Source organism: Bacillus sp. XT-4 (assembly GCF_050864245.1).
GTDB classification, from domain to species: Bacteria; Bacillota; Bacilli; order Bacillales; family Bacillaceae; genus Bacillus; species Bacillus altitudinis.
On the sequence record NZ_JBPAFI010000002.1, the window covers coordinates 478,629 to 535,278 of the forward strand.

Annotated in this window: 63 protein-coding genes, 4 riboswitches and 1 other annotated feature (2 of these 68 only partly in view); of the genes, 12 read left to right on the plus strand and 51 right to left on the minus strand. The window is 41.9% G+C overall.

The features are described from left to right. Together ACRRMM_RS07660 and ACRRMM_RS07665 are read right to left on the minus strand one after the other, a co-directional pair. Positions 1–592: the 5' portion of a TerC family protein gene (locus tag ACRRMM_RS07660; RefSeq protein WP_048003405.1), read on the minus strand. It extends 200 nt beyond the left edge of the window; the window shows 592 of its 792 coding nt (coding positions 1–592); it begins with the start codon at positions 590–592; the stop codon falls past the left edge of the window. A 32-nt stretch (positions 593–624) separates the two neighbouring features. Then, positions 625–795: riboswitch (yybP-ykoY riboswitch) on the minus strand. A gap of 78 nt (positions 796–873) precedes the next feature. Continuing rightward, complete coding sequence (locus tag ACRRMM_RS07665) at positions 874–1,488, minus strand: DedA family protein (RefSeq protein WP_007498772.1); 615 nt, start codon at positions 1,486–1,488, stop codon at positions 874–876. A 248-nt stretch (positions 1,489–1,736) separates the two neighbouring features. Here ACRRMM_RS07665 and ACRRMM_RS07670 point away from each other — a divergent pair, with 248 nt between their 5' ends. After that, positions 1,737–4,160 carry a bifunctional diguanylate cyclase/phosphodiesterase gene (locus ACRRMM_RS07670; protein WP_008346144.1) on the plus strand — a complete coding sequence of 808 codons (2,424 nt, stop codon included), beginning with the start codon at positions 1,737–1,739 and terminating at the stop codon, positions 4,158–4,160. Positions 4,161–4,394: 234 nt separating this feature from the next. Here the strand turns inward: ACRRMM_RS07670 and ACRRMM_RS07675 are convergent, their stop codons facing one another. The 3 genes from ACRRMM_RS07675 to ACRRMM_RS07685 all read right to left on the minus strand — a co-directional run bounded on the left by ACRRMM_RS07675 (position 4,395) and on the right by ACRRMM_RS07685 (position 5,575). Then, positions 4,395–4,859, minus strand: a complete 465-nt coding sequence (locus ACRRMM_RS07675; RefSeq protein WP_088004396.1) for a MarR family winged helix-turn-helix transcriptional regulator — start codon at positions 4,857–4,859, stop codon at positions 4,395–4,397. A 357-nt stretch (positions 4,860–5,216) separates the two neighbouring features. Further along, complete coding sequence (locus ACRRMM_RS07680) at positions 5,217–5,381, minus strand: hypothetical protein (protein WP_008346148.1); 165 nt, start codon at positions 5,379–5,381, stop codon at positions 5,217–5,219. Between the two features lie 38 nt (positions 5,382–5,419). Continuing rightward, entirely contained in the window at positions 5,420–5,575 is a 156-nt protein-coding gene (locus ACRRMM_RS07685) for a hypothetical protein (protein WP_008346151.1), read from the minus strand. Between the two features lie 192 nt (positions 5,576–5,767). On the opposite strand from ACRRMM_RS07685, the gene ACRRMM_RS07690 reads away from it, so the two are divergent. After that, entirely contained in the window at positions 5,768–6,097 is a 330-nt protein-coding gene (locus ACRRMM_RS07690; protein ID WP_007498778.1) for a MerR family transcriptional regulator, read from the plus strand. Between the two features lie 245 nt (positions 6,098–6,342). Here the strand turns inward: ACRRMM_RS07690 and ACRRMM_RS07695 are convergent, their stop codons facing one another. Beyond that, on the minus strand, positions 6,343–6,705 hold the full coding sequence (locus ACRRMM_RS07695) for a cupin domain-containing protein (RefSeq protein WP_007498780.1): 363 nt from the start codon (positions 6,703–6,705) through the stop codon (positions 6,343–6,345). Positions 6,706–6,905: 200 nt separating this feature from the next. Between ACRRMM_RS07695 and ACRRMM_RS07700 the strand changes: the two genes are divergently transcribed. Continuing rightward, complete coding sequence (locus ACRRMM_RS07700; protein WP_046343363.1) at positions 6,906–7,769, plus strand: LysR family transcriptional regulator; 864 nt, start codon at positions 6,906–6,908, stop codon at positions 7,767–7,769. Positions 7,770–7,901: 132 nt separating this feature from the next. Here ACRRMM_RS07700 and ACRRMM_RS07705 read toward each other — a convergent pair whose 3' ends face one another. From ACRRMM_RS07705 to ACRRMM_RS07745, 9 genes are all read right to left on the minus strand, one after another. Next, positions 7,902–8,300, minus strand: coding sequence for a hypothetical protein (locus ACRRMM_RS07705; RefSeq protein ID WP_210552411.1), 399 nt, complete (start codon positions 8,298–8,300; stop codon positions 7,902–7,904). Between the two features lie 101 nt (positions 8,301–8,401). Beyond that, positions 8,402–9,760, minus strand: coding sequence for a magnesium transporter (gene mgtE / locus ACRRMM_RS07710; protein WP_007498785.1), 1,359 nt, complete (start codon positions 9,758–9,760; stop codon positions 8,402–8,404). A gap of 207 nt (positions 9,761–9,967) precedes the next feature. Next, positions 9,968–10,131, minus strand: a riboswitch (M-box (ykoK) riboswitch). 131 nt (positions 10,132–10,262) lie between these two features. Beyond that, positions 10,263–10,406 (minus strand): hypothetical protein, encoded by a 144-nt coding sequence (locus ACRRMM_RS07715; protein ID WP_008346168.1) that lies wholly within the window; start codon positions 10,404–10,406, stop codon positions 10,263–10,265. A 76-nt stretch (positions 10,407–10,482) separates the two neighbouring features. Then, positions 10,483–11,001: a PepSY domain-containing protein gene (locus ACRRMM_RS07720; RefSeq protein WP_008346169.1), complete on the minus strand. Its 519-nt coding sequence runs from the start codon at positions 10,999–11,001 to the stop codon at positions 10,483–10,485. 93 nt (positions 11,002–11,094) lie between these two features. Beyond that, entirely contained in the window at positions 11,095–11,784 is a 690-nt protein-coding gene (locus ACRRMM_RS07725; protein WP_081114174.1) for a PepSY domain-containing protein, read from the minus strand. 66 nt (positions 11,785–11,850) lie between these two features. Further along, complete coding sequence (locus tag ACRRMM_RS07730) at positions 11,851–13,200, minus strand: ATP-binding protein (RefSeq protein WP_428828910.1); 1,350 nt, start codon at positions 13,198–13,200, stop codon at positions 11,851–11,853. A gap of 3 nt (positions 13,201–13,203) precedes the next feature. Next, on the minus strand, positions 13,204–13,890 hold the full coding sequence (locus ACRRMM_RS07735) for a response regulator transcription factor (RefSeq protein ID WP_008346176.1): 687 nt from the start codon (positions 13,888–13,890) through the stop codon (positions 13,204–13,206). A 199-nt stretch (positions 13,891–14,089) separates the two neighbouring features. Next, a complete protein-coding gene (locus ACRRMM_RS07740; RefSeq protein ID WP_008346178.1) occupies positions 14,090–14,293 on the minus strand; it encodes a helix-turn-helix transcriptional regulator in 204 nt (67 codons plus the stop codon). A gap of 1 nt (position 14,294) precedes the next feature. Then, positions 14,295–14,597, minus strand: coding sequence for a hypothetical protein (locus tag ACRRMM_RS07745; RefSeq protein WP_008346180.1), 303 nt, complete (start codon positions 14,595–14,597; stop codon positions 14,295–14,297). A 460-nt stretch (positions 14,598–15,057) separates the two neighbouring features. On the opposite strand from ACRRMM_RS07745, the gene ACRRMM_RS07750 reads away from it, so the two are divergent. The 3 genes from ACRRMM_RS07750 to ACRRMM_RS07760 all read left to right on the plus strand — a co-directional run bounded on the left by ACRRMM_RS07750 (position 15,058) and on the right by ACRRMM_RS07760 (position 19,380). Further along, positions 15,058–16,017, plus strand: coding sequence for a S8 family peptidase (locus ACRRMM_RS07750; protein ID WP_007498796.1), 960 nt, complete (start codon positions 15,058–15,060; stop codon positions 16,015–16,017). A gap of 112 nt (positions 16,018–16,129) precedes the next feature. Further along, positions 16,130–16,322: riboswitch (cobalamin riboswitch) on the plus strand. A gap of 156 nt (positions 16,323–16,478) precedes the next feature. After that, positions 16,479–18,767 carry a 5-methyltetrahydropteroyltriglutamate--homocysteine S-methyltransferase gene (gene metE, locus ACRRMM_RS07755; RefSeq protein ID WP_428828909.1) on the plus strand — a complete coding sequence of 763 codons (2,289 nt, stop codon included), beginning with the start codon at positions 16,479–16,481 and terminating at the stop codon, positions 18,765–18,767. 142 nt (positions 18,768–18,909) lie between these two features. Continuing rightward, positions 18,910–19,380 (plus strand): nucleoside deaminase, encoded by a 471-nt coding sequence (locus ACRRMM_RS07760; protein ID WP_008346184.1) that lies wholly within the window; start codon positions 18,910–18,912, stop codon positions 19,378–19,380. A 72-nt stretch (positions 19,381–19,452) separates the two neighbouring features. On the opposite strand, the gene ACRRMM_RS07765 is transcribed toward ACRRMM_RS07760, so the two are convergent. Next, the gene (locus ACRRMM_RS07765) at positions 19,453–19,872 is read right to left on the minus strand and encodes an organic hydroperoxide resistance protein (RefSeq protein ID WP_007498799.1); all 420 of its coding nucleotides are present in this window, start codon (positions 19,870–19,872) and stop codon (positions 19,453–19,455) included. 161 nt (positions 19,873–20,033) lie between these two features. On the opposite strand from ACRRMM_RS07765, the gene ACRRMM_RS07770 reads away from it, so the two are divergent. Continuing rightward, a complete protein-coding gene (locus ACRRMM_RS07770) occupies positions 20,034–20,480 on the plus strand; it encodes a MarR family winged helix-turn-helix transcriptional regulator (RefSeq protein ID WP_008346188.1) in 447 nt (148 codons plus the stop codon). Between the two features lie 30 nt (positions 20,481–20,510). Here the strand turns inward: ACRRMM_RS07770 and ACRRMM_RS07775 are convergent, their stop codons facing one another. The 6 genes from ACRRMM_RS07775 to purU all read right to left on the minus strand — a co-directional run bounded on the left by ACRRMM_RS07775 (position 20,511) and on the right by purU (position 26,079). Further along, complete coding sequence (locus ACRRMM_RS07775; protein ID WP_017367099.1) at positions 20,511–20,939, minus strand: organic hydroperoxide resistance protein; 429 nt, start codon at positions 20,937–20,939, stop codon at positions 20,511–20,513. 176 nt (positions 20,940–21,115) lie between these two features. Next, the gene (locus ACRRMM_RS07780; RefSeq protein WP_008346190.1) at positions 21,116–21,250 is read right to left on the minus strand and encodes a hypothetical protein; all 135 of its coding nucleotides are present in this window, start codon (positions 21,248–21,250) and stop codon (positions 21,116–21,118) included. Further along, positions 21,240–22,376, minus strand: a complete 1,137-nt coding sequence (locus tag ACRRMM_RS07785) for a tetratricopeptide repeat protein (protein WP_008346192.1) — start codon at positions 22,374–22,376, stop codon at positions 21,240–21,242. Before ACRRMM_RS07785 ends, ACRRMM_RS07780 begins: the two co-directional genes overlap by 11 nt. Before the next feature lie 124 nt (positions 22,377–22,500). Then, positions 22,501–23,748 carry a glutamate-5-semialdehyde dehydrogenase gene (locus tag ACRRMM_RS07790; RefSeq protein ID WP_148780195.1) on the minus strand — a complete coding sequence of 416 codons (1,248 nt, stop codon included), beginning with the start codon at positions 23,746–23,748 and terminating at the stop codon, positions 22,501–22,503. A gap of 12 nt (positions 23,749–23,760) precedes the next feature. Then, positions 23,761–24,858 carry a glutamate 5-kinase gene (proB, locus tag ACRRMM_RS07795; RefSeq protein ID WP_035392650.1) on the minus strand — a complete coding sequence of 366 codons (1,098 nt, stop codon included), beginning with the start codon at positions 24,856–24,858 and terminating at the stop codon, positions 23,761–23,763. A gap of 56 nt (positions 24,859–24,914) precedes the next feature. Beyond that, positions 24,915–25,133, minus strand: a binding site (T-box leader). Positions 25,134–25,176: 43 nt separating this feature from the next. After that, the gene (purU, locus tag ACRRMM_RS07800) at positions 25,177–26,079 is read right to left on the minus strand and encodes a formyltetrahydrofolate deformylase (protein ID WP_007498809.1); all 903 of its coding nucleotides are present in this window, start codon (positions 26,077–26,079) and stop codon (positions 25,177–25,179) included. A 163-nt stretch (positions 26,080–26,242) separates the two neighbouring features. On the opposite strand from purU, the gene ACRRMM_RS07805 reads away from it, so the two are divergent. Further along, a complete protein-coding gene (locus ACRRMM_RS07805; RefSeq protein ID WP_017359125.1) occupies positions 26,243–26,428 on the plus strand; it encodes a hypothetical protein in 186 nt (61 codons plus the stop codon). 33 nt (positions 26,429–26,461) lie between these two features. On the opposite strand, the gene ACRRMM_RS07810 is transcribed toward ACRRMM_RS07805, so the two are convergent. Beyond that, on the minus strand, positions 26,462–26,776 hold the full coding sequence (locus ACRRMM_RS07810) for a DMT family transporter (RefSeq protein WP_017359126.1): 315 nt from the start codon (positions 26,774–26,776) through the stop codon (positions 26,462–26,464). After that, positions 26,773–27,102, minus strand: a complete 330-nt coding sequence (locus ACRRMM_RS07815) for a DMT family transporter (RefSeq protein ID WP_017367095.1) — start codon at positions 27,100–27,102, stop codon at positions 26,773–26,775. The genes ACRRMM_RS07810 and ACRRMM_RS07815 overlap by 4 nt, the downstream gene beginning before the upstream one ends. Before the next feature lie 66 nt (positions 27,103–27,168). Next, a riboswitch (guanidine-I (ykkC/yxkD leader) is annotated at positions 27,169–27,279 on the minus strand. Between the two features lie 199 nt (positions 27,280–27,478). On the opposite strand from ACRRMM_RS07815, the gene ACRRMM_RS07820 reads away from it, so the two are divergent. Then, on the plus strand, positions 27,479–28,537 hold the full coding sequence (locus tag ACRRMM_RS07820; RefSeq protein WP_065460239.1) for a bifunctional transcriptional activator/DNA repair enzyme AdaA: 1,059 nt from the start codon (positions 27,479–27,481) through the stop codon (positions 28,535–28,537). On the opposite strand, the gene ACRRMM_RS07825 is transcribed toward ACRRMM_RS07820, so the two are convergent. The 5 genes from ACRRMM_RS07825 to ACRRMM_RS07845 all read right to left on the minus strand — a co-directional run bounded on the left by ACRRMM_RS07825 (position 28,532) and on the right by ACRRMM_RS07845 (position 31,411). Further along, positions 28,532–29,077, minus strand: a complete 546-nt coding sequence (locus ACRRMM_RS07825) for a GNAT family N-acetyltransferase (protein WP_268357737.1) — start codon at positions 29,075–29,077, stop codon at positions 28,532–28,534. The two genes, ACRRMM_RS07820 and ACRRMM_RS07825, sit on opposite strands and share 6 nt — an antisense overlap. Positions 29,078–29,092: 15 nt before the next feature. Beyond that, complete coding sequence (locus ACRRMM_RS07830) at positions 29,093–29,581, minus strand: small multi-drug export protein (RefSeq protein ID WP_007498817.1); 489 nt, start codon at positions 29,579–29,581, stop codon at positions 29,093–29,095. Positions 29,582–29,691: 110 nt separating this feature from the next. After that, complete coding sequence (locus tag ACRRMM_RS07835) at positions 29,692–30,444, minus strand: HAAS domain-containing protein (protein ID WP_017359130.1); 753 nt, start codon at positions 30,442–30,444, stop codon at positions 29,692–29,694. A 4-nt stretch (positions 30,445–30,448) separates the two neighbouring features. Then, entirely contained in the window at positions 30,449–30,775 is a 327-nt protein-coding gene (locus tag ACRRMM_RS07840; protein ID WP_165378841.1) for a PadR family transcriptional regulator, read from the minus strand. A 114-nt stretch (positions 30,776–30,889) separates the two neighbouring features. After that, entirely contained in the window at positions 30,890–31,411 is a 522-nt protein-coding gene (locus ACRRMM_RS07845) for an acyl-CoA thioesterase (RefSeq protein ID WP_008346212.1), read from the minus strand. Positions 31,412–31,590: 179 nt separating this feature from the next. Between ACRRMM_RS07845 and ACRRMM_RS07850 the strand changes: the two genes are divergently transcribed. Next, the gene (locus ACRRMM_RS07850; protein ID WP_428828908.1) at positions 31,591–32,451 is read left to right on the plus strand and encodes a dimethylarginine dimethylaminohydrolase family protein; all 861 of its coding nucleotides are present in this window, start codon (positions 31,591–31,593) and stop codon (positions 32,449–32,451) included. Between the two features lie 61 nt (positions 32,452–32,512). Here ACRRMM_RS07850 and ACRRMM_RS07855 read toward each other — a convergent pair whose 3' ends face one another. The 10 genes from ACRRMM_RS07855 to proG all read right to left on the minus strand — a co-directional run bounded on the left by ACRRMM_RS07855 (position 32,513) and on the right by proG (position 43,106). Beyond that, on the minus strand, positions 32,513–33,481 hold the full coding sequence (locus ACRRMM_RS07855; protein WP_017367088.1) for an ABC transporter ATP-binding protein: 969 nt from the start codon (positions 33,479–33,481) through the stop codon (positions 32,513–32,515). Further along, entirely contained in the window at positions 33,471–34,388 is a 918-nt protein-coding gene (locus tag ACRRMM_RS07860) for an NlpC/P60 family protein (RefSeq protein WP_428828907.1), read from the minus strand. The genes ACRRMM_RS07855 and ACRRMM_RS07860 overlap by 11 nt, the downstream gene beginning before the upstream one ends. After that, positions 34,388–35,467: a dipeptide epimerase gene (locus ACRRMM_RS07865; RefSeq protein ID WP_025207218.1), complete on the minus strand. Its 1,080-nt coding sequence runs from the start codon at positions 35,465–35,467 to the stop codon at positions 34,388–34,390. Before ACRRMM_RS07865 ends, ACRRMM_RS07860 begins: the two co-directional genes overlap by 1 nt. After that, the gene (locus ACRRMM_RS07870; RefSeq protein ID WP_017367085.1) at positions 35,464–36,405 is read right to left on the minus strand and encodes a S66 peptidase family protein; all 942 of its coding nucleotides are present in this window, start codon (positions 36,403–36,405) and stop codon (positions 35,464–35,466) included. Before ACRRMM_RS07870 ends, ACRRMM_RS07865 begins: the two co-directional genes overlap by 4 nt. Before the next feature lie 312 nt (positions 36,406–36,717). Beyond that, complete coding sequence (locus tag ACRRMM_RS07875; RefSeq protein ID WP_025207217.1) at positions 36,718–38,337, minus strand: peptide ABC transporter substrate-binding protein; 1,620 nt, start codon at positions 38,335–38,337, stop codon at positions 36,718–36,720. After that, on the minus strand, positions 38,334–39,347 hold the full coding sequence (locus tag ACRRMM_RS07880; RefSeq protein ID WP_007498841.1) for an ABC transporter ATP-binding protein: 1,014 nt from the start codon (positions 39,345–39,347) through the stop codon (positions 38,334–38,336). Before ACRRMM_RS07880 ends, ACRRMM_RS07875 begins: the two co-directional genes overlap by 4 nt. A 7-nt stretch (positions 39,348–39,354) precedes the next feature. Next, positions 39,355–40,317, minus strand: a complete 963-nt coding sequence (locus ACRRMM_RS07885) for an ABC transporter permease (RefSeq protein ID WP_017359137.1) — start codon at positions 40,315–40,317, stop codon at positions 39,355–39,357. Next, positions 40,314–41,249, minus strand: a complete 936-nt coding sequence (locus ACRRMM_RS07890; RefSeq protein ID WP_008346233.1) for an ABC transporter permease — start codon at positions 41,247–41,249, stop codon at positions 40,314–40,316. The genes ACRRMM_RS07885 and ACRRMM_RS07890 overlap by 4 nt, the downstream gene beginning before the upstream one ends. 18 nt (positions 41,250–41,267) lie before the next feature. Further along, positions 41,268–42,092 (minus strand): M55 family metallopeptidase, encoded by an 825-nt coding sequence (locus tag ACRRMM_RS07895; protein WP_025207215.1) that lies wholly within the window; start codon positions 42,090–42,092, stop codon positions 41,268–41,270. Positions 42,093–42,281: 189 nt separating this feature from the next. Continuing rightward, a complete protein-coding gene (gene proG / locus ACRRMM_RS07900) occupies positions 42,282–43,106 on the minus strand; it encodes a pyrroline-5-carboxylate reductase ProG (protein ID WP_025207214.1) in 825 nt (274 codons plus the stop codon). Between the two features lie 169 nt (positions 43,107–43,275). On the opposite strand from proG, the gene ACRRMM_RS07905 reads away from it, so the two are divergent. After that, positions 43,276–44,595, plus strand: a complete 1,320-nt coding sequence (locus ACRRMM_RS07905; protein ID WP_144625965.1) for a S1C family serine protease — start codon at positions 43,276–43,278, stop codon at positions 44,593–44,595. A 42-nt stretch (positions 44,596–44,637) separates the two neighbouring features. Here the strand turns inward: ACRRMM_RS07905 and ACRRMM_RS07910 are convergent, their stop codons facing one another. Further along, entirely contained in the window at positions 44,638–45,588 is a 951-nt protein-coding gene (locus ACRRMM_RS07910; RefSeq protein WP_025207212.1) for a ring-cleaving dioxygenase, read from the minus strand. Between the two features lie 329 nt (positions 45,589–45,917). Here ACRRMM_RS07910 and ACRRMM_RS07915 point away from each other — a divergent pair, with 329 nt between their 5' ends. Beyond that, the gene (locus tag ACRRMM_RS07915) at positions 45,918–47,243 is read left to right on the plus strand and encodes an APC family permease (protein WP_035392321.1); all 1,326 of its coding nucleotides are present in this window, start codon (positions 45,918–45,920) and stop codon (positions 47,241–47,243) included. A gap of 13 nt (positions 47,244–47,256) precedes the next feature. Here the strand turns inward: ACRRMM_RS07915 and ACRRMM_RS07920 are convergent, their stop codons facing one another. The 11 genes from ACRRMM_RS07920 to ACRRMM_RS07970 form a co-directional block, all read right to left on the minus strand. Beyond that, complete coding sequence (locus ACRRMM_RS07920; protein WP_008358910.1) at positions 47,257–47,586, minus strand: hypothetical protein; 330 nt, start codon at positions 47,584–47,586, stop codon at positions 47,257–47,259. A 63-nt stretch (positions 47,587–47,649) separates the two neighbouring features. After that, positions 47,650–48,606, minus strand: coding sequence for a sugar-binding transcriptional regulator (locus tag ACRRMM_RS07925; RefSeq protein ID WP_017359143.1), 957 nt, complete (start codon positions 48,604–48,606; stop codon positions 47,650–47,652). 93 nt (positions 48,607–48,699) lie between these two features. Continuing rightward, complete coding sequence (locus ACRRMM_RS07930; RefSeq protein WP_046526585.1) at positions 48,700–49,485, minus strand: SDR family NAD(P)-dependent oxidoreductase; 786 nt, start codon at positions 49,483–49,485, stop codon at positions 48,700–48,702. Further along, entirely contained in the window at positions 49,463–50,158 is a 696-nt protein-coding gene (locus ACRRMM_RS07935; protein WP_046526584.1) for an SDR family NAD(P)-dependent oxidoreductase, read from the minus strand. Before ACRRMM_RS07935 ends, ACRRMM_RS07930 begins: the two co-directional genes overlap by 23 nt. A gap of 31 nt (positions 50,159–50,189) precedes the next feature. Further along, positions 50,190–51,572 carry a dihydrolipoyl dehydrogenase gene (gene lpdA, locus ACRRMM_RS07940; RefSeq protein WP_108611578.1) on the minus strand — a complete coding sequence of 461 codons (1,383 nt, stop codon included), beginning with the start codon at positions 51,570–51,572 and terminating at the stop codon, positions 50,190–50,192. Positions 51,573–51,584: 12 nt separating this feature from the next. Then, a complete protein-coding gene (locus ACRRMM_RS07945; RefSeq protein WP_428828906.1) occupies positions 51,585–52,907 on the minus strand; it encodes a dihydrolipoamide acetyltransferase family protein in 1,323 nt (440 codons plus the stop codon). Between the two features lie 17 nt (positions 52,908–52,924). After that, positions 52,925–53,905, minus strand: a complete 981-nt coding sequence (locus ACRRMM_RS07950) for an alpha-ketoacid dehydrogenase subunit beta (protein ID WP_026050078.1) — start codon at positions 53,903–53,905, stop codon at positions 52,925–52,927. Between the two features lie 31 nt (positions 53,906–53,936). Next, positions 53,937–54,920 (minus strand): pyruvate dehydrogenase (acetyl-transferring) E1 component subunit alpha, encoded by a 984-nt coding sequence (gene pdhA / locus ACRRMM_RS07955; RefSeq protein ID WP_008346257.1) that lies wholly within the window; start codon positions 54,918–54,920, stop codon positions 53,937–53,939. Positions 54,921–55,100: 180 nt separating this feature from the next. Beyond that, positions 55,101–56,132, minus strand: coding sequence for an alcohol dehydrogenase catalytic domain-containing protein (locus ACRRMM_RS07960; protein ID WP_056704882.1), 1,032 nt, complete (start codon positions 56,130–56,132; stop codon positions 55,101–55,103). Further along, on the minus strand, positions 56,129–56,575 hold the full coding sequence (locus ACRRMM_RS07965; RefSeq protein ID WP_008346260.1) for a hypothetical protein: 447 nt from the start codon (positions 56,573–56,575) through the stop codon (positions 56,129–56,131). The genes ACRRMM_RS07960 and ACRRMM_RS07965 overlap by 4 nt, the downstream gene beginning before the upstream one ends. A 62-nt stretch (positions 56,576–56,637) precedes the next feature. After that, on the minus strand, positions 56,638–56,650 hold the end of the coding sequence (locus tag ACRRMM_RS07970; RefSeq protein ID WP_008346262.1) for a PTS sugar transporter subunit IIB. Its footprint extends 266 nt past the window's final position; the window shows 13 of its 279 coding nt (coding positions 267–279); its start codon lies beyond the right edge, outside the window — the gene reads right to left on this strand; the stop codon is at positions 56,638–56,640.

Consider the following 56,650-nt stretch of genomic DNA (forward strand, 5'->3'; position numbering starts at 1 on the left):
CAACCCATCCGACAATGACAAATGCTGCTGTTTCTAGGCTTGGTCTCGTTTTAAGCAGTTTCACAAATACAGTCGCCGCAAACCTCATGATCACTAGACCAATGATACCGCCCAATAGAATGACAATAAATTGACCGCCATCAAGCCCGCCAATTTGTGGAAGGTTTGTTGCTGGCAGAGTCACAGCTAATGCAACAGCTGCTAAAATAGAATCTACTGCAAATGCAATGTCAGCAAGCTCAACTTTCACGACGGTTGCCCAAAAGCCGCTTTGTTTCATGTTTGTGTCTGCTTCCTTTTTCTTAAATACGTGCGATTTTAAAATATGGTGAATCGAAATATATAGAAGATAAATTGCGCCAATGGCTTGAACTTGCCACACATCTACTAAAAACGAAATAAGAAAAAGAGAACCAAATCGCATGACAAATGCTCCCGCAAGTCCGTAAAACAATGCCTTTTTTCTTTGTTTTTCAGGAAGGTGTTTGACCATCACAGCCATAACCAGCGCATTATCAGCTGCTAAAATCCCTTCTAATCCAATCAATACGAGAAGAACCCACCCGTACTCTAAAATAATTGCTGCATCCATCATCATTCCTCCTTATTTTTTATCTATTGTCCCACAACAGACAAAGGCTTATGAATGCAAAAAAGACCTTTGCCTGAAATGGCAAAGGTCTTGCTAGACATGTGATATGTAAATCATGCCAACAAAGCCGATGGAATGAGGTTCCATGTAATGACGACTTTGTTTCCGGTAAAAACCGGACGCTACTCCCCTTTGGTGGGATTAAGAATATTTAGATTACTTATATCATAATCAACAGACCCCGGATTGTCAACAGGTGACTTTTTATCTCCACCCATTGTTTAAGCCGTTGGTGTTTCTGTTTTTCTTTTTCTTCGTTTCAGCCACACGTAGAGAACAAACAATAAGAGCATACCAATTCCAATCGGCAATACATATGGTTCTAAAATGGTTCCAACCTCTTGCCAGTTCTCCCCAAGGACAAATCCTAGATACACATATACAAATGTAATTGGCGTAATCGCCAAAAACGTATACAGGCAAAAAACCCACACATTCATCTTCGCAATCCCACACGGAATGGAAATAAGGGTTCTGACCCCTGGAATAAACCGGCCGCTAAACGCAACAAATCCACCATGCTTTTCAAAAAAGGCATCCGATTTATCAAGTGACTCAGGTTTCACAAAGAAATACTTCCCATATTTATTTAAAAAGGGTCTGCCTCCGTAACGCCCTAACCAGTACAAGGTCAAGGGGCCTGCCACACCGCCAATAGAACCGGCAGCCACAACACCGATGAAGGCCATGTCCCCTTTTGAAACCCAGTAACCTGCAAGAGGCAACACCACTTCAGCAGGAACAAATTCAATGCATAATGCAAGAAAGATGCCGAAGTACGACAAATTCTTAAAGGCATCAGCTAATGAAATAATAAAATCTTCGATGTTTATCAATCCCTTTCACACATAATCAGTTTGACAGGCTATGCTTGCAAATCGTACCGTGCCACCTATTAAACGAATAAAAAACCAAAAATGATTCACTTTTCTTCGTTTTTTTACATTAAATTTGATTTTACTATAAAAAATGGTCAAAAAAAATGCTGAATGCCCTTTTTAAGTAAAGGAAAAGTGAACACAGGCGCCACTTGATCCGATATATTAAGTATATGTCTGTTTTTAGATACAGGAGGTTTTCTTACATGACACATTTAACAGGAAGCTACAACGGATGGCTTGTCTTTCTGTCAGTCGCTGTCGCCGCTGTCGCCTCCTACTCAGCTCTTCAATTAGCCAGCCGGGTGATCCAGTCGAGCGGCGCAAAGAAAAGAGTATGGTTGATCATTGGTGCGATGATCATGGGGATGGGAATATGGTCAATGCATTTTATTGGCATGATGGCGTTTCATCTACGCTCTGGTATCACATATGAAACACCCTTACTCATTTTATCGATTTTGACCTCTTTTATCGGTTCTTTCATTGCTTTTTCAATATGTATTCAGCAGCAACTTTCCACAAGACGACTTTTGATTAGTTCGATCACGATGGGCTCAGCTATTTGCAGCATGCACTATCTCGGATTGGAATCAATGGCGAATGTCACCATCAGCTATGACCCTGTTCTCTTTTTTCTTTCGTTTTTTATTGGTGCGCTCGCTTCATTCTTTTCATTACACCTTTTTTTCCGGCTCCATCGCTCTGAGAAAAGGCGGGAGGATCAGCTGTTAAAAATAGCGGGTGCACTGATGATGGGCGGTGCTATTGCGGGCATGCATTACACTGGCATGGCGTCTTCGACGATGTTTTTTCATTCAGATGGTCAGGTCGCTGCGGGTGGTTCTCTTGAAATGTCACCATTCAGCCTGTCGATTTTCATCGGCCTGATGACACTTATCGTCCAATCACTCATGATTTTCGGCGCCTATATTGATCACCGGATTATGTCACAATCAGATCAGCTAAAAGAAAATGAACAGCGGTTCCAATCACTGATCAAACATAATATAGATGGGATTATCGTGTTATCTGTTGATCGAAAAGTGATATCTGCGAATGACCCAGGCAAACACATTTTGAAAATGTGCAATTCCTGGATTGGTGATGATGTGAGTCAATACGTCATGCCGACTGAGATGTGGGAAGACTTTATTTATCAATCAAAAAAAGCAATTACGCGTGAAGCAGAACTGAAAGCAGCAGATCGTTTTTATTATTATCATGTTACATACATACCCGTACACGTCAACCATACACTTGACAGCATTTATCTCGTTTTTAAGGATTTAACCCAGCAGAAGATTGCTGAAAAAGAAATTCATGTGATGGCACATTATGATGCACTAACTGAACTTCCGAACCGTCGTCACGGAATTAATCATTTAAATGATGTTTTATCCGCTCAAGAAGAGACAAAAACGTCAACGGCAGTTCTTTTTCTTGATTTAAATCGGTTTAAAATTATTAATGATGCCCTTGGTCATAACATAGGCGATCTGCTGTTGAAAGCCGCCGCAAACAGACTAACCAAATGTTTGCCTGACAATGGCTTTATTGCAAGAATTGGCGGGGATGAATTTTTAATGATCTTTCCTCACATGGAGCATAACACACATAAAATTGAACAGCTTTTGAAAAACATCATTCGCCAATTTGAACGTCCTTTTTTCATTCAAAACCATCAGCTCATTACATCCATTAGTATTGGAATCGCCATCTCTCCGCAAAACGGAAAGAATGGTATGGAATTGATGAGAAAAGCAGATATGGCCATGTATTTATCAAAGAAACATAAACAAAGCCGCTATGAATTTTTTACTGAATCTATGGAGAGATTGAGTGAGGACAGACTCAATCGCGAGCTGGAGCTACGAGATGCCATTCAAAGAAAGCAGTTTGTGCTTCATTATCAGCCGCAAATCAGCGCCAAAACAAGACAGATGACAGGTGTTGAAGCCCTTTTAAGAATGAAAGCACCAGACGGTTCTCTAAAATCACCCGAGGCTTTCATTGAACTTGCTGAAGAATCCGGCCTGATCATCGATATTGGAAGGTGGGTCATTGACACGGCATGTCAGCAGGCAAAATTGTGGTATGACAAGCAATTGAAAATTCCTGTAGCGGTCAATTTATCTGCTAAGCAGTTTAACTCTGAAGACTTAATTGATTTGATTAAACTAACGCTAAAAAAATACGACCTTCAACCATCACTTCTTGAGCTTGAAGTGACAGAAAGCATGACAATGGACAACATCAAGCAGTCAAAACAAGTACTGACATCTCTAAAACAACTTGGCGTCCGTATTAGTATTGATGATTTTGGTACAGGCCACAGCTCTTTAAGCTATTTGAAGGATTTGCCGATTCACCGCCTGAAAATTGATAAATCATTTATCGAGGATATTTTGAGCGATTCAAAGTCTGAGCAAATCACAGGGGCTATTATTGCAATGGGGCACCAGCTATCTCTAGAAGTCATTGCTGAAGGTGTTGAAACTTTTGCACAAGCGCAACTTTTATCTGCGCAGGGCTGTGACGATCTACAAGGCTTTTATTATGCCAAGCCACTTCCAGCTAGTGATATTGAAAAATTTATCGCCTATCCTGCTCATCAGCTAGATACATAAAAAAGGTGCCAACCATGGCACCTTTCAGCGTGTAGACAAACCCTCGCATTCTTTGTCAGTCCTGCGTGCTGGTGCTCACGAATGACAAATTCGCTCCGCGCCAGTACTCGTCCTTCCTAGACTGCAAAGGTTTTCTATCACGCTGGGCTAAAAAGAAGACAAAGGGCTAAAATCAAGTTCATTTTAGCCCTTTGTCAACAATCTAAAAGGTGCCAACCATGGCACCTTTTCGTTTTATCTAAATAACAAATGCTGACTGTGAATACCTGCTTTTTTCAGCAGACTAATTAATTGCTCCTGTTCTTCACGCGAAAGACCAGAAAACGCCCGCGCAATTCGAAGAGAATGGATTGGATAAATTTTATCCAGATAACTGCGCCCTTTATCCGTTAAATGGGCATAAACTGACCGCTTATCCTTTGGGTCCTGTTCTCTTTCAATGAAACCATTTCGTTCTAACTTGTCAATTACGTACGTCACATTCCCGCTGACAAGCAGGAGTCTTGAGCCGATTTGCTGAAGTTTTTGAGCACCTCTCGTATACAGTAATTCGAGAACGGCAAATTCAGTTGGATTAAATCCATGCTCCTTGCTGTCTCTAATACTGTGTTCGGAAACGCTTTTAAATGCCCTTGCAAAAACTTTGTAAAGCGTCATTGAACGTTCTACTTCTTCTTCATTAAACGATAGTCTCATCACATATCTACCTCTTATAATATTTTTTTAACTTCAAGGCTTTCTTGCGGTGCAGTTGGAGCCTTTCGTAAAAAATAGAAGTACGTTTTTGAAAACCCTTTCAACCACATAAGTGACTCCATTCGTGTTATGTATAAGATTTCGATATAAACTTTTAAAATCCTTCTTATTTTTCACAATCATCTCGAAAAAAAGCTTTTCCAGCAAACCATCATGTTACGACAAATTTTAACATAATCTGTAAAGGCTCTATATTTCCTTACATTTGATTCGTCAAATTTCTACAAAATTCAATATTGCTATAATATTAAACACACAAAAAAAGAACCCTTCATGTGACAACGCACATGATAAGGGATGTTAAAGATAGCGATCTGTTTTGTTGAAAAAGAAATGATACTCTTTTTTTAAGTCACTAATTGTCATGTTCTTGGTCATATCAGGGCTATACACCCCAAGTGAGCAAAGCTGCTTCGTATAATAATGTCTTTCTTTCGCTAAAGCTTCTTTTAATATACGCCGCACGACATCTCCCCTCCTATCAATGGATATGGATCGGGTGCTTATGAGGACTTTTTATACAAATCATTTTGTACGGCTCTAAGAAGAGCATGTGCATTCTGACCCGCAGCCTGCATGAACTGCTCCAGCAGTTCATCCCTCTTCACATCTAATGCGATGATTTCTTTTGCCATACGGATGATCTGTGTTTTCTCCATCAAGTGCGCCTCCTCCTCATTTTTTCTTTTTATTATCATATGTTCACGTGATATGATTTGCACGTTATATGTTAATTTTCCTTCCATTGTTTTTCACTTTTTTCATTTTTGTGTTATATTATCTAACAAACGTTAGGTTTTTTTACTGACTTTTCGATATAATATGAAGAAAAGACTTGCAGGGGTGAGGATATGACGCAGGAAGATGTATCTTATAAAGATAAAAAAGTCATTTCAATCGGGATTGTCAGTGAATTAACAGGGCTTTCCGTCAGGCAAATCCGATATTATGAGGAACGGAAACTCATCTACCCCCAGCGCTCAACAAGAGGCACACGAAAATATTCTTTTTCTGATGTAGAACGTTTAATGGATATCGCCAATAAACGGGAAGATGGTGTGCAGACAGCGGAAATTTTAAAAGACATGAAGAAAAAAGAACAGGCATTAAAAAGCGGACAATATAAGAAAAAGATGCTGGAAGGTCAAATTAACGCGCACTTCCGGTACAAGAATCGATGAACTAAATAACAATCGCTTACTCAGCAAAATAGACTTAGTATCTGATCGTCCTGAATATGAAACGATGAAAGCACAAACCGATTCTTGCTGAAGAGTTTATTTCAGGTAGTGAAAGCAAATGCGTTACAGCTCATCTGAATCATTGAAGCAACAAAACGAGGCAGCAATTGCAGCCTCGTTATTAGCTAAAACAACCATTCAACTATTTATCACCTAAGATACTTGATCTTTAACGATTTAGTTTTTCAAATTTGTTCAGGAATCGAAACAGTTCGTTCATTGAGCACATTCCCCGTGTTTAGCGTCGTTTTGGGTTCAATTAAGAGCAAGTGAACTTCTTCTTCAGCAATGGGCTGATGTTCAACTCCTTTTGGAATCACAAGAAATTCTCCTTCATTAAGCGTTATTTCCCTATCCCTAAAACGGATGACTAGGTTGCCTTTCCACACAAAGAACATTTCATCCTCATCATCATGGTGATGCCAAATGAATTCACCCTTAATTTTCACCATTTTCATGTATGAGTCATTCAACTCTCCACCTATTCTAGGATTCCAATAATCATTTATTTGCGAAAATTTTTCTTCGATATTTACCTTTGAAATCAATCGATTCCCCTCCTTATTAAATGGAAACGTTTAATTGCCACAGCTAAGAAAATCTCATTTTCTCCTCTCAATCAGATAAAAGGGACGCAATGAGCATCAACCTCTTCTATCATTTAGTTTACATACTTCATTGGATCACGTAAAATCAAAAAACAGCATATAGATCATCACAATTTGTGATGCAAAAAAGGAGAGTTAGTTTGGATATTAAATCTTTGGAAGTATTTAAAGCCGTTGCCATTGAACAAAGCATCACAAAAGCTGCTCAAAAATTAAATTATGTGCAGTCCAATGTCACCGCAAGAATCCAACGTCTTGAACAAGAGTTAGGTGTACCTCTTCTCTATCGATATCATAAGAAAATATCTTTAACGCCTGCAGGACGTGAACTGCTGCCCTATGTAAATAAATTGCTATATGATTACGAAGAAGCGATAGAAGCAGTAAAGCTTTCCTCTACTCCGCGGGGATCTTTACACATTGGATCTATAGAGTCCACCGCATCTACAAGATTGCCCAGCATTTTCACAGAATATCACAAAACATTTCCACAAGTAGAATTGAGCTTGTATATGGCACCTACAGTCGACCAAGTTAGCGCTATCCTCAACTACAAAGTAGACGGGGCCTTGGTAGATGGGCCAATTCTTCATCCAGAAATCATCGAGTATCCTGTATTGGAAGAATCCCTCGTTCTCATTACAAGCTACTCCACGGAGCAATTCCAGGTAGAATCTATTTTACATGAGCCGTTGCTCTCGTCATTCGCCCATTGTATTTATTTAGGACGATGGCAAAAGTGGCTAGAGAACAACGGCTATCCTCCTATGAAGGTCATGGAATATGGTACGTTAGAGGGCGTCCTTAAATGTGTTGAAAGCGGGCTGGGAGTGACTATATTACCAAAATCTATGGTTGAATCTCGGGGGGAAGGCAAATTCACCTGTCATCCGTTACCAGAACCACATCGAATCGTACCCACTGTGTTGATCAGGCGACGTGATTCGTACATGACCAGTGCTCTGTCACAATTTATGGAGTTAATAGGCATTACGAATATGTGATCTGAGACAGATCATTGTTTTCATTAATAAGAACATGTGTGATAAAAAAGAGGATAGATAGAGCGACATTCTTTCAGCTCTTCTATCCTTTTACATTATCTCAACTTATGCCAAGCATATGAACGATTCTTTTTATTTAGATGAAGCGTCAGTTCCTTCAACAACCCCTACAAAGTCAATTCGTACGCCGCCTTTTTCAGGATCTTCTTTCACCCGAAAGGCAAGCGCCTTTTTTTCTCCAGTGTTTACATCTTTATAATTTGCATGAAAGACATGGATGCTGGCTTCTTCCAATTGGAAATCTTCATAAGAAAGCGTCTCAATTCCCCATTCCTTTTTCGATTTAAGAATGTCATTTGGGCTTGGGACTGCGCCTTCGACATAGACATTTTCCATTTTTCGTTTATTTCCTTCAGTTATCGCTTCTAGCATATGCTCTGATGCCACAAGTCTTCTGTCTTTCCCCTCGTCTTCTCTTGAACATGCACTTAGCAAAACAATGCACATGAAAATGAATAACAACTTCTTCATTTTTCTCTCCCACCTTCTCCTTAAAATGTAAAGGATGGAAGCGCTATATGCAATCTTTATTCAAAAAAGACTGTAAAACGTTACATTTTACAGTCTTTTGACTACATCAGTGTATGAAGAAATGCTGTTGCAATTCCAAAATAGATGAGTAAGGATAAAATATCATTCAATGTTGTGATCAGCGGTCCAGATGCAATGGCTGGGTCGACATTTAATCTGTGTAAAATAATCGGCACGACCGTACCTGCCATCGTCCCAATAATCAGTGTTGCAAGAAGCGAGGAACCAACAACAAAACCTAAAATCATATTGCCCTGCCATACCATGGCAACGACCGTAATAATGATTGAACAAACAATCCCAATATAAATACTTGTTCTCAGCTCTCTGAAAATCAAGCGCATAATGGTTTTTTTCGTTAATTCTTCTTTTGACAATCCTCTAATGACAACCGCTAGAGACTGTGTCCCTGTATTCCCTGTCATACCTGCAATCATCGGCATGAAGAATGCTAAAGCAACGACTTGCTGCAGGGTATCTTCAAAATAATTTAAGATACTGCCTGAAATCAGCCCAATGAATAAGAGCAAAATGAGCCATGGAAGACGGCGGTATGCCGCCACAAATGCCGGTGTGTCGAACGTGATATCTTTACCAGAGGCAGCAAACTTTTCATAGTCTTCTCCTGCCTCTTGAATCACAACATCAATGATATCATCGACTGTCACAATTCCGACTAAGACATTGTTCTCTTCTACAACAGGGATGGCAAGGAAATCATATCGTTCAATGAGCTTTGCGATTTCTTCCTGGTCTTGAAAGGCACCAACGGCAATGACTCTTGTAAACATAAGATCCTGCACTTTTTCATCTGGCTCACCTAAAATAAGATCCCTGTATGAGAGTACCCCTACAAGCTGTTTTTGATCATTTATGACATATAAGTAGTTGATCGATTCGGCAATTTCAGCAAAGCTTTTCAGCTTCACCACGGCATCCTGAACCGTATAATGCTGCGGAATCCAAACGTACCGATTGGTCATGATCCGGCCTGCTGTCTCAGCAGGGTAATTCATGAGAAGCTGGACGGCCTTGGATTCCTCTGCTTCCATGTTAGATAAAAGCTGATCCTTCAGCTCATCCTCCATCTCATCAAACAAGTTGGCAAGGTCATCGTTATCCATTTTGTTTGTGACGAAGGTGGCTTTGTCTTTCCCTACTTTTTCAAGAACAATCTCTTGATATTCCCGCTCCAGTTCACCCATCATTTCCGTCACGTCATCGACTGTTAAAAAGCTGAGAAAGCGGCCGCGATGTTTTTCTGGAAGCTCCTTGAATAAGTAGGCCATATCATAAGGCTGCAGTTCTTCCATAATGTTTTTAAATTCTTTACGTTTTCCATCTCTTAGTAAAATAATGATGCGTAAAATGAGTTCATCGTACGTAATGTTCTGTATCATCGCTGTTACCTCCCCAAAATCAGGAGATACCCGAATCCCTTAGATTGTGCGGGGGTCAGGATCTCCTCTATCTGATGTGTCAATCTGATCTTTTGACATACTCTCTATGTGTCTCGAATCGGGATGATCCATCCCCACACCTCCTTTTCTCATAAAAAAGCACCTTCAACCGAATGAAGGCGCTTTGTAAGCATGACAAATAAACACTTGCTCCTTCAATCGTAGAGCTTTAGCACTGTATGGCATAGGATTCATCCAGCTGCATTAAAAATCACCTTATGTCGATGATTCCTGTTGACCCATTGGCGTCTTTGGACATTTTTGGGCAGCAGCGTATCTCCATACAGGAGCCTCACCTAACGAAGTCTCATATTGTTGACACACTGAGATTACAGAAAAAGCGCAATGATGTCAATAAGCAAGATGCCAAGTTTCCTGATGTATTCGCTTTCTTTTCAAAAAAAGAGCGATCGACAAGTTGACCATCGCCCTTTCATGTCTTTTATTCCTCTTCTGGCTGATTCATATCCTCTTGGGAGAGGAGATGAAAGGAATCATGCAAAAACAAAGCATATCCTTCTCCATCAGGATGGGGAACATATTCCGCACGATCCATCGTCTGTTCTTCTTCTTTTTTCTTCATCATATTCTCTCGCCTCCTTTCCAGTAGTTTGTCCCAATGAAAAAACCTTACACATAAAAGTGTAAGGTTCATTTATACCTTAATCGTCCCATTCTTGCTTGAGGATTTTGCCTGTTTTAGCGGAAATCTCAAAATCAACTTCTTCGCCGCTTGGTGTCGTAATTTCAATTTCATACAAGTACACACCATTTTCTTTATCTAATTCTGAATCTGTGACTGTTCCTTTTACTTTTGCAAGGGCAATTTGTTCAGCCTGTTTTTTGGTGATTTTTACATTTTGTTTCTTTTCTTTGACTGGATCATTGAGCGCTTTGCCTGTTTTGGCATCGACATATACTTTATATTCAAAGCCGCCTTTTTTAATCTCGACCTCATATACCCATTTTCCTTTTTTACGCTCAAGATCTACATCATCTACATAGCCTTTCACAACTTTTAATGCTGCTTTTTCAGCCTGTTTCTTTGAGACAAATGAAGATTTCTTTTGCACCACTTGTTCGGCATTTGCCGTTTGATTTGTATTTTGCGCTTGAAGGGTGAAACCACCTGCGACAAGGGCTCCTGTGAATGCTGTAGCGACTAGTACTTTTTTTATCATATTTCATTCCTCCTCTGTTTGATTTCTCCTTTATCTTAAAAAAACAAGATGATAAAGGAAGGATAGGAAGATGAGAAAATCATGAGAAAATGATTAGTTTTCGTACGTAATGCCTTCAATATCTCCTGTATAGGCATTCACTAATACCTCTGCCTCTCTCCCATCCGGCAAATCGAGCTCTACCTCAAACACGAGCATTCCGCTAAAAGTTTCAAGATCTGCATCATCCACTGTGCCGCCCACTTCTTTTACGGCAATCTGAATGGCTTCTTCTACCGTTATTTTTGTGAGCTTCTTTTCTTTAGAGGTTGGCTTTTTCTTTTCTGCTTCAATCACCTTGAACGTGTCTTTCTCAACATCCACTTGATACAGTTCTTTTTTTGATTGAATCGTAAAGATAAAGCGATCCGATTTTTCTTTCTTTTGAATCACAGTACCCTTCACTTTTTTCACTGCCGCTTCTTCTGCTTGAAGTTCGGCATTTTTCTCATTTGGTTTTTGATAGCTCTTTAACTGTTTCATCTCTTTCATTTGACCGCTTGAGGAAGATGCAATGATTTGATAGATGCCATTTGAATTTTCAAGCGTCAATGTATAGTCCTGTTTATGATTGATCAAATCAATGTTTGTGATGTTTCCATTGTAGTCTTTTGCGATGATTTTTTTAATGTCTGCTTCGCTTAATATTTTTTTGTCAATGGTTTGAATCATGAGCATTGCAAAGGCCGCAAGAATGAAAAGACATCCTGCGAGTGTAAGCAGCATTTTCATTTTTTTAGACATGCAGCGCCTCCTTCCTATTTCCTATTTTATAAGGAGGAAATGAGAAATTGATGAGAAAAGACCTACTTATTTCTGAAAAAGAATGGTCATCACGGTTCCTTCACCGATACGGCTGTCTACCTTTAGCTCAGCCCCATGCTCTTCAGCAATTTGCTTCGCAATTGACAGGCCAAGTCCAGTCCCACCCGTCTCACTGTTTCTCGCTTCATCCACACGGAAAAAGCGGTCAAAGATTTTCGGCAGATCCTCTTCTTTTATGCCAATTCCTTTGTCTACAACCGAAATAAACGGTTTCTCTCCTGCTCGTCCGCAGTTCACATCAACTGGCTCTGCACTATATTTAACCGCATTATCAATCAAGATGGTCAAAAGCTGTTTGATCTTCTCTTCGTCTCCTTCAGCAATCACAGGCTGATCTGTTTGTATATGAGTAAGGATGGTTCGACTGGTTGCCACTTCAAGTGTATGGCCGACTTGGCTACACAATTGACCAAGATCAACCGGCTTCATGTCCAAGTAAAGCGGCTGCCCATTTTTCGCCAGTGTGAGTAGTTGATCTGTCAGCCTTTTCATTTTTTTCGCCTCATCATGAATGGCTTGAGAGGATTCTTCTACGACCTCTGGCCGGCTTTGCCCCCAGCGTTTTAGTAAATTGCTGTAGCTCATGATGACGGTAATGGGTGTTTTCAATTCATGAGAAGCATCGTGTAAAAATTGCTGTTCTTTCTCATAATGTTTCTCGAGAATTTCGGCCATTTCATTAAAGGTTTGACCCATTTGATACAGTTCATCCTTTGAATCGCCTGTTAATTCAATTCGTTTAAATGCCTTTTCTCTCATACTTGCTTTCATCGTATTGGTCATTCGGCTAATTGGGCGGACAATTTGTTTCGTTAAAATGTGGCCTGCAAAATAAGAAAGCACAATAAACAAAACGCCAGTAGTGATTAAAATCATTTTTAATAACGCCAAGTTCTCTTCTGTATTTTCAATTTCTTCATATACTTGCAGCGACACAATGTCCCCATTTGTCCAAATGACAGGGATAGCCGCAAACGCAATCATATGCTTATTGTATTCTTGAATTTCTGCTGTCTGACCAGATTCGTATGTAAAAGGAAGTGAGCTAAACGTAGATTCCTTCGTGACGGTCAGCTTTGATTCACCTTTCTCTGTGACGACACGGATCATACCATTTTGAGGCAGATACGCTTTCAGAAGCTCTGAAGATGGAAGGCCCTCTTCTTCTGACTTCTTTAGTGCAATCGCAATATTTTCAGCTACTTCCGACAGTCTGGACATATCTTTTTGCGTCAAGGTCATCGAAAAAATAAAATAAATCGCTGTATGAAACAGTAGCACCATTAAAAACAAGGACAACGATGTATAAAGCTGGATCTTATTTTTTAATCTCATGCTTTATCCTTTCATCACATAACCCACACCTCTCACTGTGTGAATCAATTGTTTTTCAAACGGGTAATCGATTTTTTTCCTTAAATAGCGAATATAGACATCAACCACGTTCGTGTCACCAAAATAGTCAAAACCCCAAACAGCTGTTAAAAGCTGATCTCTTGTGAGCACTTGCTGTTGATGTTTCAATAAATGAACAAGCAGGTCATATTCTCTCGGTGTCAGCTCAAGCGTCTGACCGCCTCTTTGAATTTCTCTTGTTTTCTCATTCACCGTTAAATCTGCAATACTTAGCTCAATTTCCTTTTCCTCTTGCGCATTGTGATTGAACCTCAGCTGTGCACGAATTCGCGCTAATAATTCTTCTATGTCAAAGGGTTTTGTAATATAATCGTTTGCCCCAAGATCAAGACCGCTGACCTTATCGGGAACACTTCCTCTTGCGGTAATCAAAATGATCGGTGTTGCCGTATTTGTCTTTCGAACCCTTCTAAGCACTTCAAGTCCGCTTAATTCTGGAAGCATGACATCTAGAAGCACTAAATCAAAACTCTCCTCCTCGAGCGCCTGGAGCCCTTTCATCCCTGTATCTTGGACTGTGACCTCATATCCTTCATATTCAAGTTCTAATGACAGCACTCTTGCAATTTTCTTTTCATCTTCGACCACGAGTATCTTCCCTTTGTTCATCTCTATCTCTCCTATCTAAAAGGCAAGCTTGTCTTTCCATTATTATATGTTGCCTTTCTCCATTGGAACAGTCACAATCTTCATATCTTATTTTTCATGAATGAGGAATTGTTATGTAATATGGTTGATTTTTATTTTCAGCTGATCCTTTCACATTACACAAATCAACAAAAAAAGCCTCTTTTCTGAGGCTGGTCCCTTACTTCTTTTTAGGTTGACTGACAAAAAGCTCATCTACAGTCGTATTCAAAACAGAGGCGATGTCAAAGGCTAATTGTAAAGTAGGGTCGTACTTATCGTTTTCAATGGCATTGATGGTTTGTCTCGAGACCTTACACCGTTTAGCAAGTTCTTCTTGGGATAATTTAATGGATTTCCTTAGTTCTCTTATATGATTTTGCAATTTAATCACCATATTTTTTTCTGTATATGAGTAATGTAACTAAATATATGACCGAAATCACAGTTAGGAACATGATGGGAGAAATCCCAAACCCCTTATCAGAATTGTTCCCCTGGGTCGTTAAAAATATAGACTTTGCGACTTCTAATAAAAGCATACCGATGACCACCATAAATGCATACGATTGAGCTTTTGAGTAGATAAATCTCTTTCTTTCATCACCCTTTTGAATCATAGGCGCGATAAAGATAAACAATCCGACCACTAATAAGATGACTGAATACACGACTTTTACAACATCCAACGGTTAGTCCCCTCCCAATCAAAATGTCAAATACTTTTTACATTTCAATCATATCATCCACTTAAAAAATGTCAAATACTTTTTACATTCTAAATTCTTTCGATCATTATAATGGAAAAACAATCATCCGCACATGGCATGTACCTTTTTCTTTTCTGTCATCATCTATCTTTTTATATGATTGCTTTTTCGCTCTGCCTTTTTTAGTTCTTTTCACCCATTTTCATCTATACAGGTGCAAGCTCACTATGCAGCATTTCCTTCTTTTTCATATGATACTAAGAGTTTTCCTCAAAAGGTGACTTCTTTCGGCAAGATATGAGGAGAACTGCACAATGAATAATTATTTGATTATTTGAAAAATTATTACAATTGACCCTTTCCGATCAAACATTTGTTTTATACAATAACATTACGCAACCTGAATCTACTTTGAAAACAAAATAAGGAGGGCTTTCTTATGAAAGGTGAAATTCGCTTAATTCCGTATGAAGTAAAAGCCAATGTGATGGAAGCGAAAGAGACGCCGGAAAGTATTCAGGAGATTAAAGCACCCGAACTTTGGTCAAGTGGCTTCAAAGGAAAAGGCATAACCATTGCTGTCCTTGATACAGGTTGCGACACGGAGCATCCCGATTTAAAAGATCAGATTATCGGAGGAAAAAACTTTACCGATGATGACAATGGAGATGCTGAGAATGTAAAAGACTACAACGGACATGGTACCCATGTATCAGGAACGATTGCAGCAACGGATCAAAATGGTGGCATTTTAGGTGTTGCCCCTGAAGCCAAGCTGTTGATTGTGAAAGTTCTTGGAGGGAAAAATGGCAGCGGGAAATACGAATGGATTATCAATGGCATTAATTATGCGGTTGAACAGAAGGTTGATATCATTTCCATGTCTCTCGGTGGGCCAAGCAATGAACCAGAACTGCAAAAGGCTATCCAACATGCGGTAAGCAGCGGTGTGCTTGTTGTCTGCGCAGCAGGAAATGAAGGTGACGGAGACGAGCGTACTGAAGAGTTCTCCTACCCAGCTGCATACAACGAGGTCATTGCCGTCGGCTCTGTCTCTCTTGCAAGAGAATCCTCTGAATTCTCCAATGCGAATAAAGAAATCGACCTCGTCGCTCCAGGTGAAGACATTTTATCCACTCTCCCTAACCATAAATACGGAAGACTAACAGGCACTTCCATGGCTGCCCCTCATGTGAGCGGTGCACTCGCCATTATTAAAAATGCCGAAGAAGAAGCGTTCCAGCGTAAGCTGACAGAACCTGAGGTATATGCTCAACTCGTACGGAGAACCCTTCCGCTAAAACAATCGAAAACCCTTGTAGGAAACGGGTTTTTATATTTAACTGCACCAGATGTGCTTCTTGAGAAAACATTGGAAGCAGAACTTTTGTCTCTATAGGTACATGTTAGGTCCTGAGAAAAGATAGAATTTTCTCAGGATTTTTTTAATTAAAATTATTCAAAATTTACTTTGACGAAATGAAGTGAACGTTATATAATCGAACACAATAAATTCATAGTTTGAGAGTCGGTAATTCGATCACACATCGAATTTTAATTGGGAAGACCGGTGAAAATCCGGCGCGGTCCCGCCACTGTAAGTGAGGAGAGCTTTTCGTTAATAATCCACTGTCATTAAGATGGGAAGGATGAAAAGCTTGCAGATTCGCGAGCCAGGATACCAGCCGCTCTATCACATCAAACCCCCTACGGTTGATAGGAGATGTCGGAAAAGCGTTCGTCATTGATACTTACGCCTTCTTTCGCACACACATTTTGTCTTTTTAAACCAGACATTTGCCCTCATCAATCTTAACCATGAGTGTGAGTGTCTTTTTATATTTAGAGGAGGAATTGGAATTGACAATTGTTAAAACAAGTAATCTAGGTTTCCCGCGAATTGGTTTAAACAGAGAATGGAAAAAAGCACTTGAGTCTTATTGGAAAGGTCAAACTGACCGAGAAACCCTCTTAAGCACACTCGATGAACAATTTTTAGCCGCTATTAAAACTCAAATTGATCAACAAATTGACGTTGTTCCTTCTGGAGACTTTACCTTCTATGATCACGTGCTGGATACTGCCGTTATGTTCAATTGGATTCCAGAGCGCTTCCGCAGCTTGAAAGACCCGCTAGATACATACTTTGCGATGGCAAGAGGAACAAAAGATGCTGTCTCAAGTGAAATGACAAAATGGTTTAATACAAACTATCACTACATCGTTCCAGAATACGAAAAAAGCACAGAATTCAAACTCACACATAACAAACCACTTGAAGCATACGAAAAGGTGAAAAAAGCGTTTGGTGTTGAAACAAAACCTGTCGTTCTTGGCCTTTATACATTTGTCGCACTTTCTAAAGGCTATGAAGCCAATGAAGTGAAAGAGATTCAGCAACGCCTAGTGCCGCTTTATACTCAGTTGTTAAAAGAGCTTGAAGAAGCCGGTGTAAAATGGGTTCAAATTGATGAGCCTGCTTTAGTCACAGCTTCAAGTGAAGACGTGAAAGCAGTAAAAGCCATCTATCAAACGATTAAAAAAGCTGTACCTGCCTTAAACGTTCTCCTTCAAACATACTTTGACTCAGTAGATGCCTATGAAGAGCTTGTGACGTATCCTGTTGAAGCCATCGGTCTTGATTTTGTCCATGATCAAGGACGAAACCTTGAACAATTTAAAAAACACGGCTTCCCAAAAGATAAAATTTTAGCAGCCGGTATCATCGACGGCAGAAATATTTGGAGATCAGATCTAGGAGAAAGATTATCGTTTATTTCTGAAGTGATTGCTGACGTGCAGCCAAAAGAAGTATGGCTACAGCCTTCAAGCAGCCTGCTACATGTACCAGTTGCAAAACATCCGAGCGAACAGCTTGAAGAAAAACTATTAAACGGACTTTCTTATGCCACTGAAAAGCTGGCTGAATTAACGCTATTAAAAGAAGGCTTATCAAAAGGAGCAGCTGCCATTGATGCAGACATCCATGCAGCAAATGAAGCACTTCTGACGTTAAAAGAATTCGCGAAAGGAACGAATGCGGACCTGACAGCAGAGCGCAACAGCCTTTCATCAAAAGATTTTAAACGTCCAGTTGCTTTTGAAGAACGACTACGCATTCAAAATGAATCTCTTGAACTGCCGCTTCTTCCAACCACAACAATCGGAAGCTTCCCTCAGTCAGCTGAGGTGCGCAGTGCTCGTCAAAAATGGCGCAAAAATGAGTGGACAGATGCAGAGTATGATGAATTTATTAAAAAAGAAACAAAAAGATGGATTGATATTCAAGAAGAGATTGGCCTAGATGTACTCGTTCATGGAGAATTTGAACGTACAGACATGGTTGAATACTTCGGTGAAAAACTCGCTGGATTTGCCTTTACAAAATTCGCTTGGGTTCAATCTTATGGATCACGATGCGTGAAGCCGCCGATCATTTATGGAGATGTAGAATTTACAGAGCCAATGACAGTGAAAGAGACGGTTTACGCTCAAAGCTTAACAGAGAAAAAAGTCAAAGGAATGCTGACAGGGCCTGTCACGATCTTAAACTGGTCTTTCCCAAGAACAGATATCTCTCGTAAAGACATTGCCTTCCAAATCGCTTTTGCTTTACGCAAAGAGGTAGAAGCGTTAGAAGCAGCGGGTATTCAAGTGATTCAAGTGGATGAACCTGCGCTAAGAGAAGGTCTTCCTTTAAAAGAGAGTGATTGGGCAGCATACTTAAACTGGGCAGCAGAGTCATTCCGTCTATCGACATCGTCTGTTCAAAATGAAACGCAAATTCATACACATATGTGCTACAGCAATTTCGAGGATATTGTTGATACGATTGAAGACCTTGATGCAGACGTGATTACGATTGAGCATTCACGTAGTCATGGCGGGTTCCTCGATTATTTAGAAAAACACCCGTATTTGAAAGGTCTTGGACTTGGGGTATATGACATCCACAGCCCGCGCGTTCCAGCTGTTGAAGAAATGAGTAAAATCATTGATGATGCACTGAACGTCTGTCCGACAGATCGCTTCTGGGTCAACCCTGACTGTGGACTGAAAACAAGACAAGAACCTGAAACCATTGCTGCTTTGAAAAACATGGTGACAGCTGCTGAAGTCGCTCGTAAAAAGCTAGCGCAGCACGCATAATTAACTCACTCTTCCCCTGCTGAACATTTGGCAGGGGTTTTTTATCCGTAAATTGTCCTGTTCGATCTCCTCCTACAATGATTCCTTTTCTATCATGATTCGTTTATACTAGAGAAGTCAGTCGAACAAAGGGAGGAAGACAATGAATCACGAAGCTTTTTTACAACGCGCAATTGATCTTGCAGTAGAAGGAGTAAATAGTGGCACAGGCGGCCCTTTTGGAGCGGTCATTGTCAAAGACGGTCAGATTATTGCAGAGGGAAGCAACAATGTCACAACGAGTAATGATCCAACCGCACATGCAGAAGTTACAGCCATTCGAAAGGCGTGCCAAACACTACATACATACCAATTAGAAGACTGTATTTTGTATACAAGCTGTGAGCCTTGTCCAATGTGTCTTGGTGCTATCTATTGGGCTAGACCAAAGGCCGTATATTTTGCCGCTGGGCACAAGGATGCAGCGACTTCTGGTTTTGATGACTCCTTTATTTATGAAGAAATCAATAAAGAATACGAATCAAGAAACATTCCATTTTACCAGCTGACCCTTCAAAAAACCCTTGCTCCATTTGAAGCATGGGACACATACGACAAAAAGAAAGAATATTAAAAAAGACACCTGCTCCACAGCAGGTGTCAGTAGATTGTTGAGAAAGGGCTAAATTTTAGCCCTTTTTTCTTTTCATGATTCCGCCACTTCAAGCTCTACTTCGATGTTTCCTCTTGTTGCTTTTGAATATGGACAGAATTCATGTGCAGCCTCAACAAGCTCTTTCGCTTTGTCATGGTCAAGCCCTTTAGCGGAAACAATCAGCTTCACACCAAGTTTAAAACCGCCATCACTTTCATCTTTTAATAGACTGACATGTCCTTCTACTTCTGATTCAATTTCGACACCTTGCTTCTTGGCGACTTGTTCAAGCGCCCCTCCGAAGCAGGCCGCATAACCCGCTGCAAATAATTGTTCAGGATTCGTACCAGTTTCTCCATCTTTCTTTGCGTTTGGCATCACAATGTTGTGGTCAAGCACACCATCATCAGAACGAACATGTCCTGCTCTTCCGTGCTTTGCTTTTACTTTTGCAGTAAATAATGGTTTCATCTTGATCTCCTCCTTCTTCTACTTATACCTTTCACGTTCTATTCGTTGCTCAAACATTTATGGCACATTGAAGAATTTTTCATTTTTAGTCTGTATTTATTTTAAAAAGGAAGAAAATCTTATACAATGATAAGTATGACAAAAAATAGTTGGTGACAGATATGACAAATGAATTTGAACATATGAAGCTGGAAAATCAGCTTTGTTTCTTGTTATATGCAAGTTCAAGAGAAATGACGAAGCAGTATAAACCATTATTAGAAGAGTTAAATATCACATACCCGCAATATTTGGCACTACTTTTGTTATGGGAGCATGGGACATTAAATGTGAAAACAATGGGAGAGCTTTTATATTTAGACTCCGGTACACTCACACCTATGCTAAAACGAATGGAACAAAATGGACTCATCATCCGCGAACGTTCGAAAGAGGATGAGCGTTCGGTCCAAATTCGTTTAACAGAATACGGAGAAGCTTTACAAGAGAAGGCCACTTCGATTCCATTTCAAATGCTGTCTGGAACAGGCAGATCAGAAGAAGAGCTGAAAACACTTCGCGCTTCTTTACATGAGCTTTTGCAAAAATTAACACAATCAAAAGGCTGAGGGAATATTCCCTCAGCCTTTTGATGTCTATTATTGAGCGACAGCTACTAATTCTACTTCAATGTTTCCTTGCGTTGCTTTTGAGTATGGGCAAACGCCGTGTGCTTTATGAACAAGTTCATCAAGTGCAGATTGCTCAATGCCAGTTCCTTTTACTTCTAATTTGACACCTAATTTGAAACCGCCGTCTGAACTGTCTTTGACTAAGCTTACATGTGCCGTTACTTCACTTTCAAAACGGATACGCTCTTGTCTTGCGACCATTTGAAGGGCTGAATCAAAACATGCAGAATAGCCCGCTGCGAATAATTGCTCTGGATTCGTTGCTTTCTCAAGCTTTTTCGCTCTTGGCGTTCCTGGCATTGCTACATCATGCTCTAGTACACCATCTGTTGACACAACCTTACCTTCTCTTCCTCCTACAGCTGATACCGTTGCAGTAAATAAAACTTCTGACATGAATATAACCCTCTTTCGCTCTATTAATGTTTTCTACAATTGAATTGTACACAATCTAAATTCAAGAGTCAATGAAAAACACTCACTTTCATCTTTCCTCCATTTTTTATTTTTATGAATGTGCAACCTACGATGATTGAAGCGGTCAATAAAAAAAGCCCTTTAAAAAGGGCTTTTTAGATCGTGATATGCTGCGGATTCGGTTTTTCTAGCGTATGGTTTCTGTTATCGGGGTCGGCATTAGGTGATGTGATCCATAATGCCAAGATCGTGATGCTTGTACAGACGACTGCCCATTTTTTAAAATTCATATAAACAATCCCCTCTCTGAATATAGATACGAGCATGTTCCGCTTCCCCATAGAACATGGAAGATTTTTCATAATCCTCCATTTCATTATAATACTTTGCGGTGTCTAAAGCCAGCTCTTCTATATCTGGATATGCATAGGAAGATTCTAAAAAATGGAAAATTCGTTTAATATGCTCTGCATCTTGTCGTAAGTACAACGCTTCTAAAAAAATGGTCTTCTGAATATGAATGTCATCCTGCAGAGCTTCTGCTCGTTTCATACATTCTTCTCTGTAATATAATGCTTCATTGTTTTTACCTTGTTTGTATAAGATCTGAGCGGCTGTATAAAGAGGGTCTATCGATCGACGAAGATGATCAGATTGGTTTTGATCAAATAATGAGATGGATTCTTTCATTAAGTCGAGTGCGCGGTTCAAGTCTCCCATTCTGTAATAGCTGTTGCCCATATTAAACAAAGAAGAAGCAATAAAACGCACATTCTGAAAGTCTCTTGACCTTGCAAGTGCTCTTTCGAGATGTGGCAATGCCTTTTCATGCCTTCTCATATCATCATAATTACCGGCTACAATAAATTCACACTGAATGGTACGAAGCGCATATAGTTCGTGCTGAATATAGACATCCAGCGCTAGTTTGGCATGGTGCATCGAAATGTGTGTTTGTTTCATGTGATAATATATTTCTGACATTTTAAAATGAAATTCTGCACGTTCAATATCGTCGGATACAAAAGAAAGCTTGTGCTCTGCCTTTTGATAGGACGATATGGCAGCAATGTACTCTCTCCGGCCGAACTCATACATGCCTCTGAAGAAATGATAGTAATATTCAAGCATGCCTGTGACATGCGTTTGATGCTCATCTATTTCTTTCGAAAGCTCGGAAAAGTTGGCGCGAAGCTTTCCTTCCTTTAATGGCTTTAAATAATCGAGCATGACCTCATGCCTGAATTCCATTAAAGAAAAATAGAGAAGCAAATTCTGATCTTCTTCCATTGAATCAAGAGAGGTGCGAATTTCCTGCTTTAACTGTTCTGCTTGTTCTGAATCAAATCTGCGGATTAATTCATACCACTTGTTGATTTTCACTCCAATATCCGAAGAGGGAATGATTTTCGCCATACGTTGCCTTCTCCAATCTTCTCAAAATATAAAACATTACCATATTTTATCATACTTGACCGAAGAAATACAAAAATGAAAGGAAAAAGAGAGCCTTGTGCGATAAGACTCTCTTTTGGATTGGTTATTCTCTTATTTGTCCTTGCCCACGAATGACAAATTTTTCAGAGGTTAGGGCTGGCAGACCCATTGGTCCTCTAGCATGCAACTTTTGTGTGCTAATGCCGATTTCCGCTCCGTAGCCAAATTCAAAGCCATCTGTAAACCGGGTGGATGCATTATGATACACAGCGGCAGCATCAACGGCTGTTAAGAAAAGTGCCGCATGCTGCTCGTTTTCCGTAATGATCGCTTCAGAATGCTTAGAGCTATACATTTGAATATGCTGTATCGCCTCTTCCATGGTCTTTACGGTTTTAATACTGACAATCGGCGCTAAAAATTCCGTTTCAAAATCAGTGGTCGTCGCTAAAGTGGCACTCGGTGCAAGTGCACATACTGCTTCATCGCCCCGTATCTCTACACCATGTGTCTGAAGTGCTTCAAAGAGCGAAGCGCCATGTTCTTGTGCCCATGTTTCATGAATGACAATGCTCTCAATGGCATTACAAACAGATGGTCTTTGTGTTTTCGCATTCAGAACAATTTGTTCAGCCATTTCTTTTTGAGCTGTTTCATCAATGTAAATATGACAATTCCCTGCACCCGTCTCAAGTACTGGAACAGTAGACTCTCTCACAACAAGATCAATTAAATGTTTCCCTCCACGTGGAATCAGGACATCTAGATAGTCATTTAAAGTGAACAGGGTTTTAGCCGTCTCACGGCCTGTATCTTCAATCAATTGTACACTGTCTACTGGAATATCCGTTGGTTGCAGCGCTTCGTGAATGACTTTCACAATCGCTTTATTACTATGAATGGCCGATGAACTTCCTCGAAGAATCACAGCATTTCCAGTTTTCAAGCAAAGAGTGGCCGCATCGACTGTCACGTTTGGTCTTGCTTCGTAAATCATCCCAACCGTTCCAAGAGGCACACGTACTTTTTCAATGAGAAGCCCGTTTTCTTTTTGAATGGTCTCTAATGTTTCACCAATTGGGTCTTTGAGCTGAATGAGTTGATGCGTAGCGTCTGCAATCGCTTCAATTCTCTCTTCTGTTAATGTAATTCTGTCGATCACAGATGGCGTGAACTCTTTGTCTATAGCCGCCTGAACATCTTTTTGGTTTTCGGCAATTAAATAAGCTGAAGATGCTTTTAATGCTTTTGCAATAGCGTCTAATGCAGCATTCTTTTGTTCAGTTGTTTTTAATAGCAGCTGATCTTTGGCTGCGCTTGCCTTTTTTGCTTTTTCTAGAACTTCATTCATCGTTTTCCCTCCTCAGTTTTGTACGTGCTGAACCCAGTGATCTCGGTGAATGACTTCAGGTTTTTCATGAGAAAGCTCATGACTTCGCATCCCTTTAATGCCAAGAAGCTCATCTGAATCATACAATGTTTGTCCTTTACCGACTAACCCGTTTGGACCAACAACTTCGACGACCTCTCCTTTAGAAAATTCACCAGCCACATCAATGACACCAGCTGGAAGAAGACTTCTTCCATTATGCAAAATCGCCGCCTCTGCACCCGCATCAATCATGATCTTCCCAGAGACTGGTGAGTGGAATTGAATCCATTGGCGACGGTTATTGACTGATGATAAGTCTTGTTCACCAATATATGTGCCGTCCCCTTGACCAGCGAGAATGTGAAGAAGCTTGTCTTCCCCTGTACCTGTGCCAATGAAGACTTTAACGCCAAGGGAGAGAGCTGTTTGTGCAGCTGAAAGCTTAGATTTCATCCCGCCTGTTCCAACCTTTGAACCCGTACTCTTCGCATATGAGAACAATTCATCTGAAATGTGAGTCAGCACATCAAACCGCTTCGCATCAGGATTCTCACTTGGATTGGCATCATAAATTCCGTTGATATCTGTTAAAATGATCAATTGGTCTGCATGAATTAAGCCACTGACCAGTGCTGATAACATGTCATTATCACCAAAGGTAAGCTCCTCGATGGACACAGAATCATTTTCATTAATGATCGGTAAAATTTTTCTTTCGAGCAGCTCCATCATCGTTGCATAAGCATTTCGATATCTTGTACGATCTGAAAAGTCATTACGTGTTAAAAGCATTTGTGCAGGCGTCATCTGAAACTGTGAAAATAGTTCTGTATATTTCTGCATTAACAAGCCTTGACCAACAGCAGCAGCAGCCTGCTTCCCTTTTAAGGTCACAGGTCTTGACGGATATCCTAAACTGCCAAATCCCGCCGCAACGGCACCTGACGAAATGAGAATGATTTCATGCCCTGCCTCTTTTAGTTTTGCGATGGCTTTGACATGATCCTGCATTTTTTGTTCATCAATGGCTCCCTTTTGCTCTGTTAATGAACTGCTACCAATTTTTATGACGATCCTTTGCTTTTTCATCATTGATTCCCTCCGCTATACCTTTCACCACATAAAAAATCCCTTTTTCTCCTTATGTAAAGGACGAAAAAGGGATTTTCCGTGGTACCACCTTCATTGAATAAGCATACGTCTGCTTATTCCACTCAACTCCTGTAACGCCAGGCATGCGCTTAGATTTTTCCTCTAAGGCTCAAAGGGTAGGTTCAGCAGCTGTCTGTGGCAAATGTTTCAGCGTGTCATTTGCTCTCTTTACACAGCAGGTCCTGCTTACTATTCCTTCTCAACGCTCGTTAATTTTTTTATATTATCACCAATTGCTTCGGAAAAGTCAAGCGGTCAATTAAACACAATCGTTTTATTCTCATGGACAATGATTCGATCTTCTAGATGCCATTTGACAGCACGGGCAAGCACGCTACGCTCAATCGTGCGGCCAATATTTTTTAATGCCTCTGCATCATCTCTATGATCTACCCGCTCAATATCCTGTTCAATGATTGGCCCTTCGTCTAAATCATTGGTGACATAATGGGAAGTCGCGCCAATCAGTTTAACCCCTCGCTCATATGCACGCTTGTAAGGGTTAGCCCCTATAAAAGCCGGCAGGAAGGAGTGATGAATATTAATGATTTTATTCGGGTGCTGTTCGATAAAGGCTGGCGTTAAAATTTGCATGTATCTCGCAAGCACAACCGCATCAATATCATATTCTTCTAATAATGCAAGCTGTTGTTTTTCTGCATCTTGGCGAATGTCTTTATTTGCCTTCACGAAGTGGAATGGAATGCCGAGTGCTTCGACTGTATCTTTTGCCGTTTCATGATTGCTGATGACAACCGCTATTTCAGCCATTAAATTACCGCTTTGCCATTCCCATAAAAGTTCATGTAAACAATGAAGCTCTTTAGACACAAAGATCGCCAGCTTTTTCAGATCACTTGCACGCGACATGCTCCACGTCATATGAAATGATTGCGCAATTGGCTCAAAGCTGCTTTTCAATTGATCTAAGTTGGCAGAAATGTCTTTCCAATCAAATTCAATTCTTAAAAAGAACCGGCCGCTCTCATGATCTGTTGTGTATTGACTAGATTCAATGATGTTTGCTCCATGTTCAAATAAAAAAGTAGAAACAGCTGACACAATACCAGGCTGATCCGGGCAGCTGACTAAAAGCCTTCCTTTTTGCTCATGCTTTTGTCTGTGTAATTCAAGTTTCTCTGTAATCAATGTTCTCATGTCTTATGACCTCATTTACATTTTTCATTCTAATGAAATATTATACTGGACTGGAAAGAGAAAAAGCAATTAAGCGTCGTATTTTTTATTGAATATTCATTCAATTCTGCACCTAGCGTGATATAATATGAATAGACCTTTTATCATAAAAGGAGTGATGGAGATGAAAAACATGACTTTGTTTGGTAAAGTGAGCTTTTGGCTCGGCATCGTATGTCTCATCACGGGCATTTATCTATTTATGACCGGAGAAAGACTCATTCCTTTACTTACATTTGGTGTATGTTTTCTGCTTGTGAGTCAGCTTTACCGCAAAAATGAAAACGATTCCAATCATCATTCGATGTAGCAAAAAGGCTGGCACATGTTTGCCAGCCTTTTCTTATTCAATGATTTTCAACCCGACCGCTGCTGATAAAATGAGTGCGATAAATAAAATACGTTTTGCGTCTTTCGACTCACCATAAAACAGCATCCCAACAATCGCTCCTCCAGCTGCTCCGATTCCTGTCCAAATCGCATACGCCGTTCCCATCGGAATTGTATTCATCGCAAGAGACAGCATCAGAAAGGAAAGCGAAAAGCCAGCTGCTATGAAGAAAATCCATTTGACATGGCGATCTTTCTGGAATTGATTCATCATGGTGACACAAAGCATTTCTAAGATGCCTGCCCCAATGAGTAAAAGCCAGCTCACGATTCAGCCTCCCCTTTCTTTTCACCTGTGGTCAATTTGAGTCCTAATACACCGCTTAAAAGGACCATGATCAAAAGTAATTTTACTAGCTGTACCGGCTCACCCATGACCATACCTACTATGACCGTACCTGCTGTTCCAAGTCCGGTGAAAACGGCGTAAAGTGTGCCAACTGGAAGTACAGTCGTGGCTTTCAGGAGTAAATAAAAGCTGACGACAATACAAACGATGGTTGCGCTCCATTCCAATATAGAGTCAGCATATTTCAACCCCATTACCCAGCCGACTTCAAATACGGCTGCAATCAAAACGTTTCCCCATTTCATTCGATCTCTTCCTTTCTTACCGATTCCAAGCAATTAAAAAAGCCCGGAAATCGATCGTTTGATCAAATCTCCCGGGCTTTTATCCCTCCGTGTCCATACGGCCCATTCTTAGAGGACCCTATGTGTTTTCTCTCGGTCCAGACTGCGCTGCCGCACGGAACCCTAGAAAACCAATTCATGATAATCAGATCTAGCATACAGCCGATTCTGTATGAAAAAGTGTATCACACCCTGACATGCCGGTCTAACACTTTGCTTTTCCCCTTCAAATATACTTGTTCATTTTTCGAAAGAAAGTGGATGAAAGCGAAGTATACTAAATGTTAGAAAGAGGAACGACCACATCACTGATATAATAAAACAAGAGGTGGATCAAATGATGATGACCGACGAACAAAAACACGAATTTTATCAAGCACTTGTTGATAAGAATCCACAATATGACGGCACGTTTTTTGCTGGTATTAAAACAACCGGCATCTTCTGCCATGCCACGTGCACTGCTAGAAAACCAAAATATGAGAACTGCGAGTTTTTCTTTACAGCAGAGGAGGCACTGCTTGCAGGGTATCGGCCGTGTAAGCGATGCACGCCTTTAACATATCCTAACAGCATTCCAGAAGAAGTCAAAACACTTGTATCAGCAGTTGAAGAGAGTCCTGAGAAACGGTGGAAAGAAGAAGATTTTCGCCAATTAGGGATTCACTCTGCAACAGCTCGGAGAAAATTTAAAGAAATCTATGGAATGACCTTTGTTCAATATGCTAGATCACGCCGAATGGGGTTAGCGTTTAAAGAGATTCTAAACGGAAAAAAAGTCATAGATCAGCAAGTCACCTTCGGTTACGAGTCTTCCAGTGCCTTCAATGATGCCTTTACGAAAATTATGGGAAATCCACCCAAAAAGGCGCAAGTCAATATTTTGCATGCGAATTTTATTTCCACTCCGATTGGGCGGATGATGAGCATTTCAGATGCAACCCATGTGTATTTGCTTGAATTTATGGACAGGCGAGGATTAGAAAGAGAAATTGAGAACATCAGAAAAAAACATCATGCCCGTATTTTAGTTGGAGAAACAAATGTCCATCAGCAATTAGCTAAGGAATTGGCCTTATATTTTGAAAAGAAACTCACGCAGTTTACTGTACCACTTGCTATACATGGCACCCCTTTTCAGAAAAAGGTATGGGATCTTCTCTTACAGATTCCACCAGGCGAAACGAGATCGTATCGAGATCTTGCCATCATGCTTGGCGATCCCCATTTGGTTCGGGCAGTTGGAAATGCAAATGGTGCCAATCAGTTGGCCATCATCATTCCTTGTCACCGAGTCATTCAAACAAGCGGTGAACTTGGCGGATATGGCGGGGGAATCGAACGAAAGAAATATTTACTTCAGTTAGAACAAAAGAAAAAGCGGCTCTCCTTATGATTCAAGCGAGCCGCTTTTTCCGTCACGAGTAACACTGTAAACATCAATCATTTGATCCCATTTTGAAATGGTTTTTTCTTTTTTCATCCCCATTTTCATTGCGACCTTGACTGACGCTTCATTGTCAGGGCGAATTAAGCTGACCATTCGCCTCACCTTCATATCGTCAAAACCATACGCAAGACAGCCTTTTGCAGCCTCAACAGCATATCCTTTTCCCCATGCCGATCTCTTTAGCATATAACCAATTTCAAGCTCTGTTTGTCCTTCGACATTTTGGAGAACAATTCCGCTTTGTCCAAGTGGTTCTTTCGTTTCTTTTTCTTCAATGATCCACAGGGATGTATGATACGTGCGGTCATTCTTTTGATTCCAAGCAATCCACTCTTTTGTCTGCTCTTCATCCTTTAGTGAAGGATAATACTTCATGACCTCTTCATCTTGGAATAGCTTTTCATATAAAAAAGGCGCATCGTCTTCATCCATTGTTCTCAGTCTGAGACGCTCTGTTTCGAGCACGATCCGTGTTTGATATGCCATTTTTATCCTCCTTGCTTACTTGCTAAAAATATCTCCGAACAACCCATTTGAATCTGGGGCAAAGTAATGGAACCCCGCACCCGTTAAACTAGCAGCTAATGCGGTCCACATGATTAAACTGACCGTCATCCACACAGTGACTTGTTTTCTTTTCGTACCGAAGCTCATACACATAAAAGCCGCTAAATGACTGCCAATGATAAAAGGACCGATAAGTGCCAAACCAGGGAGACCATACCGTTCCCAAACCTTTCTGGCTTTCAGCTGTTTTTTCTCTCCTTTTTCATCATGTTTCTCCTCTTTCCTCTTCAGCCACCACGCTTTAAATCGGTCCACGAAGACGATGAGTAGCAAGACGGTAAGAAAGTTGCCGACGAATCCAATAACTGCCGTTGTCACAGGATGCAGACCACTTAAAATCCCCAGCGGAACGACACCAACCACTTCAAAGAAAGGTAAAGCAGCCAATATAAAAACGAGTACATACCCCCATACAATATCCAATCACAGAACCCCTTTTCATTTTTGTCCTCTTCTCATTGTAAAGAAAAATGTGATCCCATATCTACATTTTTTTAGAAAAAGAAAAGCACATCGCAAGTGATGTGCTCTATTTACATTAAATGTTCATTTTTCTTGTTTGTTTTCCGTAAAAAAGCGATTGTGAGCAAAACTAAAATCACAATGGATACCAGACTTGTGAAAAGAAGCATGAGAGGTGATGTCCATCCAAGCCATTCGAATAGGAGCTGCGGTCCAAAGAAGATCACCGGAATGAGCGACACCATATTCGCCTTTAATATGGCATTTAATAAGACAATACACAGCAGCAACAGAAGAATGACGCCCCATCTTTGGCTCGAGGTCAGCACAAGTAAAGGAGTACCAAGTTTTTGGTCCAATAATTTCACTGTGATCAAGGCTGTCATCTGAAAAACACCTAATATCCAAAAGTAAAAGAATGCCCTCCTGCTTGTTTGAAAGGCAGAAGCCCTAAACATCACAATGGTCATGATCACATTGGCCACTATGATGAGCGGATAACCAATGAGTGCATACCAAGAATACGATAAACTTTGACTGATGGCATCTGCTAACATCATGTAAAAAAGAGATCCAATTAAAAAAGCACTGACAAACGGAACCCAGTCTTTATGATTTCTAGAGAGCTCTTTCGCTAGCTCATCAGCAAAGCCCCGTGGATCTCCGCCAAATACATCTTCCCCTGTTTTCCCATCTTTCTCAGCTTCGACAGCATGTGTCGTTAATTCATCCATCACCTCGTCGATCTCGTCCTGATTTTTCCCTTTTGATATAAGATAGAGTTGCAGCTCTAATAAGATGTGTCTCGTTTCTTTTGTTACCATCTTCTCACTTCCCTTTATGTAATAATCGCTCTACATTCCCTGACAGCTCATTCCATCGCATGGTAAAATCCGTCAGCGCTTCTTCGCCTCTTTGTGTGAGCGTATAGTATTTCCTTTTCGGCCCGCTCGCCGATGCTTTTGTAGACGTATGAACTAGTTGTTCTTTTTGCATGCGCAGCAAGATCGGATAAATACTACCTTCACTAATCTGATCAAACCCATAGTACGCAAGCTTCTTTGTCATTTCATAGCCATAAATTTCACCTTCAGAAATAATCGACAGCAGGCATCCCTCTAGAATTCCTTTTAGCATTTGTGTTGATTGCGTCATCATCGATCCTCCGCTTTCAGTATCTTGCATGACAAGATAGTTTGATCTTACCACACACTATCTTGCTATGCAAGATAGTGACCTAGAAAAAAATCACCACATAAAGGGTGATTTTTACGCCCAAGGCTTATCCGTCCCAAGTGCGTCAGCCAAAGCTTTACTATGCTTTCGGCGGCTTTTTCTTTCCTCTGCCCGCTGCTTCGCTGTTTGATGAAGCATGATTTCTTCCTCTGTTTCCGGCATGACTTGTGGGACTCGTTTTGGCTTCCCGTTTTCATCAAGCGAGACAAATGTAAGAAATGAAGTTGCTGCGAGTCTGCGCTCTCCAGACATCAAGTTTTCCTTAATGACTTTGACGAATACTTCCATAGAAGATGTGCCGACCCATGTCACATAAGATTCTAAGCAGACAGACTCTTTCTGTCCAATCGGCTCTAAAAAATCAACTGAATCCATTGATGCGGTAACTGTTTCACTACGGCTGTGTCTTGCTGCCGAAATGGAAGCAATGTCATCTATATAACTCATTAATTTCCCGCCAAATAACGTTTGGTGGTTATTCGTATCGAGGGGGAATACCCTGCTGGTTTTCACAACTTTCGATTCCTTGCAGTATTTGAAATTTTCTTCACTCATCGTCATAGCTCCTTCTTGCTGTTTTCGTTGATGCGGAACGACTTTTATTAAACACTATTCTATTAGGTTTGTCTAAACTTTTTGCTTTAGTCTCTCATGAGAGATTTTCTTTCGGAAATGTTTCAACATTTACTAGAAGGAGGAATAATATAACTATCGATAAACAAGGAGGCCCTTTGATGGATTCTATGAAATCAGAGAAAGTGTATAAAACGCCGCAATGTATGAGTGAATATGATGAGTTACAAGAAGTCCTCTTATGCAGTCCAATTTATATGGAAATTAAACAGATCATCAATGAAACCCAAAAGCATTTTGCAAGAGAAAATATTTCTCAAATCAAAGCCCTCACGCAGCATAAGCAATTCATCCAAACGCTGAAAAACCATCATGTCCGGCCTGTCCTTCTTCCTGCAAATGAACGTTTCCCTGAACAAGTCTTCACTCGGGATATTGGATTTACAATTGGACAGACTTTATTTGTTTCAAACATGGCAGCCCCTGTCAGACAAGGAGAAGAACATTCCTTAAAAGAATGGGCACAGACAAAAGGATGGACAACCATCACGCTGGATGATGGAACGATTGAAGGCGGCGATGTGCTTGTAGACCAAACCCGGGTATTTGTGGGGGTCAGCAAAAGAACAAATCTAGCCGCCATCCAGCAGCTCAAAAAAGAATTGCCGAATCACGACATCATTCCTATTCATCTTCCTTCTCACATTTTGCATCTTGATTGTGTGATGAATATTCTTTCTCATCATGAGATCTTGATTTACCCTGAAGCTTTTACGGAAAAGGATCTTCATATGCTCACAAAGCATTATGATCTCATTGAAATAAGTGAGCAAGAGCAGTTCACACTTGGACCAAATGTGTTGTCCATTGGACAGAAAAAAGTCATCAGCTTACCAATCAACCAAGAAACAAATGCTGCATTAACAACCCACGGCTACACCGTCATTGAAGTAGATTTTTCAGAAATCATTAAATCCGGCGGCTCTTTTAGATGCTGTACATTACCTATTAGGCGTTCATAAAAGCCAAAAAGCCAGCTTGTCTACTCGCTGGCTTTTTAAATGCTTACCTTCTTCCCTATATCTATTTCCTATCATATAAATGACAAGCCACTTCATGCCCTTCTTCGACTGCTTGTAATACTGGCTTTTTGTCCGCACATACATCCATTGCAGCAGGACATCTTGTCCGAAATACGCAGCCGCTTGGCGGATTCACTGGACTTGGAATTTCTCCCTTTAAAATAAAGCGCTTGCGTTTATCTTCCACATCAGGATCTGGAATCGGGATAGCAGACAGCAATGCTTGTGTATATGGATGAAGCGGTGTTTTATATAAAGCATCACTGCTAGTCATTTCCACGAGATGTCCTAAGTACATGACACCGATTCGATCGCTAATATATTTGACCATCGATAAATCATGGGCAATAAATAAAAACGTCAATCCTTCTTCTTTTTGCAGTTTTTTCAGCAAATTCACGACCTGAGCTTGAACGGATACATCTAGTGCAGAAATCGGCTCGTCTGCCACAATAAACTTTGGCGATAAGGCTAGTGCTCTAGCAATCCCTATTCTTTGCCTCTGTCCTCCGCTGAATTCGTGAGGATAGCGTGTAGCAAAATCATGACTTAGCCCCACCGCTTCAAGCAGTTCCTTCACACGTGCGAGCCTTTTCTTTTGACTGCCATACAATTGGTGGATCTCCATCGGTTCCAGCATAATATCTTTTACAGAGAGCCTAGGATTTAAAGAAGAATACGGATCTTGAAACACCATTTGAATTTGTCTATTGAAATCAAATGATTCTCGGTTCGATAAGTGATGGAGACTTTTCCCTTCATACAAAGCTTCACCTTCTGTCGGGTCATAAAGCCGCATGAGCACTTTTCCAAGTGTAGATTTACCGCAGCCTGACTCACCAACAAGACCAAAGGTTTCGCCTTGTTTCAGCTGAAAGGTGACACCATCTAATGCTTTTAACGTTCTTCCTTTCGATAGATGAAAATGCTTTTTTAAGTTGTTGACTTGCAGAAGTGGTTCACTTCCCATCACATCTCCCCCTCTCAGCTTTCAAATACCGCCTTGTTCCTGCCCATTCCTGTTCATATGAAGTACCAGAAAGAGAAAGAAGTTCAATCTGTCTGCCCGTTTTTGGCGAGTGAAGCATCATGCCATCTCCAGCATACATCCCTACATGGCGAACTGCTCCCTTCCCATTGTCATTGGCAAAAAACATGAGATCACCTGGCGCCAAATGATTTGATGCGACTGGAGTTCCTTGAACTGCTTGGTCACTTGCGTCTCTCGGTAATAAACATCCACACGCTTTGTACATGCTGTAAACAAAACCCGAACAGTCGTAGCCATAGCTGCTCATGCCGCCCCACAAATACGACAGTCCAATAAATTGTTTTCCTATGGCTAAGGCATCCTTACCGCTCATAGAAGAAGGTGATGAAGCGCGGCGCACATCTTCTTTTTTGATTTCTCTTCTTCCTACTGGAGTCAGAACATCAAAGGAATCGCTCATTTCTTCAACAGGTGCTAGTTCTGTTAAAAAACTAACCTCCATATCCGGTGTTCCATTTTGATATAAAACCGCTTTTTTCTGACAAACAATCAAGGGACTAGCAGCTGGTTCACTCTCTGATACTTCATTTAATTGCTCTACAGGGATATAACCTGGGTAGCCTTGCGGGTGTTTCCGGCTTGCCTGCTGCGGGATGACAACTTTCATCCAGCCATCTATCTCCTCCAGCCCAATGACTCGTTCGCCAAGCAGTACTTGGGTTTGAATAAGGTTTTCTTCACATAAGGCCAATTTCTGTTCATATGTTTGCTGATCAATCCATTCTTTGATCTGGACGGAACTTTGAAGAACGTGTCGATCCATATCTCTCGGCGACTGCGGTGCTGTCCATATATTTGCGACTGGAACCTTTGATTCATATAACATCATAAGACCCCTTTCACTCCTTGAATGCCTAATCCATGATGCGGTGGAAAGAGAATATCTTTTCCTTGATAGACAATTCCTCCGTCTATTAAGTCCTCTTTGAGCATAAGCGGCGCATCAAAATCATAACGGGTAATATTCGGCTGGCTTGCAGCAAGATGAGCGGCTGCGGTAATCCCTAGTTTTGACTCGATCATACTGCCAACCATGCACTTGACGCCGTATGCTTCTGCTAAACTATTGATTTTCAGCGCTTTTTTGATACCCCCTGTTTTCATTAATTTTAAGTTGATGAGATCACAGCTTCTCGTTTCTAACACCTTGATGGCATCATGGAGGCTAAAAATACTTTCATCTGCCATAATCAATGTGTCTGTTGCTTCCGTCACCCGGCGCAGAGCCTCGATGTCTTCTTTAGGCACTGGCTGCTCGACTAGTTCAATATCGAGTGCCTCCATTTTTCGAATGGCCACAATCGCTTCCTTCCACGTCCAGCCTTGGTTGGCGTCAAGCCTGATTTGAATATCCGGCCCGACTTTTTCTCGAATCCGCTTGATCCGCTGAATATCCGTATCTATATCATCTTTTCCCACTTTGATCTTTAAGGTACGAAAGCCTTCAGCTGCATATTGCTTCGCATCCTCTGCCATTTCTAGCGGACGGTTGACACTAACCGTGTAATCCGTTTCCAGCTGATCGCGATAACCACCAAGATATTGATAAAGCGGCAGGCCAGCCTGCTTCGCTAAACCATCGTAAATCGCCATATCTATTGCAGCCTTTGCACTCGTGTTTCCTACAAGTACACGGTCGATCGCTGAAAAGATTTGTTCATATTGTGACAATGAGGCCCCAATCAAGATCGGCCTCATCACAGCGCAAATAGCATAGTCGATGCTTTCCAGTGTTTCACCTGTAATGACCGATGTCGGCACTGCCTCTCCATAGCTGACATCACCTTGATCATAGGTGATGATCACAATAAGAGATGCGGCATCATACACCGTTCTTAATGCTGTTTTGAAAGGCTTCTTTAGCGGTACACTCGTTCTGCATGTGCGAACATCTACGATTTTCATTTGATCGCCTCTTTCGCTGCAACACCTGGGGAAATATGCAGTTTTTTCCCTGTAGCATCTAATGTAGCCTGCACGCCGATTGGAATGGCGAAGTTTGGAGATGAATGACCGATCCGAAAGCCGCCAAGTGCAGGTTTCTGTTGCGGGACAATATACGTCTCCCATAGCTGATCGAGCGTTAACGACTGCTCTTTCTTTTTCGGCTCACATTGATGAAAATCACCAATGATAAATCCCGCCGCATCATGTAATTTTCCTGCAGATGCTAAGTGCTGCATCATTCGATCGATTTTATATGGTTCTTCGTCAATATCTTCTATCAATAAAAGCTTCCCCTTTGTATCAATTTCAAAAGGTGTACCAAGTGTCGTGACGATAAGGGCAAGATTTCCTCCGGTGATTTCGCCTGAAGCCGTGCCATGATAAAAAGTGTGAAGAGGTGACAGGTGGTTCGTATACGAAAAGGCTTTCGGAGTGAATAGCTGTAAAAAGGTATCTTTTGTATACGGATGAACCTCCTCAAGTCCCACATCAGAGGAGAGCATTGGACCATGAAAGGTCACAAGACCCGTCTGCTGCTGAATCGCTGTATGTAAAAACGTAATATCACTGTATCCCCAAAAGATTTTTGGGTTCCGGCGAATGAGGTCATAATCAATGGCTTCTGCAATTCTTCCTGTTCCGTATCCTCCGCAAGCACAAATCACTGCCTTCACGTCTGGATCTTGAAACATGTGATGAATATCTTCCACTCGTTCATGATCATGACCTGCTAAATAACCATACCGGGAGTCGATATACTTCCCCTTTTTCACCTTTAGCCCTAAGCTTTCTAAAAAAGAAATACCTCTTGCTAATTTCAGCTCATCAGGCGGGCTTGCTGGTGCAATGATTCCCACTGTATCTCCTGTTTGAAGTGCCACTGGCAGATGGTTCATGCCAATCCCCTCTTTCTCTTCGTTTCTTTCAATCTATGGGCATCTTCTTCATAACATGAACGAATAAAGGAACAGACGCTTTTTTCAAAGCGTCCCAGATTGTTGACAAAGGGTTAAAATGAACTTTATTTTAACCCTTTGTCTTCTTTTCAGCGTGATAGAAAACCTTTGCAGCCCTAGGAAGGACGAGCATCGGCGCGGAGCGAATTTGACATTCGTGAGCACCGAAGCGCAGGACTGACACCGAATGCGAGGGTTTGTCTACACGCTGAGACGCTTTTTTCAAAGCGTCCCGTTCTCTCATTTTTTCATTTACTCTCCATCTACCTGTGCCCATTTCAAATCAATGTAACCAACAGGATGACGGACAATGCCCTTTACGCCTTCTTTTTGTAAATAGACTTGGTTATAAAAATGAATGGGAATGATCGGTGCTTCTTCCATCAGAAGTGCCTCGGCATCATGCAACATACGATTTCTCTTTTGTTCACCTGCTTCTTGACTCGCCTTTTTGATCAGCTGATCATACGTATCGTTTGACCAACCTGTCCGGTTCATCGCATTTCCTGTTTGGAAGCTCTCTAAGAAATTGATTGGGTCTGCATAGTCAGCTAGAAATGAACTTTGCGAGAATTGGAATTTGAGTGCCTTTTGATCTTCTGCAAACACATTTGCTTCCATGTTGGCAAGCTTCACATCTACCCCTAGCGCTTCTTTTAATTGCTGCTGAATGGCTTCTGCTTTTTTCTTATTTTCAGGCTTTGTACTATATGTTAATGTGACGGGCGGCAGCTTTGAATAGTTTTCTTCTTTCAACCCTTTTTCTAATAGTTTTACAGCTTCACTCGTATCATGTTTGACAAGATCGCCGCCAGCTTCTCTGAAATCTTCACCCTTTGAATCTAAAATTCCTGGTGAAACGAAGGCACGTGCTGGCTTCTCTTCATTTTTCGTCACGTACTCTACAATATCCTGAGGATTGATCGCCATTTGAAAGGCTTTGCGAATGTTCTTATTTTGAAAAGGCTCCATGTTGACATTTAGGCGATAAAAAAACAGCCCTGCTTGATCTTCAATTTGCACATCTTTGCTTTTTAACAGGTCTTCACTTTGTTCTGCCGGAACGAAGGCCGTATCTAAATCTCCTGATTGATACATTTGGTAATCTGTGTTTCGGTCACTAATCATGAGCCATTTCACTTGATCTAGCTTGACCGTTTGTTTGTCCCAATACGTGTCACTTTTTTCCATTGTAAAGCTTTCATCATGCTTCCACTCTGTCAGCTTAAACGGTCCATTACCGACAAAGGTTTTCGCATCCTTGGCCCAGTTCGGGTCCTTCTCCGCTACCTTCTCATTCACCGGGAAAAAGGCAGGGTTTGCGGTCATATTTAAGAAAGATTTCTGCGGGTATGCTAGCTTGACCTCTAGCGTTTGATCATTAACAGCCTTGACTTTTACATCTTCTTTCTTCCCTTTTCCGCTGTTAAACGCTTCGCCCCCTTCAATCATATAAGCTAAGAATGCCGCAGAAGAGCCCGTCTTTGGATCTAGCAGCCGCTTCCACGCATATTCAAAGTCACTTGCTTTGACTGGATCACCATTTGACCACTTAATCCCATCCCTTAAATGGAACGTGTACGTTTTTCCGTCCTTTGAGATGTCCCATTTTTCCGCCATGGCAGCAGATGGTTCGTGCTTTTCATTCAGTCTCGTTAATCCTTCCATTAAGTTATTGAGCCCTTGCCAGGACACATTATTAAAACCAATGGGCGGATCAAATGATGTCGGTTCGTTTTCATTATTTAATGTTAAAACTTTCTCTTCGCCCTTGCTTGAAGATCCTTTGCCTGCTTGCTCATTGGCTGTACATCCTGCAAGCAGCATCACTGCGATAAAGCACATACTGAGAATCCAACCTGTTTTTCTCATGAAAAACTCCCCCTTTGTGTTGAAGATAAAACCGTTTGCTTCGCTCGTTCATCTTGAAGCCAGCAATGTACTGCATGTGTAGGTGAACGCTGCGTTTCATGCGGCATGATATGATCACACACTTTCATCGCAGACGGGCATCGATCGGTATATGGACATCCTTTTGGCGGGGCAAATAAATCAGGCGGGCTTCCTTCAATAGGAATGAGTTCATCTTTCATATCCAGCCTTGGAACGGATTGCAGTAGCCCTTTTGTATAGGGATGCTGCGGACTGTAAAAGATATCTCGCCTTGTCCCAACTTCAACGATTTTCCCCCCGTACATGACGGCCACTCGATCAGCGACTTGTGCTACGACCCCTAGGTCATGTGTGATTAAAATAATCGTCACGCCTGTTTTTTTCTGAATCTCCTTAAATAGTTCTAAAATCTGCGCCTGTATGGTGACATCTAGTGCAGTTGTCGGTTCATCTGCAATCAGCACCTTCGGCTCACAAATAAGAGCCATTGCAATCATGAGCCGCTGCCTCATGCCACCGCTGAATTGATGCGGATATTGCTTCAGTCTCTCTTTCGGCTGTGGTATCCCCACCAAGTCAAGCATACGAAGCGCCTCTTCTTTCACTTCTTTTTTTGTCAGCTTCTGATGCACTTTTGCAGCTTCCATCAGCTGATCCCCAATTGTTAGCGTCGGGTTGAGTGCCGTCATAGGATCTTGAAAAATCATGGAGATATCGACACCACGGATGCTGCGCATGTCTTTTTCAGATAATGACAGCAAGTTGCGATCACGAAACCAAATTTCCCCTTGATCGACTTGTGCGCTGTATGCAGGGAGAAGCCGCATGATACTTTGAGACGTCACACTTTTTCCGCAGCCTGATTCTCCTACAATGGCGAGGGTTTCTTTTTCATACACATCCACATTCACCCCGCGTACCGCTTGAACAGAACCGCCATATGTCCGAAAGCTAACATGCAGATCGATAATCCGAAGCATTTTTTTCATCACGCCATCACCTCTTCATCTTCGGATCAAGCGCATCTTGCAAGCCATCACCTAAATTATTAAAGCAAAACATCGTCAGCGAAATAAAAAATGCCGGAAAGAATAAACGCCACCAGTGGCCATTATCTGACAGCACTGTCGGCAAGGCGTCATTGGCCATCACACCCCAGCTTGCAAACGGGGCTTGAATCCCTAAACCGAGAAAACTTAAGAATGCTTCAGCAAAAATCGCTGTCGGTACAGTTAGCGTCATCTGGACAATAATCGGTCCCATCGTATTCGGCAGTAAATTTCTGCGGATGATGCGCAAGCTTTTTGCGCCAAAGGTTTTCGAGGCAAGGACATATTCTTGGCTTTTCAGCTGAAGGACTTGACCTCTCACGATTCTTGCCATCCCGATCCAGCCTGTGACAGTGAGCGCCACAATAATAGTGACAAGCCCAGGCCCCATCAGGACCATCAATAAAATGACGACGAGTAAATACGGCAGACCGTAAAGCACCTCGACGATCCGCATCATGACATGGTCATACTTCCCGCCTTTATAGCCTGCAATACCGCCATAGATGACACCGATTGCAAAATCAATGAGAGCGGCCATCACGCCCACAAATAATGAAATGCGTGCGCCGTACCAAGTACGTGTAAACACATCACGTCCAAGCTCATCTGTTCCAAACCAGTGAGCAGCTGACGGTGGCAAGTTTTGCATAGAAAGCCGCTGTTCTGTCACACTATTCGGCGCAAGAAGTGGACCTAATACAGCCATGAGGAAAAGAAAAATCAGCACCGATAAACTAAACATAGCGAGTTTATTTTGTTTTAACCGTCGCCAAGTATCTGCCCAATACGAAAGTGAGGGTCTTTTAATGGCATGGACTTCAGATGTCTTTTGTTCTTTAGGAGCAAACCATTCATCTGGCACTTCATGCGCTTGATTCGTTTGATCATGCTGAAGGTGTATGCTCATGCCTTTCCTCCTTTCTGATGCAGCTGGATCCTTGGATCAAGCAGACGATATGTCACATCTACAATGAAAAGAAGGGTAATTAAGATGATGCTGTAAAAAACAGTAGTTCCCATGATGACAGGATAGTCACGGTTGTTAATACTCTCGACAAAGTATTTTCCCATTCCAGGGATCGCAAAGATTTTTTCAATGACAAAGCTGCCTGTTAAAATACTTGCGACAAGTGTGCCAAGGATCGTGACAACAGGTAAAAGTGCATTCCGCAGGGCATGTTTAAACACAATTTTATAAGGGGAAAGTCCTTTCGCTTTTGCAGTTCGAATATAGTCCTGCGACAGCACTTCAATCATGCTCGATCTCGTTAACCGGGCAATGATCGCCATTGGACCTACCGCCAGTGCAATGGTAGGAAGCACCATATGCATTGGACTTGTCCACATCGCTGTAGGAAAGAGTTTTACATTCACAGCAAGCTGCTGAATTAATAAGGTAGCAAAGATAAAGTTGGGTATGGATATACCGAAAACAGCAATCGTCATGGCGATATAATCAATCAAGCCATTATGCCGGAGGGCAGCCATGATTCCGAGCAAGATGCCGGAGATGACAGCAATCAAAATAGAGATAAGACCAAGTTCTAATGAGACTGGAAAACCTCTCGCCAATAAATCATTGACACTTTCAGAAGGCTTTTTAATGGAAGGACCAAAATCAAAAGTAACGATGGATTTTAAATAGATCATATATTGAACATAGAGTGGCTCGTCTAAGTGATAGTAGCTTTCGAGGTTTCGCTGGACAGTTTCGTTTGTATTTCGTTCTTCATTGAAGGGCGATCCTGGGATGACCTTCATTAAAATAAACGTTAAAGTTGTGATGGTTAAAATCGTGGCAATCATGGCAATCAAACGCTTGAGCAAAAAGCTGGCCATCTGCTGTCTCCCCCTCGCTTAACAAAATGTTGTACGTGCGGCAAGCTCTGTCATGACAAGCATCGCTTGGTAGGCTTCTAATATATTCTCTGCTTGGTACGTCACCGTTGTTGTCCCTTCGATGATGGCCGTACCCGGCATTAAATTCGCCCATTCGGCTTGTCCATAATTGGCAAACTCGATTTTCAGCACTGGCTGCTCAGGAGGCGTGAGCGGCTTCATTTGATGAATTTGTTTCATGGCAGCTTCCACTTGCTGCGAGATGAGGGTGCTCACTTTCGCTGGTGTTAAGCATTTCACAGCAGATCTTGAAATGGTTTCTTTCACCGCCACTGTTTTCACGCCAGGCATTAACTTTTCAGCTTCAAGTGCTGCTTGATCGTCTCCGCATACAAGAATGACCGGAACACCATAATAGCCTGCGACATACGCATTAAAGCCCATTTCACCAATCGGATGATCATTTATGTAAAAATGTCTGACACCAAAAATCATACTGTGAGACATCACACCTTTCATTGATGCCCTTGCATGATAGCCTAAAAAAACAGCGGCATCATACGTTTGATCTAATCCTTGGACCATTGAATAAGGCTTTACATCACCTGATATGAGAGATGCTTCCTCATGCAAATCTTCAATCAACAGATTATTCATTTTAGAATGGCTATCATTCACTAAAATATCGGTCGCCCCATGTGTAAGAAGAGCTTCTACACAGGCGTTCACTTCACCTGTCATGATTTTTCTCCCGCGCTCATAATTGTGCTGGCGGCTATCAACAAATGTATGATCAGCTAGACCAGTAATTCCCTCCATATCGACTGATAAATAGAGCTTCATCCCCATCCCCCTTTAATTAAACTTAAAATTTGTGTATATTTTTCTAAATTTTCTAAAAAATTATATGAGAACTTGATTGATTTTTCAATACAATGTCTGAAAATAAGGAAATTAGACTCAGGTAATACAGGTCAAAAGCATTGATGATAAAGGATTTAATTTACAGAAAAAACACCACTAGCTATGTCTTTAGTGGTGTTTGTCTGCTTCATCGATTTGCGATTTTAGTTGCGCATATTTTTTCATCGTTTGTGTAAACAAGTCATCGAACATTTGCGGTGCCTGCTGCTGGATGACTGCAGCGCCTTCTCCTGTAATCCCGCCTTTTGTTGCGACCCTGTTCACCGTTTCAGCAAATGTCAGTCCGTGTTCAACAAGAACTTGTCCTGTACCGAGCAGCGCATATGTTAAAAATTCATAGGCTTCTTCTAAAGAAAGCTCACTATTCCGAACAGCGGCTCTCGCCATTTCTTCAAAGATTGCTGCAATAAAGCCCGGAGAAGAGCTTGTCAAATTACTCGCCGCATCAAAGCGGTCCTCTTCCACTTCCCTGACGATACTAAAAGCTGAAAGCAGGCGGTGGAGCCGTTCTTGCGCCTCCTGCCCAGCGGTTTCACCATGCGCCACAAGGGATACACCCGTCCCTACGGCTGATGTCAAAGTGGGAATGTATCTAGACACCGGCTGATTCGTATGTTGCATTAATTTGTCTAACGTGACAGCCGCTGCCACTGATACGATATGAAGAGATGTCTTTGCGAGGCTCAGTTGATCTAAGACATCAAGTACAGCAAGCGGTGGTACACAAACAAACACGACATCACATGATGCAGAGATGTCATCTAAAGAGCAAATGTTGACATGCTGGTTCTTCTCTTTCAGCTGTTGCAGACGCTCCGTTTCACTTCGTGTATGGATCATAAACTGACTGGCATGAAGTACTCCTTTATCCAGCCATTTTTGTACCATCATATCTGCCATGCTTCCATATCCAATGATTCCAATAGTCTCCACAGTTTAATCTCCTCTATTTTGCTTAGATTCACTACTTATTTTAACAATTTCCCACAATGTTTTCATTTTTATCCCACACTTTTTTCTTACGATAAAGTCAGTATCCACCACATACGGTCAAACATCTTGAACACATACATGTAAAAATCGATGAAAGAGAGTGATCTTAATGACACAACACAAAGATGAAAAACACACTTCTTATGAATTACAAACGATTGAACAGCCGAAAAAAACACAGAAGAAGCCAAGTGGCTGGCTGAAGCCATTTGTCAGCGGGATTGTGGGCGGTACGTTAGCGTTAGGTGTTTACGTTCTAACTCCATATGCTCAGCATTCAGAAAATCATTCAACTGATTCGTCAACGAAAACAGCCGCTGTATCGACAAATGATACAAGTACAAATTCGTCAAAAACAACAGCGTCACAAACATCCAATTCGACCAGCAGTATTTCCAGTATGGTCGAAAACGTATCACCAGCCATCGTCGGCATTACAAACTATCAAACACAAAGTCAAACAACCACAGATTTTGGTGATATGAACTCACCTTTTGATGGATCACAGCAAAATCAAAACAGCAGCAGTCAAGAGCAAGAAAGCGGTACCGGATCAGGGGTTATTTTCAAAAAATCGGGCAGTAAAGCCTATGTATTAACAAACAACCATGTGATTGAAGGAGCAAATAAATTAACAGTCTCCTTGCATAATAGCAAGACGGTGGAAGGAAAAGTGGTCGGTTCTGACCCGCTGACTGATCTTGCTGTCGTCGAAATTAGCAGCAACGGCGTTACAAAAGTCGCTGAACTTGGAGACTCCTCATCCCTTCGTGCAGGAGAAACCGTCATTGCAATCGGAAATCCGCTTGGTGAAGATTTATCAAGAACAGTGACACAAGGAATTGTCAGCGGTGTCGATCGAACAGTGTCTATGGATACATCAGCTGGCGAAAGCAGTATTAATGTCATTCAAACAGATGCCGCCATTAACCCCGGCAACAGCGGCGGGCCGCTTTTAACAACAGACGGAAAGGTTGTGGGGATCACCAGTATGAAAATTTCTGAAACAGGTGTGGAAGGTATCGGGTTTGCGCTCCCAATCAATGATGTCAAACCAATTGCAGAGCAGCTTCTCACAAAAGGAAAAATCGAACGACCTTATATCGGTATCAGCATGCTGGATCTCGAACAAGTACCAGATGCTTATCAGCAGGAAACGCTTGGACTGACAAGCAGTCAGCTGGATAAAGGCGTGTACGTAAAAGAAATCGCTGCTGGCTCACCTGCTGCCAAAGCTGGATTAAAGACAGAGGATGTCATCACCGCCATCAATGGTAAAAAAGTGACAACCGGCAGTGAATTACGTCACGAGCTTTACACGAATGCAAAAGTAGGAGATACCGTCAGCATCACACTCGTTCGTAATGGAACAGAAGAAACAAAACAAGTGACATTAACACAATCTGAATCAAAGCAAGTCAGCTCTTAACGAAAAAAGCAGCTCAATTTTTATGAGCTGCTTTTTTCATGTTCACTTGATTGGGACTAATCTTTGTTCAATTTCTGCTCGTTTGTGCTCTAAAAATGGTGGAAGTGCTAATTGATCACCAAGCTCATCCACGCTTTCATCCACTGTAAATCCCGGACCGTCTGTTGAGATTTCAAACAAAATGCCGTTTGGCTCTCTAAAATATAGGGCTTTAAAATAAAAACGTTCTACAACACCAGAGTTGGTGAAACCGGCTTTGGCTATTTTATCATGCCATTTTTCAAGCTCTTCTGCGTCCGCTACACGAAAGGCTACGTGATGAACACTCCCTCTGCCAGATCGCTCAGCAGGTCCTTCTGCTTTTTCAATGACATGAATCTCTGTTCCAGCTCCGCCCTGTCCTGATTCAAAAATCGTCACGATTTCCCCATCATTTGATTGTTCACGTGCTTTTTCTGTGAAACCAAGGATGCTCGTTAACACACTGATCGTTTTATCTGCTTCTGCGACTGTTAATTCTACTGGTCCCAAACCTCTGATCGCAAAATCAGCAGGAATCTCATCATGCACTGGCGGCTTCGCTCCATCTTGCACGCTTGGTTCTACAGTCAAAAACAGCTGCTGTCCTTCTGGATCTGTAAATTTCAAGGCAGGTCTGCCGCCTCTTAAAGAAGCTGTTTCTTTCTTTACACCTTTTTCTTCAAAGCGCTTTTCCCAAAAGGTGAGTGCCTCCTCTGAAGTGACAATCAAACCTGTGCGTGAGATCGCATTTGTTCCGTCCAGCCGGCGGGCGAGCATCGGTATTTCAAAAAACGTCAGCTCTGTACCAGGTGAGGCGACCTCATCTCCATAAAATAGATGATACATCGATGGATCATCTTGATTGACTGTTTTTTTCACCAGTTTTAAGCCAAGGATTTGGCGGTAGAAATCAACGTTTTTCTGAGCATTTGCTGTTAGTGCTGATACGTGGTGAATCCCATTTATTTTCATTGTGTTCACTCCTATTATAAAATATCTCGAATTCAAGATAATATCCTTATGAATAAAATAGGTCATTTTAGAAGAAAAGTCAACCATTCGGCTGCATCTTTATTGGATGTTCGGCTTTCACCTATTAAATTAACATTAAATCGAAAATATTATTATATTGTTCGTTTTTAAGATAACATTCATCCTAATATCTCCAATAAACGAACACTTTTAAATACAAATACGAAAATCAGAAAATTTTTTTAATTCTTGTTTTCCTAAAATCGTATTACAATGAACAAAATACATGTCACAGTAACGTACGAAAGTGATGCAGGAGGTCGTGTGTAATGAACAAAGAACAACCAGCGTTAAAACAAGACATCGGCTTATTTTTTGCCCTATCTCTTGTCATCGGAACAATTATTGGATCTGGCGTTTTTATGAAGCCTGGCAACGTCCTTTCTTATTCAGGAAGCTCAGGCATCGCCTTATTCGCATGGCTGTTAGGCGGGATCTTAACCCTTGCAGGCGGACTCACAGTCGCTGAAATTGGTACACAAATCCCGCGTACTGGCGGTTTATATGCCTATCTTGAAGAAGTATACGGTGAATTTTGGGGCTACTTATGTGGCTGGGTGCAAATTATTATTTACGGACCAGCGATTATTGGTGCTCTTGGTCTTTATTTTGGTTCATTATTAGCTAATTTATTTTCTCTTTCATCTATATGGGCTACAACCATTGGCATTATCACCGTTCTTTTTTTATGTGTGATCAACATCATGGGAACGAAATACGGTGGTTTTGTCCAAGGACTGACCACGATCGGAAAGCTTGTTCCAATTGCAGCAATTATTGTGTTTGGCTTATGGAAAGGAAATGAACATATTTTCACAGCCGTCAATGAGAGTATCGCTCAGATGAACTTCGGTGCAGCAATTTTGGCAACATTATTCGCCTATGATGGCTGGATTTTGCTTGCAGCGCTTGGTGGTGAAATGAAAAATCCAGAGAAACTGCTTCCTCGCGCGATGGCAGGAGGTATTTTAATTGTCACAGCATGTTATCTCTTTATTAACATCGCCCTTTTGCATGTGTTACCAGCTGATCAAATCGTTCAACTAGGTGAAAATGCCACAAGCACAGCTGCTACAATGCTCTTTGGTCCCATTGGCGGTAAAATTATTAGTATCGGAATCATCATTAGTATCTTTGGCTGTTTGAATGGAAAGGTTCTTTCGTTCCCGCGTGTCATTTTTGCAATGGCAGAACGAAAACAAATTCCGTTTGCCAAAGCCATTTCACGCATTCATCCTACTTTTCAAACACCTTGGATCGCTGTATTTGTACAGATTTTGATTGCCATTGTGTTTATGATCGTCAGTAATCCTGAGAAGCTGTCAGAGGTTTCGATTTTCATGATTTACATCTTCTATGTGATGGCCTTTTTCGCTGTCTTTAAGCTAAGAAAACAAAACAAGGGAATGAAGCGCACTTATAGCGTACCACTTTACCCGCTCACACCGATCATTGCGATTATCGGCTCTTTCTTTGTCTTAATCAGCACCATGATCACCGATTGGCAAAGCTGCCTGATCTCCATGCTGATCGGCATTGCCGGACTGCCGATTTATTACTACATGAAAAAAACACAAAATAAAGCAGAGCGCTAAGACAGCCTCTGCTTTATTTTTTATATTGCTTAATGACCTTATAAGATTCGTTTAAATATCTCATCAGCCGGTATGGCTTACTTAAAACCCGGATGGGGAGTCTTGAAATAAATCCATTCAGATTCGCCTTATACTCCTGCGTCATCCGCTTCGGCTTTGTCGCAATTTTTTCATATACTTCTTTGTAAAATTCCTTCATGATGTCGACTTGCACACTGATCTTCTGATGACACTCTGTACACTCAACGCTTTTCATCTGATCATTCACATAAACGATGCTGTGGAGGGTCTCTTCTTGGCACCGAGTACAGTGTAGGTTTGCTTCCATTTCGGTTTTCTTCAAGATACACAGCTCCTTTCTCGTTTGATGTAGCTCTTTTTATACAATACGATAGCTGTCAGCTGTTTATTGGACAGATGCTTCCTTTAAAATAGCTGCCGCAGTTAATTCGTCGGTGACGAGCACCTGAATAAAGCCGCCGTTTAAGGCCCCTAAAATACTTTCAGCTTTATGGGTTCCTTCCACAACTGCGATGACTTTTTTCACGTTCTTTAATTGTTCTAACGATAATCCAATCACCTTTTGGTTCAGCTCATCTTGGACTGGTTTCCCTTCACCATCAAAGAAACGAAAACCAATATCACCAACAGCCCCTGATTGTCTCAACCCAGACAAATCCTCTTCTTTTAAATAACCGACTGTTTTCAATGTAGAGCCTTTATGCGGATTTCCAATACCGATCAGGGCAATATCAACATTTCTGCCTTCTTCAAGCACAGCTTCTATGTCCTGCATCGCCATCAGCCGCTCTTTTAATTCTTCTGTTTCTAAAATCGCAGGTGCATATAAATAGGAACACGTACCATTCATCTTCTTTGCCAGCTCATATGCCAGCTGATTCGCGTGAATGTCGACTGCCTGCCTGCCCATTCCGCCCTCTAAAGGAATGACTTTGACATCGTTTCTTCGCTCAAATGGATATTCCTTCACGAGCTCGGCAAGTGTGGTTCCCCATGAAATACCGATTTTCTCAGCGCCTTTCATGTTTTTAGAAAGATAATAGGCGCCCGCTTGACCGACTGCCCGTTTGACCATCTCAGACATTGTCCCGACACTTGGGACAACGACAGCATCCGTTAATTGAAAAGTTGTTTCCAGCTGCTTTTCAAGTTCCACTGTATGAATACTTTCGTCTTTAATGTACACTTCAACGATTCCCACATCTTTTGCTTTTTGTAAGAGCTTTGAAATGACTGGTCTTGAGACATTGAGCTTTTTTGCAATCTCCTGCTGCGTCCACCCGTCTGTATAATAAAGATGAGCAACCTTGACGAGCTGTCGTCTTTCTTCCCAATTCAGCATGTGACATCATCCTTTTAATATACTATGATTACCAGTATACCAAACATTCGTTTCTAATTGGAACAATTGTTATGAAAATGACAAAAAGAGCGATTAACGCTCCGCTCTTTTTCCCTCGCTATATTTAGGCTGATACGTTCTCCCGCCGTCTAATAAGAGTATCTGTCCGTGCAAATAGCTTCCCTCGTCACTTGCTAGAAATAAAGTGACTCCAGCAATATCTTCTGGTTTTCCTAATCTCCCGATAGGAATAAGTGATCGAAGCTGACTTTTCTCAAGCTCAGTCGGATAGAGCGTATCAAGCATCTGAGATTCAATGACGCGCGGTGCAATGACATTGATGCGGACATGATGGGAACCCAATTCCTTTACGAGCGAACGCATGAGACCAAATGCCCCGGCTTTTGATGCGTAATACTGGATGCCGCCGCCAGAGCCTGTTATCGCAGATCCTGATCCAATAATGACGACGCTGCCTTCATTCCGCTCACATAGATAGGGTGCTAATGCTTTGATGCAGTAGAAAAGACCATATAGATTCACAGCCAGTGTCTTTTTCCAAAGTGAAAAATCAACCTCTAAAAAAGGAAGGGATTTCGTCATTCCTGCTGAATAGACAAGATGCCCAATGCCACCCAACTCCCTTTCAGCTGCTGACGCCATTTGCTGAACACTTTCCCACGATGAAACGTCAGCTTGGAACGTCAGCAGCTGAGGATGCTGTTGTTTTAAAAGCAAAAGTCCCTGTTCATCTATATCTGACACAGCTACACGATGCCCTTCTTTTAAAAAACGCTGAGCAATTTCTTTGCCGATCCCTTGGGCGCCACCTACGATGAGAACTGGTTTTTGTTGATTAGCCAGCGCTCTCACCCCCATCAAGCATAATCGCTGCTCCATCTGTAAATGCGCCGTACGATGTACTTAAGAAAACCGTCATATGAGCCACCGTCTCCTTGATTTGCTCTTTGTCAGGAAGCAAATGGAGAGGCGGCGGAAGTAGTGCCAATACCCGGATGCCTTTGTCTTTAAATTCGCGCGCTAATCCTTTTGTCATGGCATTCAACATACTATTTGATGTAGCATGTGAGATCCCGCCATCACCTGTTATGCTGCCTGATGAGGAAATATTAATGATACAGCCCTGCTTCTGATCCACCATATGCCACACTGCAGCTTGACTGGAAAGAAAGACTGTATTTACGGACCTTTCCACTTCATCGACCCATATCTCAGGACTTACGTCATCAATCTCCCCATCTGCTGTTTGCTCGGCTTGATTGACTAAAATATCAAGTTTGCCGCATGTATCGATGACTTGTCTTAGCATCAGCGTGGCATCACGCGGTGTCTCAAGCGGATTGATGACAACAGTCGATTGGCCGCCTAATTTTTCAATGTCTTCGCTTATCGACTTTGCTTTTGATTCATCACGAAAAGCGTGTATGAAAACATGTGCACCTGCCCGGGCCAAAGCCAGGCAGATGGCTTCTCCAAATCCATCTGTGCTATCTGTCACAAGTGCCACTTTCTGATGAAGCTGGACGTGCACACGGATCTCCTCCCTATCCCTTGTTTGGCATTTATTTTCTCAGCTTACTCACAATATCAAGAGCTGCTTCATAAAAGCCTTCTGAGATGGTTGGATGCGGATGAATCATTTTGGCCATCTCTTCAGCTGTTCCTTCTAAATACATAAATGAGGAAGCCTCTGATATCATCTCCGTTACGTGCGGACCAACCATTGTAGCGCCAATGACTTCACCATATACGGTATCGTACACGAGTTTAATAAAACCGGTTTGAACACCTGCTGCCAACGCTTTTCCGCTTGCAGCTAAATCAAATCGCTCTGCCCGCACGTTTAGCCCTTTGGCTTTTGCCTCTTTCTCAGTCAGTCCCACACTCGCTACTTCTGGCAATGTATAAATACATCTAGGAACGATGTCGTGATTCATTCTTTCAGGCTCGCCGCATATATTGCTAACCGCAACAGCTGCCTCTGCCATCGCCGCATGAGCGAGCTGATAGCCGCCGGCTACATCGCCAATTGCATATACACCTTCAGCACTTGTCTTCATCTCATCGTTTACTTTAATAAAAGGACCATCCAGCTGAAGGTCCAGCTGACTGACAGCAGAGACATTTGGTCTTCTTCCGACGCAAACTAGCAGTCTTTCAGCCGTAAAGATGTGCGTCTCTCCTTTATCGTCTGTCGCATGAATCGCTTTGACTCCTTCACTTTCTGTTACTTCTGTCACCGTCGTTTTCTTTGCGATATGGATGCCTTTTTTCTTCAATTCTTTTTCTAGTAATTTCGACGCTTCTTCATCTTCCTGCGGAATAATCGACGGAGCGGCTTCTATAATGGTGACTTTTGATTGGAGACTCTGGAAGATGCATGCCAGCTCAAGACCAATTACACCCCCGCCAATAATGACGACAGATGCAGGAATATCTGGGATGTCAAAGATCGTATCACTTGTGTCAAATTGAATCTCTTTGAGCCCTGGAATAGGCGGAATAGCAGGTGATGAGCCAGTGGCAATGATCAGCTCTTTTGTTTCAATCGTTTCTGACCCATCTTGTTTTTTAATGTCAATGCGATTTTTTGTCACAGCTGTGCCTCTGCCGTTATATACATCAATCTTTCCTTGCTTTAATAAAAAGGCGATTCCGCCCCTGAGTTTTTCGATGACATCATCTTTACGTTTTCTCATTTTATCGAAGGAAAGAACCATCTCACCTGTTTCGATTCCCCAGCTTTTTGCTTTCTCAATGGATTCAATGACTTCTGCATGTTTGAGCAGTGTCTTTGAAGGGATACAGCCTCGATTTAAACAAGTCCCCCCTAGAAAATCCTCTTCAATCAATGCAACTTTGTGTCCACGTTCAGCGGCTTGAAGGGCGGCAGTGTATCCGCCAGGCCCTCCGCCAATGACTGTCAGATCATACGTTTTTGTCATCCGATTCATCTCCTACATTAGCAATTCAAATGGTTGTTCAAGCACTTTTTTAAGGTCTGTTAAAAAGGCTGCTGCTGGTGCACCATCTACCACTCGATGATCAAATGATAAACTGACGCCCATCATTGGCCGCACCTGAATTTCTCCATCGATCACTACAGGTTTTTCTTGAATGCGTCCAACACCTAAAATCGCCACTTCCGGCTGATTAATAATTGGGGTAAACGTGTCAATGGCATACATCCCTAAGTTACTAATGGTAAATGTAGACCCCTTCAACTGGTCTGGCAGCAGCTTTTGATCGCGTGCATTTCGACCAATTTCTTTTGCTTCTTTTGTGAGCTGTTTCAGCCCTTTTTGATTTGCATGAGAGATGACCGGAACCATTAAGCCGTCTTTCACAGCAACCGCAAGACCAATGTGCACATCCTCATGGAAATGGAGCTCATTTTGTTCAAACGTCATATTGATTTGCGGATGGCGCGTTAGGACACTGCTGACCGCATGGATGATGATTTCTGTAAACGACAATCTGTAGCCTGTCTCTTTTTCAATCGCTGGGAGCAGCTGTTTGCGCACTTCTTTTGCTTTTGTCATATCAATTTCACTTGTTAATGTGACGTGCGGCGCTGTAAAGGCACTTTGTGACATGCGATCTGCGATCACTTTTCTCATCCCGGCTAGTTTTTGTGTTCTCACTGGAGCAGCTTCTGCCTTTTGTGCGCCTGCTGCTTTCACGTCACTCTTCATGATTTTTCCGTGGACGCCAGAACCAGCAACATTCGCTAAGTCGATCCCTTCACGAGCAGCCACTTTTCCTGCAAGTGGTGATACGCGCTGGCCTTTCACGTTCGTATGAAGGGCCGCTTCGACATCCCGTTTTTGAATTCTGCCTTTTGGTCCTGTACCAGATACTTCGTGAATGGCAACTTGGTGATCTTTTGCCGTTTTTCTCGCTGCAGGAGTTGCGCGTACTTTCTCACCCACCGCTGGTTCAGCTTCAGTCGAAACAGATGGTTCAGATGGTGATGACGTTCCGCTGTCTTCAGAAGATGCTTCATCTGACTGCGCTGGCGGCTCGCTCGGTACCTGCTCATTAGCCTCTCCGATATATCCAATGACAGCATTAACTGGAATCTGATCATCTGCTTCGTAATATTTCTTTAGAAAAACGCCATCATCATAGGCTTCAACCTCGATATTGATTTTGTCTGTCATAATCTCAAATAGAGGCTCACCGATTTCAACCGAATCTCCTTCTTCTTTAAACCATTGAAGCAAGGTACCGATCTCCATCGTACTGCTTAGCTTCGGCATAAATATCTCTTTTGGCATGATCTTCTCCCCTTTACTTAAGAGCGCACGAGCTCTTTTGCTGCTTCAATAATATCTGGCACTTGTGGAATGACTGCTTTTTCCAGCGTTGGGTTGTACGGTATTGGGACGGCAAGACCGCCAAGTCGTTTAATAGGTGCATCTAAATAGTCGAAGGCTTCACTTTCCGCTATCATACTGGCAATCTCTCCGCCGTAGCCGCCTCGTTTCACTGCCTCATGCACAACGATACATTTGCCTGTTTTTTTCACAGATTCAATAATGGTTTCTTCATCTAATGGGACGAGCGTTCTCGGATCAATGATCTCGACATCGATTCCTTCCGCTTCTAGTTCCTTCGCTGCTTCGAGCGCTTTGTGCACCATAATGGCTGTTGCGACAATTGTGACGTCCTTTCCGCTTCTCTTCACATCCGCTTTCCCTAAAGGAATCGAATACTGCTCTTCTGGTACTTCACCAATTGTTTTATATAAAAGCTTGTGTTCATAGAAAATGACAGGGTTGTCATCATCCATTGCTGCTTTTAAAAGTCCTTTTGCATCATAAGCTGTTGAAGGCTGAACCACCTTTAGTCCAGGAATATGAGCCATCCACGCTTCTAAGCTTTGGGAGTGCTGCGCTGCGGCACCTGTCCCAGAACCTGCTGGTGTTCTGACAACAAGCGGCACTTTCCCTTTTCCGCCAAACATGTAACGTGTTTTCGCTGCTTGGTTTACAAGCTGATCCATTGCAATTGTAATAAAGTCAGAGAATTGTAGTTCTAAAATCGGACGCATTCCTGTCAAAGCCGCTCCGACTGCGCCTCCTGCGATGGCAGCCTCTGAAATCGGCGTATTGCGGACGCGTTCTGGACCGAATTCCTCGATCATCCCGCGCGTGACACCAAATGCGCCACCGTATACGCCGATATCTTCACCTAAAATGAAGACATCTTGATTTTTTCTCATTTCCTGACTCATTGCTTCTCGAACGGCTTCTAAATATGAAATCTCTCTCACTGTCGTGTTTGTCACGTGATTCCCCTCCTAATTAGGCGTATACATCCTCTAATAGTGTGTCAATTGATGGTTCTTTACTATTTTTCGCAAATTCAACAGATGCCTCGATCTCTTGCTTCGCTTCTTCTTGTAAACGAGCAGCCTGCTCTTCTGTCAGAACATCTAGCTCCATTAAGAGTGACTTAAAGCGTTTAATTCCGTCTTTTTGTCTCCATTCTGTCTCTTCTTCACGTGTACGGTATTTTTTCGCATCACTCTTTGAGTGACCCTTCCAGCGATACGTTTTCATTTCAATGAGTGATGGCCCTTCTCCAGCTCTTGCACGGCTTACCGCTTCATCTACTGTATTCATGATCTCAACCATGTCATTTCCATCAACTGTTTTCCCTGGCATTCCGTAGCTTTCTGCTCTTGTTGAGATGTCTTCAATGTTGATCATTTCTTTCACAGGACCAGACATGCCGTATTGGTTGTTTTCACAAATAAACACAACAGGTAAATCCCAAATGGAAGCAAGATTCAGCGCTTCATGGAAGCTGCCTTCATTTGTGGCGCCGTCTCCGAAGAAACAAAGGACCACAAAGCCTTCCTTTTTCATCTTGGACGTGAGCGCCGCACCTGTTGCAAGTGGAATACCGCCGCCAACAATTCCATTTGCCCCAAGGTTTCCTTTTTCTAAATCGGCAATATGCATGGAACCGCCTTTTCCTTTGCAGTAACCTGTTTCACGTCCGAACAGTTCAGCCATCATTTTATTGACCTCTGCACCTTTTGCAATACAGTGACCATGTCCGCGGTGTGTACTGACAATCTTATCTTCATCCTTTAACACAGCAATAGATCCAACAGCCGATGCTTCCTGTCCAACACATAAATGGGTCGTTCCATGGATTAATCCTTTAGCAAAGAATTGATCGACCTTTTCATCAAAATATCTTACTAACCACATTTGTTTATATAAATCTGCTAATTTCTCATGACTAATCTGTTCAGGCAAAGTGATTTGTTTTTGCATTTCTTCTCTCCCCTTTACATTTGTTCTTATGTGTTACATTTGTAATTATCATACGTTTAACTCTCATTGAAGTCAAGCATTTCCGTTTATTTTTTAAGCGTTTTCATCTTTTTTCAGAAAAAAAGAGAAAGGCAAAGCCCTTTTCCAAAGACCTTCTCTTTCTCTCCATCTCGTACATTCTCATTCATCTGGATACATCATGATTTTGACGCTTTCACCTTCTGGATGCCTAGCGCATTCTATCGCCTGACGAAGCTGACTTAATGGATATCGATGCGTCACCATTTTTTCTGTATGAACGACCTTTGCTTTTAAGAGCTCCAGCGCTTCACGATAATGGTATGGATGCGACGAATAAGCTCCGACTACTTTCACTTCATCATGGAAAAAACGTTCTGCTGGAATGGAGACATCCCCTTTCGGAAAGTGAGCAAAGACCAAAATCGTTCCGCCTCTTGCGACAGCTTGAAATGCTTCTTTTAAAAGCGCACTGCTCCCCACAGAAATAATAACAAGGTCCGCTCCCTTTCCACCTGTTTCTTTCATGACGCGGTTTTCTACTGGCTCAGATGCTGGATGAAAGGCGACGTCCGCCCCAAGATTTCTTGCTTGAAGGAGCCTGTTCTCATTTACGTCTGTGATCATCACTTTTCCAGCCAAATAATATTTGGCAAGCTGTAATTGAATGCAGCCAATTTGCCCCGCTCCAAGAATCAACACCGAATCTCCAGGATGAACGGGCGCCCTTTCAAAGCCGTGAAGACAGCAGGCAACCGGTTCGACCATCGCTCCTTGTTCATATGAGACGTCATGTGGGAGTTTGCCCATTGTATGCTTCACATGTAAAGCAGGAACACGAATATATTCCGAAAAACCGCCCGGCTCTACATTTGTGGCTGCAAATTGCGGGCACATTGTATAAAATCCTCTTTGACAAAAGTCACAAGTAAAACAAGGGACATGATGCGCTACATACACCCTGTCTCCCGTTTGAACATGTGTGACGTGACGGCCTGTTTCGATAATGTCACCAGCGATTTCATGCCCTAGCACTGTGCCAGGAGGTACCGTCTCATGTGTCGCTTTATAAATATCCGTCCCGCATAACCCGCAGGCACGCATTTTTAATAATACTTCATCATCACCAATGGCTGGCCGCTTCCGCTCCTCGTAACGAATGTCCTCTGAAGAATAAAAGACAGCTGATTTCATTTAGCCGCATCCTCCTTTTCATCACATGTCGCAAGACTCTGCAAGGATTGAACGAGCTGCTTGTACTCACTCATCTCACTTGAAATCCAGTAGCGTCCGCCAAATATTCGCGCAGGTCCCACTCTGACATATACTTTCCCGATATGAGGATATGGTTTTAAAAACAATTTTCCTTTAATATCGGACACGGCATATGTGTGCCACCTGCCAAAAGCACCTATTTTCAGCTCATCTTCACTAATCATGATATTCGTTGGCTGATTCAGGCCAGTGATGCTAGAAAGCATAAGGATAGGCAGCGTATAGACACCTAACACAGCTAATGGCTCAGGTCCTGCCGACATCAACGTATAAAGAGACCAGAGAAAAAACACACATATTAACAAGGCCGGAAGGAAAATAGAAAACATGGCAGACGTTCGGCTATAAGCATGCTGCTGCATGAGAGCTCCTCCTTTCAAATGACATGGAAGGAGCTTTCGCAGCTCCTCCACGCAATCATCGTTCACTTAATATGA

Bases quoted from the DNA above. Each gene is read 5' to 3' on its own strand.
- ACRRMM_RS07670 (WP_008346144.1), top strand. From the start codon at position 1,737: ATGACACATTTAACAGGAAGCTACAACGGATGGCTTGTCTTTCTGTCA.
- ACRRMM_RS07685 (WP_008346151.1), bottom strand. From the start codon at position 5,575: ATGGAGAAAACACAGATCATCCGTATGGCAAAAGAAATCATCGCATTA.
- ACRRMM_RS07690 (WP_007498778.1), top strand. From the start codon at position 5,768: ATGACGCAGGAAGATGTATCTTATAAAGATAAAAAAGTCATTTCAATC.
- ACRRMM_RS07705 (WP_210552411.1), bottom strand. From the start codon at position 8,300: ATGAAGAAGTTGTTATTCATTTTCATGTGCATTGTTTTGCTAAGTGCA.
- mgtE (WP_007498785.1), bottom strand. From the start codon at position 9,760: ATGATACAGAACATTACGTACGATGAACTCATTTTACGCATCATTATT.
- ACRRMM_RS07715 (WP_008346168.1), bottom strand. From the start codon at position 10,406: ATGATGAAGAAAAAAGAAGAAGAACAGACGATGGATCGTGCGGAATAT.
- ACRRMM_RS07720 (WP_008346169.1), bottom strand. From the start codon at position 11,001: ATGATAAAAAAAGTACTAGTCGCTACAGCATTCACAGGAGCCCTTGTC.
- ACRRMM_RS07725 (WP_081114174.1), bottom strand. From the start codon at position 11,784: ATGTCTAAAAAAATGAAAATGCTGCTTACACTCGCAGGATGTCTTTTC.
- ACRRMM_RS07730 (WP_428828910.1), bottom strand. From the start codon at position 13,200: ATGAGATTAAAAAATAAGATCCAGCTTTATACATCGTTGTCCTTGTTT.
- ACRRMM_RS07735 (WP_008346176.1), bottom strand. From the start codon at position 13,890: ATGAACAAAGGGAAGATACTCGTGGTCGAAGATGAAAAGAAAATTGCA.
- ACRRMM_RS07750 (WP_007498796.1), top strand. From the start codon at position 15,058: ATGAAAGGTGAAATTCGCTTAATTCCGTATGAAGTAAAAGCCAATGTG.
- ACRRMM_RS07760 (WP_008346184.1), top strand. From the start codon at position 18,910: ATGAATCACGAAGCTTTTTTACAACGCGCAATTGATCTTGCAGTAGAA.
- ACRRMM_RS07765 (WP_007498799.1), bottom strand. From the start codon at position 19,872: ATGAAACCATTATTTACTGCAAAAGTAAAAGCAAAGCACGGAAGAGCA.
- ACRRMM_RS07770 (WP_008346188.1), top strand. From the start codon at position 20,034: ATGACAAATGAATTTGAACATATGAAGCTGGAAAATCAGCTTTGTTTC.
- ACRRMM_RS07775 (WP_017367099.1), bottom strand. From the start codon at position 20,939: ATGTCAGAAGTTTTATTTACTGCAACGGTATCAGCTGTAGGAGGAAGA.
- ACRRMM_RS07780 (WP_008346190.1), bottom strand. From the start codon at position 21,250: ATGAATTTTAAAAAATGGGCAGTCGTCTGTACAAGCATCACGATCTTG.
- ACRRMM_RS07785 (WP_008346192.1), bottom strand. From the start codon at position 22,376: ATGGCGAAAATCATTCCCTCTTCGGATATTGGAGTGAAAATCAACAAG.
- ACRRMM_RS07790 (WP_148780195.1), bottom strand. From the start codon at position 23,748: ATGAATGAAGTTCTAGAAAAAGCAAAAAAGGCAAGCGCAGCCAAAGAT.
- proB (WP_035392650.1), bottom strand. From the start codon at position 24,858: ATGAAAAAGCAAAGGATCGTCATAAAAATTGGTAGCAGTTCATTAACA.
- purU (WP_007498809.1), bottom strand. From the start codon at position 26,079: ATGAGAACATTGATTACAGAGAAACTTGAATTACACAGACAAAAGCAT.
- ACRRMM_RS07805 (WP_017359125.1), top strand. From the start codon at position 26,243: ATGAAAAACATGACTTTGTTTGGTAAAGTGAGCTTTTGGCTCGGCATC.
- ACRRMM_RS07815 (WP_017367095.1), bottom strand. From the start codon at position 27,102: ATGAAATGGGGAAACGTTTTGATTGCAGCCGTATTTGAAGTCGGCTGG.
- ACRRMM_RS07820 (WP_065460239.1), top strand. From the start codon at position 27,479: ATGATGATGACCGACGAACAAAAACACGAATTTTATCAAGCACTTGTT.
- ACRRMM_RS07825 (WP_268357737.1), bottom strand. From the start codon at position 29,077: ATGGCATATCAAACACGGATCGTGCTCGAAACAGAGCGTCTCAGACTG.
- ACRRMM_RS07835 (WP_017359130.1), bottom strand. From the start codon at position 30,444: ATGGTAACAAAAGAAACGAGACACATCTTATTAGAGCTGCAACTCTAT.
- ACRRMM_RS07840 (WP_165378841.1), bottom strand. From the start codon at position 30,775: ATGACGCAATCAACACAAATGCTAAAAGGAATTCTAGAGGGATGCCTG.
- ACRRMM_RS07845 (WP_008346212.1), bottom strand. From the start codon at position 31,411: ATGAGTGAAGAAAATTTCAAATACTGCAAGGAATCGAAAGTTGTGAAA.
- ACRRMM_RS07850 (WP_428828908.1), top strand. From the start codon at position 31,591: ATGGATTCTATGAAATCAGAGAAAGTGTATAAAACGCCGCAATGTATG.
- ACRRMM_RS07855 (WP_017367088.1), bottom strand. From the start codon at position 33,481: ATGGGAAGTGAACCACTTCTGCAAGTCAACAACTTAAAAAAGCATTTT.
- ACRRMM_RS07860 (WP_428828907.1), bottom strand. From the start codon at position 34,388: ATGTTATATGAATCAAAGGTTCCAGTCGCAAATATATGGACAGCACCG.
- ACRRMM_RS07865 (WP_025207218.1), bottom strand. From the start codon at position 35,467: ATGAAAATCGTAGATGTTCGCACATGCAGAACGAGTGTACCGCTAAAG.
- ACRRMM_RS07870 (WP_017367085.1), bottom strand. From the start codon at position 36,405: ATGAACCATCTGCCAGTGGCACTTCAAACAGGAGATACAGTGGGAATC.
- ACRRMM_RS07875 (WP_025207217.1), bottom strand. From the start codon at position 38,337: ATGAGAAAAACAGGTTGGATTCTCAGTATGTGCTTTATCGCAGTGATG.
- ACRRMM_RS07880 (WP_007498841.1), bottom strand. From the start codon at position 39,347: ATGAAAAAAATGCTTCGGATTATCGATCTGCATGTTAGCTTTCGGACA.
- ACRRMM_RS07885 (WP_017359137.1), bottom strand. From the start codon at position 40,317: ATGAGCATACACCTTCAGCATGATCAAACGAATCAAGCGCATGAAGTG.
- ACRRMM_RS07890 (WP_008346233.1), bottom strand. From the start codon at position 41,249: ATGGCCAGCTTTTTGCTCAAGCGTTTGATTGCCATGATTGCCACGATT.
- ACRRMM_RS07895 (WP_025207215.1), bottom strand. From the start codon at position 42,092: ATGAAGCTCTATTTATCAGTCGATATGGAGGGAATTACTGGTCTAGCT.
- ACRRMM_RS07905 (WP_144625965.1), top strand. From the start codon at position 43,276: ATGACACAACACAAAGATGAAAAACACACTTCTTATGAATTACAAACG.
- ACRRMM_RS07910 (WP_025207212.1), bottom strand. From the start codon at position 45,588: ATGAAAATAAATGGGATTCACCACGTATCAGCACTAACAGCAAATGCT.
- ACRRMM_RS07915 (WP_035392321.1), top strand. From the start codon at position 45,918: ATGAACAAAGAACAACCAGCGTTAAAACAAGACATCGGCTTATTTTTT.
- ACRRMM_RS07925 (WP_017359143.1), bottom strand. From the start codon at position 48,606: ATGCTGAATTGGGAAGAAAGACGACAGCTCGTCAAGGTTGCTCATCTT.
- ACRRMM_RS07930 (WP_046526585.1), bottom strand. From the start codon at position 49,485: ATGGGGGTGAGAGCGCTGGCTAATCAACAAAAACCAGTTCTCATCGTA.
- lpdA (WP_108611578.1), bottom strand. From the start codon at position 51,572: ATGACAAAAACGTATGATCTGACAGTCATTGGCGGAGGGCCTGGCGGA.
- ACRRMM_RS07945 (WP_428828906.1), bottom strand. From the start codon at position 52,907: ATGCCAAAAGAGATATTTATGCCGAAGCTAAGCAGTACGATGGAGATC.
- pdhA (WP_008346257.1), bottom strand. From the start codon at position 54,920: ATGCAAAAACAAATCACTTTGCCTGAACAGATTAGTCATGAGAAATTA.
- ACRRMM_RS07960 (WP_056704882.1), bottom strand. From the start codon at position 56,132: ATGAAATCAGCTGTCTTTTATTCTTCAGAGGACATTCGTTACGAGGAG.
- ACRRMM_RS07965 (WP_008346260.1), bottom strand. From the start codon at position 56,575: ATGCAGCAGCATGCTTATAGCCGAACGTCTGCCATGTTTTCTATTTTC.